We start from the raw sequence: 41128 nt of genomic DNA, 5'->3' as shown, positions 1-41128 counted from the left end.
GGGTGCGCCGGTGGCCCCGGCGCTCGGGGTGGCGCCCGGCGTCGCGGGGGCGCCGCTGGTGCCGCCGCTCGGCGAGGCGGTGGAGGAGGCGGCACCGGAGGGGGCGGCGCCGGGCGGGGTGGCCTTGCAGCCCTCCTGCTTGGCCATCGCCGCGCCCAGGTCACCGCTGCGCAGCTTGCTCTGCGCCTGGGTGGACAGTTTGGCCAGCCCCTGCACCTGGTCGCCCACGCTCTTCAGCCCGTCCGCGAACTTGGACTGGTCGTTGGTGGGCAGCCCGTCCAGCTTCTTCTGGACGTCCAGGTAGCCGTCGCCCGCCTTCTTCAGCTCGTCGACGGTGTCCTTCTGCAGCTTGTCGCCGTCGCTCACCTTGGGTGCCCCGGCGGCCTCGATGGCGGCCGCGAGGTCCTGGTTGGTCTTGGCGAGCCGCCCGATGTCCGTCGAGAGCCGCTTCTTCAGGTCGGCGGGGGCCTCGCCGGTCTTCACCTGGGCCGTGTCCGCGAGCGCGGCCTGCGCCTGGGCGATCGGGTCCTTGGCCGCACCGCAGACGTTCGCCGCCCAGGACTCCAGCTGCTTGCTGTTGTCGTCGCCGCAGGCGACGGCGCCGAACGCGAGCAGCACGCCGAGCGCGGGTACGGTCAGCAGTCGCTTGTTCACCGGGAGAAGCCTTTCGGTTCGGTCGTGTCGGTCGTCGAACCTACACGGCCGCCCTCACCGCCCCGGTTCCCGGCGACTACGGCTGCTTCCCGACATTCCCGTACTTCCCGGCCGGTCGGCCAGTCGGCCCTCAGACCGCGACGGAGGCGACCGAGACCGGCCAGCTCATCCGGATCAGCCCGCCGACCGCGCCGTTGGTGACCTCCAGGTCCTCCACCAGACCCGTGATCACGGCGAGCCCCAGGGCGTCCTCGTCCGGGTCACCGCCCTGGGCGTCGTCGGGGGCCGGAACGGCGACGGGGCCCGCCTCGTCCTCGACCTCGATGAGGAAACGCTTCTCCTGATCGGTCAGAGCGACCCGTACCGCGCCGGTGATGCCACCGCGCTGGTGCAGGCCGACCGCCCGCGAGCACGCCTCGCCGACCGCGAGGCGCACCTCGTCGAGCACCGACTCGTCGACCCCGGCCCGTCTGGCGACGGCCGCGGCGACCAACCGAGCCGTCCGCACGTGCTCGGGAAGCGCGCTGAATCGAAGTTCGACGGTTGCCATCTCTCCCCCTCGGGGTGCTCCGGCCTGGGGCCGGGCGGGTGCGGCCCCGGAGGGCCGGCCGAACCGGCCCCGGGGCGACCGGGAAGGCCGGAGCCGTACGGGCCCCGGCTCCCCGGACGCATGGAACGGGAAGGGCCGGCCACGAGGGCCGGCCCGACCGCGTCAGTCGGTCGCGTTGACCGCGTCGTCCACCGAGGTGTGGATCGGGAAGACCTTGGTCAGGCCGGTAATACGGAAGATCTTCAGGATGCGCTCCTGGTTGCACACCAGGCGCAGCGAGCCCTCATGGGCACGCACTCGCTTCAGACCGCCCACCAGCACGCCGAGGCCGGTCGAGTCGAGGAAGTCCACACCCTCCATGTCGACGACGAGGTGGTACTTGCCGTCGTTGACGAGCTCGACCAGCTGCTCGCGCAGCTTCGGGGCGGTGTACACATCGATCTCGCCGCCAACCTCGACGACCGTACGATCGCCGACTGCGCGGGTCGACAGGGACAGGTCCACGGAACCTCCAGCACCTTGCCTTGCTACGTCATGTGCGATCCTCGGCCGGACGGCCGCAACCGCATGGTCGCGAGCCCGGGCGCGCCCAGCCATCGCGTGACAAGCCTCAGCGCTGCGACCCACGGCCATACGGCCGTCACGGCCACATTCAACCACCTGCGACCATGCCCGCACGATGGCTTACGACGATTCTCTGTCACGCCGGTGACACACTGGGTCCCCATGCCGCCCCGACACAGCCTGCCCGAGGCACTGCTCACGACCCTGTCCACCAGCCGGGGGCGGTCCGACCGGCTCACCCATACGGAGCACCTTCCCGCCCGCCCTGCGCGTTATGCGCCATGGCCCGACTCGATCCGACCGGAGATCGTCGAAGCCGCGCACGCCGTGGGCGTGGAACAGCCCTGGGCACACCAGGCGGAGGCGATGAACCTGGCCAAAACCGGCCAGACTGTGGTGATCGCCACAGGCACCGCCTCGGGCAAGTCGCTGGGCTACCTGGCACCGGTGCTCAGCGATCTGCTGGACGGCACCGAGGCCCGCAACGGCCGCGGCGCCACCGCGCTCTACCTGGCCCCGACCAAGGCGCTCGCCGCCGACCAGCGCCGCCGCGCCGCCGAACTCGCCCCACCCAGGGTCCGCGCCGCCCTGTACGACGGCGACACCCCGTTCGAGGAGCGCGAGTGGGTCCGCCAGTACGCGTCCTACGTGCTCACCAATCCGGACATGCTGCACCGGGGCATCCTCCCGGCGCACGCCCGTTGGGCCTCCTTCCTGAAGGTCCTGCGCTACGTGGTCGTCGACGAGTGCCACAGCTACCGGGGCGTGTTCGGCTCACACGTCGCCCAGGTGCTGCGGCGGCTGCGCCGCATCTGCGCCCGCTACGGTTCGTCACCCACCTTCCTGCTCGCCTCCGCCACCACCGCCGACCCGGCCGTCACCGCCCGGCGCCTGACGGGCCTGCCGGCGCAGGCGGTCACCGAGGACGCCTCGCCGCGGGGGCCGATGGTGTTCGGCCTCTGGGAGCCGCCGCTGACCGAGAACGTCGGCGAGCACGGCGCCCCGGTGCGCCGCACGGCCACCGCCGAGGCCGCGCACCTGCTGACCGACCTGGTCGAACGGCAGACCCGCACCGTCGTGTTCGTCCGCTCCCGCCGCGCCGCCGAACTCGTCGCCCTGCAGGCCCAGGACCAGCTCGGCCGACCGCTCGCCGAACGGGTCGCCGCCTACCGCGGCGGCTACCTCGCCGACGAACGCCGGGCCCTGGAGCGCGATCTGCACTCCGGCCGACTGCTCGGCCTCGCCTCCACCTCCGCTCTCGAACTGGGCGTCGACGTCTCCGGCCTCGACGCCGTCCTGATGGCCGGCTACCCCGGCACCCGGGCCTCGCTGTGGCAGCAGGCGGGCCGGGCCGGGCGCGAGGCCCAGGGCGCCCTGGCCGTCCTGATCGCCCGCGACGACCCGCTGGACACCTACCTGGTGCACCACCCGGAGGCGCTGTTCGCGACGCCCGTCGAGGCCACCGTGCTCGACCCCGACAACCCGCACGTGCTCGCCCCGCACCTGTGCGCGGCCGCCGCCGAACTCCCGCTCACCGACGCCGACCTGGACCTGTTCGGGCCCTCGACCGCGCCACTGCTGCCCGTCCTGGAACGGCGGGGCCTGCTGCGCCGGCGAGGCGACGGCTCCTGGTACTGGACGCGCCGGGAGCGCGCGGCCGACGCCGTGGACCTGCGTGGCAGCGGCGGCAGCCCGGTCCAGATCGTCGAGGCCGACACCGGCCGACTGCTCGGCACGGTGGACGCGGCGGCCTCCCACACGACCGTCCACACCGGGGCCGTCCACCTCCACCAGGGCCGGACCTACCTCGTCCGGGAGCTCGACCTGGAGAACTCCGTCGCCCTCGTCGAACCGGCCGACCCGCCGTACACCACGGCCGCCCGGGACATCACCTCCATCTCCGTCCTCGACACCGACACCACCGTCCCCTGGGGCGAAGCCCTGCTGAGCTTCGGCTCCGTGGAGGTGGTCAACCAGGTGGTCGGCTACCTCCGGAAGCGGATCTCCACCGGGGAGATCATGGGCGAGAGCAAGCTCGACCTGCCTCCCCGCACCCTGCGCACCCGGGCGGTCTGGTGGTCCGTCACCGAGGACCAGCTGCTCGACGCGAACCTCCCGCTCGACCAGCTGCCCGGCGCCGCCCACGCCGCCGAGCACGCCTCGATCGGCCTGCTGCCGCTGTTCGCCACCTGCGACCGGTGGGACATCGGCGGTGTCTCCGTGCCCCTGCACCCCGATACCGGGCTGCCGACCGTGTTCGTCTACGACGGCCACCCGGGCGGGGCCGGCTTCGCCGAACGCGGCTTCCGCCGGGCCGTCCAGTGGCTGACCGCCACCCGCCAGGCGATCGCCTCCTGCGAGTGCGAGCGCGGCTGCCCGTCCTGCGTCCAGTCGCCCAAGTGCGGCAACGGGAACGACCCGCTGGACAAGGCGGCCGCCGTCCTCCTGCTGGACGTCCTGCTCGCGGGAGCCCCCAAGGCGTCCGACGAACGCGACGAGCGCAACGATCCAGATGAACCGGAGGCACCTGGGGCATCTGGGGCACCCGGGACACCGGGCGGTTCATGAGCCCACCGCCGCCCCGCCGAGGCCGTCCTCGGCGGCGGTGACCGGAGCCCGCAGCGGACCGGCCCGGGCCCTCGCCCTGGCCGGGCCGACCGGCAGGCGCAGCGGCAGCCCCCGGACCCGCACCTCGGCCACCACCTCGACCGCGTCCGCCGGCCGGTCCACCGCGCAGGAGACCAGCGCGGCGCCCTGGGCCCCGGCGATGACCGCGGCCCGCGCGCAGCCGCCGTCCGCGTCCAGCAGCAGCCGGTCCGCCGCGGCGAGGGCCGCCAGATCGGCGGCCGACTCGGCCCGGTGCCGTGCCGCGACCACCGCGCCGACCGCGAGGGTCCCCGCGAACACCGCCGTGCCCAGCATCGCCAGTGCGAGCAGCCAGACCGTCGCGGACCCGGCGTCCGCCCCGTACCCGCCCGCCGCAGCGGCCCGGACCGTACGGGCTCGCGCCCACCGCCGGATCACCGCCGCCCACCTCCTCCCGCTCCCGTCACCTCACCCGGTCAACACGTCCTCCCTCGCGGCTACGGCGGACGCACCCACCCGGACGGCGAGCAGACCACCGAGCCGCCCCGGCGCACCGCAGGACGCCTCCACCTCGACCCGTACGGTGTCGGCCGCCGTCGCCACCTGAACCCGCGCCCCCGGAGGCCCGGCCGCGGCGGCGAGTTCGGCGGCGTTCGCATCGCCCCGCGCCGCCGCCCTGGCACCGACCCGGGCCGCGTCCACGCAGCGGATCTGCGCGGCCGCCGCGAGCACGCCCCAGATCAACATCGCGGCGAGCAGGACGAGCGCGGGCAGGGCCACCGCCGTCTCCGCGGTGACGAAGCCCGCATCGCCCCGCCGCGCCCGCATCACCCGGCTAGGTCGCATGGAGCGCCCGTTCCAGGGTCTCGGTCAGCGCGCCCATCACCGCCGTGCTGGTCACCACCTTGTAGAGCCCGGCGGCCAGGGCGCACGCCCCATCTGTTATCTAGTGCTGTCAACTAAGCCTGCAGATCAGCGGGCTGAGGCCATGTAATCCAAGTAAGGCAAGTTGCGGGGCGTGATCCGCCGCACGGCCGCTCGATCATCGGCCTTCGGCCGATCCGGCAGTGCCGCGCCCGCTTCGCTACACCAGGCCGGACGGCGGGGTGATTGCCCTTCCGCCGGGCGTGTTGGGCTTCCAGCCGCGCGGAAGCCCCGGCACGGGCTCCTCCGGACCCCGCCCGCGCCGGATTCGACCTGGGGCGGGCGTTGGTCAGCTGGCGAGGGCTTCGCCGAGCCTGGCGTGGGCCGTCCCGGAGAGCGTCAGGTGGAGTGCTTCGGCCCGGGAGCGTACGAGGCCGTCGCGGTAGGCGTCGGGGAGCCGCTGCCAGACGCCGGCCGCCATGTCGGCCGCCGCGGTGGGGTCGCCGTCCGTGCTCAGGCACATCGCGGTGTCCATGGCCAGCAGGGCGCGGGTCATCACGGAGGCGGACTGGGTGAGGGCGAGTGCGGCTTCCTGTTCCGCGTACGCCTCGCGGGTGTTGCCCATGAGGGTGAATGCCTGGGAGAGGTGGACGTGGTGCTTCTGGAGCGGGTAGCCGAACCAGGTGTCGGCGGCCTGGGCGGTGTCCAGGTGCCCGGCGATGGTCCGGGCGTCGGCGACCGCACGGAGTGCGCCTTGGTGATCGCCGAGGGAGGCGAGTGCCCGTGCGGCGACCGCTGCGGCCAGTGCGGCGGCGGCGGTGGGGGCGGTGCCGGCTTCGGTGCGGGCGCGGGTGGCCAGTGCGGCGGCGGCGCCGGGGGCGCCGTAGTTGAGCGGGACCATGGCGTGCCGGGCCAGGACCCAGGCCAGCATGTGCCGGTCGCCGGACTCCTGGGCGGCCCGCTCGGCGGTGGCGAACCAGCCGTGTGAGTCGCGCTGGTCGCCCCGGTCGTGCTGGATGATCGCGACGAGGCCGGTGATCCCGGCGGCGGTGCGGGCCAGGTCCGCGCGGGCGTCGGCGGGGTGGGGCCGGCTCAGGACGTCGCGCAGGAGGTCGAGGTCGGCGCGCATCTGTGTGAGGACGACACCCGGCGGGCGCCCGTGGTAGCCGCCCCGGTGGCGCTCGAACGCCCCGTCGAGGTAGGCGAGATCGCCTGCGTCGGACCCGGAGAGGCCGGCGTTGATGCCTTGCCGGGCCTCCGCGATGCCGGGCAGGGCAGCAGCTCCTGTCGCTGCGGCTGCCACACCGAGAAACTGCCGTCGCTTCACCGTCGTTCCCTCTTCCCCGCTGCTGCCGGCCGCCCGCTGTCGCCTGCGCCAGCGCCTGGACACCTTGACGGCCAGGGCGATCTCCTCCACCGACCGCCCGTATCCGTCAGCCAGCAGCTGGTACCACTTCGGGATGGGCAGCCGGCGCTCGGTCTCCCAGCGCTTCAGGTTCTCCGGGTCGAACCACGCGCCTCCGTGGGCCTTCTGTAAGAGCAGGGCCTGTTCCTCGCGGGTGAGTTCGGCGGACTCCCGGATCTCCCTCAGCATGGCGCCGATGCCGTCTGGTGCCATCATGCCCGTCCCCCAAGCGTCTGACCTTCTGGTGCCCGATCCTGGCCCCCCTAAGCGGCCCCCCGCGCACAAAACGCACCCCCTGCTGGCACCACCGCCGGCAGTGCTGGCGGGAGTTGACTGTGTACCAGCCAGCCGGAGGGCCGGGCGAGAACAGTTCCTTCCCTCCGCGCGGCCTCCCCAAGCCCCCAGCTCCCGGCCCAACGCCCCGAAGGGTTCCTTCGACATGCGCGTGTGCAGCAGCAGCTTCTTCCTGGTCCGCGACCCCGCCGCCACCCCCGCCGCCCGCCGCAAGGTGAGGGCCCTGATCGCCGGCTGGGGCGTCCGGCTCGACGACGACACCCGGCTCGCGCTGGACACGGTCACCTCCGAGCTGGTGACCAACGCCGTCCGGCACACCCAGGCGCCGATGCTGACCGTCGCCGTCCACGTGGACGTGCGGCTGCGGCGGGCCCTGGTCGAGGTCTACGACGGCTCGACCGCGCTGCCCAGGCGCCGCCGGGCCGGTGCGACCGGGGAGAGCGGCCGGGGGCTGGAGCTGGTCGAGCACTTCGCCCTGGCCCACGGGAGCGAGCGGACCGAACGGGGCAAGCGGGTCTGGGCGGAGTGCGCCCTGCCCGAACAGCCGGTGACCCGGCGCCAGCTCATGGCCGCCTCGCGCCGGGCGGTGCGAGGCGCCCTGCGCGCGCTCCCGCGCCCCGGCCGCTCCCCGATACGGCCGTTCGCGCCCGGCACCACCCGCTACCGCGCCGCCGCGTGAGCCGGCCCCGCATACCCGCCTTGAAGGGATCGGACCCGATGACCAGTGTGACCAGCGCGGACGGAATCCTCGGCCGCCGAGGACTGCGGACCGGCGTCAAGTGGTCCACGCCCGCCGCCGCCCGCGCCCGTGCCGCCCAGCTCGTCGCCGAGCACCGCGCCCGCCACCAGGAGATCGTGCGCAACCCGCACCTGGGCGCCGAGTGGGCTCGCGAGGCGGTCCGCGCCCCGAAGCTGCTGGCCGCCGTCCAGGACGTCATCGGACCGGACGTCGCGGTGGAGAACACCTTCCTCGTGGTGAAGTGGCCCCACCGCGCCTTCGAGGTCCCCTGGCACCAGGACGGCATCGACACCCGGGTCGAACTCGACCCCGACCGTTCCGTCTCCGCCTGGCTGGCCGTCAGCGACGCCACCGTCGACAACGGCTGCCTGCACGCCGTCTTCGGCTCCCAGCACTTCGGCTACCTGCCGTTCTCCTCGGAGGACGAGCACGGTGCCGAACGCGGCCGGGCCGACCAGGCCACCGGCTTCACCTACGACGCCTCGACCGCGCTGCCGCTTCGCGCGGGCACCGCCCTGCTGATGGACAGCCGCCTGCTGCACCGCTCCGGCACCAACACGAGCGACGGCGCCCGCGTCGGCCTGAACATCCGCTACGTCGCCCCCGGCGGCGTCCTGCGGCGCGACCCCCAGAGCCCCAGCCCCGACCCGGTCGCCGGGACGGGCTGGTAGCACCACCCAAGGGATCAACACCCCAGCGAGAGGAGCACAACACCGTGACCATCCTCGAAGAGATCGCCACCCGCGAGGACCTGGTGACCCGGGTCCGCGTCCTGACCGGGGAGGACGCCGACGCGGCCCGCCGCGCGGACAAGACCCCGATCGCCAAGTCCGACTGCACCTACTACTGCCCCGACGCGGCCACCGCCGAGCGGTGCATCCAGTCCCTGCGCGAGTCCGACGAGCGCCTGCGCAACCGCCCCGAGGAGCTCATGCTCTGGGACTGGCAGTGCACCTACTGGGAGGCCGAGCCCGGCAACCCCAACGGCGGCGGCACCGTCCTGCTCGGCGTCGCCTGGTACGACCAGGCGTTCTTCGACGACCGGCGCGACGCCTGGTTCGGCGCCATGCACCAGCGGATCTACAAGGACCTCGGCATCCCGCTGGAGGACATCACCGTCACCCACTGGCAGCTGCTCGCGAGCTGACCTGAGCACCACCAGCACACCGGCCGGGCCCCGCGATGCGGGGCCCGGCCCGTGCCTGGGCTCAGTCGCGGGCCGCCAGTTCCGGCACCGGCAGGGCCTCCGGCAGCGGACGGCGCCCCCGCACCAGGGCCAGCACCAGCACAGCCCCCGCCCCGCCGGCCACGACGACGGCCAGGCCGCCGCCCAGGAACGCGGCCCTCGGCCCGGTGGCGGCCAGCGCGGGGACGAACAGCATCGAGACCGTCCCGCAGGTGCGGATCACGGTCAGGTCCACCGTCAGCAGCCGCCTGCGGGCGGCCGGAGGGAACAGCGCGAAGTGCGTGGACAGCGCGATCTGCAGGAACGGCGACACCGCCCCCGACAGCACGGACAGCGCCAGCAGCACCGGCAGCGACCCGGCCAGCCCTGTGCCGGCCAGCACCAGCCCGGACACGGCCCAGGCCCCGCAGTACACCGCCGTCAGCGGCGCCGGCAGTCGCACGTTCCCGGCCACCAGGTTCCCGGCCAGGGCCCCGGCGCCGGTGCAGGCCAGCACCGCCGCGTAGGCGGAGGCCCCGGCGCCGAGGCGGGCGGCCAGCAGGGCGGGCATCGCCAGCGACACCGCCCCGGCGAAGATCCCGATCCCGTGCACGGCCAGCACCACCCCGGTGTCCGGGTGGGTCCGCACCAGCGACCAGGCGCTCTGCCGCACCCCCGCCGCGTGCGACCCGGCCTGCGGGGCGGCAGCGGCGGGCCGGGTGCGGGCGGCCAGCAGCACCAGGGCGAGGGCCGAGACGGCGAAGGTCGCCGCGTCCACCCAGAACAGCCCGGCCAGTGGCATCACCGCCAGCAGCAGTCCGGCGGCCCCCGGTCCGGCGATCCGGGCGATCCGGCCGGTCAGGTCCATCAGCCCGCTGACGGCCTGGATCTCGCCCGGCCGGACCAGGTCCGGCACCATTGCGCCGAGGTTCGGGTCGAACAGGGCCCCGCCGATCCCTAGCAGGGCGGCCGAGGTGATCAGTCCGACCGTGCCGAACTCGGCCCACGCCCACGGCAGCGCGGCCACCAGGACCAGCCGCACCGCGTCCACCGCCGCCAGGGCCCGAAGCGAGACGAACCGGTCCATCACCCGGCGCCCGACCGTGCCGAGCACGATGTAGGGCAGGGACTCGGCGACGGCCACCAGGCCCATCGCCCCGGCACCCGCGTGCTCCCAGGCCATCCACATCACGGCCATGGCGTACAGGCGGTCGCCGAACACCGACGCCGTCTGCGCTCCCCACAGCAGAAGCACAGGCCCGCGCCGCAGCAACCGCACGTATCGCATGATCCACTCCGCCCCGGGAAGCACGAAGTCCCGGCAGCGGGCCGCCACCGGGAACTCCCCACACCCTAGGGCAACTTGAAGCCCCACCGCCGCAGGCGCCCCGGGCGCGGACGCCCGCCTGCGGCGGCCACACCCGCCACTCGCCCCCGGCCCCGGACTCCGGCAGGCTGGCCACCAGGACACCCGCCGGAGAACAGCCCTCCCGGAAGGACCCCAGTGCACCCCCTGATCACCGAACTCGGCCTGGACGGCGAAGCGAAGCTCCTGCACGAGCGACGCGGCACCACCTTCTTCAAGGTCGGCGACACCGCCTTGAAGATCACCAGCGGCCTGATGGCCGGCCGCGAAGGCGAGGTGCTGGCCGCCCTCGGAGCCGACCACTACCGGGCCCACGGCCGCTACGGGGAGGGCACCTGGCTGACCATGCGGTGGATCGACGGCACCAGCCTGTGGGACGCCCTGGAACCCGCCCACCGCGGCGGCGACACCCCCGCCGCCCGCCGCTCGATCCTCACCGCCGCCGCCGGGGCCGCCGAAGCGCTCGCCGAGCTGCACGCCGCCGGCTGGACGCACGGCGACCTCCAGCCCGACCACGTCGTCTTCGAGGACGGCGCCGTGCGGATCATCGACCTGGCCTGTGCCCAGGGGCCCGTCCCGGTGCCGTTCTACGTCCACCGCGGCGGCCTGGCCCACACCACCGCCCCTGAGATCGCCGCCCTGATCATCGGCACCGACGACCACATCACCACCACGCCCGAGGCGGACGTGTGGTCGCTGGCCGCCTCCCTGTTCTGGTCCTGGACCCGCACCCCGCCCACCGACTACCGCGACCCCCAGGCCCGCCGCCCCGACCTCCTGGCCGACACGGCGGCGGGCCGCTCGCACGACGTCGCCGCCGTCCGACCCTGGGCCTTTCCCGCCTTCGAGGACGCCCTGCAGGCCGGCCTCGCCCACGACCCCGGCAGGCGGCCCTCCGCCCGCGAGCTTGCCCGGTCGCTCCGCGCCACCCTCACCGAGAGCGCCCGGGCCGGCGAATAGCGGTCCGGCCTGGCCCTTAGCCCGACAACGCATTCACTCGAAAGGATGAACCTCTCGCGAGCGTTCCAGCTTGACACCGCTGGTGGCGGCTAACGGTCAGTCAACTAATCATTCCAATCGAGCGGTTGGCCGGATCTTGGTCATGCGTTCATATGATTACGATGCGTGCCCGTCCGAGTTGATCTCTGATGGGACCATGGCATGACCTACACCGATGAGGACGTCCGCGAAGGCCGCCGGCTGATGGACCAAGGACGCGATAACCGGCTGGCGATCGGCGACAAGCTGCTGGCCGTCGCCGGGCTGAACAGCGACAGCGTCTTCGAGGAGTTCTGCGGCCGGATCGGGCTCGCGCCCTTCACCGGGCGCGAGTACCGCCACACCGCCCGCATGGCCACCCCGGCGATCCGGCAGCTGATCGCCGAAGGCAGCGTGCACGTCAGCTACAGCACACTGCGTGAGGGCGCCCGGCCCAGGCCCGGCGGCATACCGGCGGACGAGGGCTGGACCAAGCTCCGCGCCCTGCTGAAGGAGGCCCGCGAGACCGGCCGCGACCGCGTCACCCACGCGGCCTACCAGCAGGTCCTGGGCACCGCGCCCGCCCTCAAGGACCTGGTGGACCCGGGCACCGGGGACTCGACCAAGCTCATGGCCTACCTGGGCGGCCTGAGCGGCGGCGAGCGGGAGAACATCGTGTGCTCGCTGCTGGCCGACGACGCGACCTTGCGAAAGTCGGTCCGCCGGACGATCGATGCCCAGAACCGCCGGGACCGCGACCGCGACCACCTGGACGGCGCCGAGCCGCCCGCGCAGTGGATGCCGCTCGCCCGGGACCTGGTGCAGCTCGGCGACCAGGCCAGCGGTTTCGTGAACCGCCACCCCTCCGCCCAGCTGGTCGAACAGCAGCTGCCCGCCGCCCGGGAGGCGCTGGTCAAGCTGGAACTGGCCACCGCCTGGATCACGATGCGGCTCGGCAGCACGGCGAAGCCCGCGCGCGGGCGCCGTCCGGCGAAGGTCGCGGTGGCGGTGTGACGCCGCCTGCTGTCGAGGAGAACGACGACGGCCTGGACGCCGACCTCGCCGAGTTCGCCCGGCACAACCGCGGCGGGGGCTGGGCCCTGGCCCTGCTGGTCGTGCGCCGAGTCGAGTTGGACGCCGGCCACGGCGTCACGATCGAGCAGCGTACGAAACGATTCGACGGAAGCGTTTACCGTCAGCTCAGCGCGCGGGAGTTCGCGCGTCGCACGGGCACCGGCGCGAAGCGGGTCAAGGCCCTGCTGGATGCGTGGGGCCGGGCGGCAGCGGACGGGCTCGTGCCACCGGTGGCCGCCGTCGCCTCGGGCGAGTACGTGGAGCTTCCCGACGAGGCGGAGGTGCCGTTCTACGGCGAGAACGGCTTCTACAGGAGCTACGAGGCCCGAATGGGCAAGGGCGAGCGCCGTGACGCCCTTGAGGCGGAGGCCGAGCGGGTCGGGGTGAGCCCGGCCAGCACGGTCGACGTCGCCCGGCACCCGAAGGCCGTCAAGGCCGCGGTCATCGCAGACACAGCGACCCGCAACGCGGCCATAGAGGGCGTCGCCGAGCACAGGCGCCGCGAGGCCGAGGCCCAGGACGCAGTGGACCGGCAGGCCGCTCAGGCGGTCGCCGACCGGCACGCCCGGGAACTCGACGGCCGGGCCGGCACCTGGTCGCCGGAGGGTGACGGCGAGGTGATGGACGCCGCCGCCGCTGCCGCCGCTGTGCGGGTCGCCGCCGAGCCGGGCGAGGCGGACGCCGCTCTGCAGGTCTTCAACGAGTTGGCCCAGGTCCGGTTGGGGACGCTGCGGGTGCTGTCGCTGCTGCAGCGGCACCCCGTCCAGTTCACCGGCGACCGGGGCAGGACGATCACCGAGCTGTGCGAGGCGACGAAGGCCGCCGTCGACTTCATCCGGGACCTGGCGGCCAGCCCGTACGCGGTCCTGGACGACGCCGCGCTGAGGGCGTTCATCGAGGAAAGCGAGAAGCTGGGGTGAGCCGGGCCGAGGACAGGCCGCCGACCAGGGCCGAGCAGGACGCCGTGGACGTGCTGATGTGGCTGTACGCGCGGGCCGGCAAGGAGGTGTCCTACGCGGACATCTCGGCCGGCGTCGGCCTGCCGGTCGCCAGCCGGCTGCGGGCGGCGGTCCGCCGGGCCCGCGTGGCCGCCGCGGTGGACGGCCACCGGCTGGAGCAGTTCATGCGCTCCAAGGACCCGCTGCGGCGCGGGGCGACGGTGACACGCTTCCACCGTGCCGGACAGGGCGACGAGTTCGGCGCCCGGGACGCGCTGCTGGCCTGCCGAAAGAGCGTGGCGTCCATGGCCGAGATGCACCGCGCGTGCGCGTTCGAGGCGACCAACCCCAACAGCGTGGACGCCGACGCGTTCTCGAAGATGGCCGAGGTCGCGGACGGGGCGATGCGCATGGTCAGCGGTGTCGAGAAGCTCGGCAACAAGGCGATGAAGACCCAGCGGACCGTGAACAAGATGGCAGAGCGGATCGCCGACCTGGAGGCCGAGGTCATCGAGCTGAGGAACCGCCCGCCAGCAGCGAGTGCCTGACGGTGTCCGGGGCGCCGGTCGGCGCCCCGGACACCCGGGTCAGGAACTCCCGCCCGTGTTGACGGACTTGAAGATCCTCCGGTTGGCCTCCCGGACGGAGGTGAGCTGGTCCTGCGTCTCGGCGAGCTCGGCCCTCAGGTTGTCGCGCTCCACGCGGGCCTGGTCGCGTTCGTTCGCCATCCGCTCCAGGGCCGCGTGCAGCTCACGGACCCGCTCGGCGAGTTCCTTCGTCCCGCCGCTCTCCACCTGAGCGCCCAGCCCCCGCCGCACGGCCTCCTTGAGGCGGTCCCGCTCCTCGCGCAGGGCCTTGTTCTCCGCCCGCAGGAGCTCCAGGTCGGTGGCCACGCTCGCCGCCGAGGCCCCTGCCCCGGCCTGCTTGCGGCGGCGCTCGGTCCTCGCCTGGCCCTGCATCGCCGACTCGACGTACTCGCGCAGGCCCTCGGAGTAGACCAGCGTGTGGGACACCCCGGCCGCGCGGGCGACCGCACGGAAGGTGATCCGCTCGCCCCGGCCCTTCATCGCGTCGACCGCCGCCAGGACCTTGGCCCGCTTGACCTGGCTGTCCTTGTGGCGGAGCTCGCGCAGGACGTCGCCGGGCTGGCGGGCCGCCTTCCCGCTCACGCCCCGACCCCGTCCCGCGCACCGGGGAAGGTGGGCATCGGCAGCGCGACGCTCCCGCGCCCGGCCGTGCTCGCCCGCACCTTCCTGAGCACCGTGGATGCCTCCTCGACCTGGGCCCGCTCGTCCTCGTCCATGCCATCGAGTTGATCACGCATCCGGGCGGTCACCTTCTTGTAGGCGGCGATCTCGTTGTCGAACCCGGCGACGACCCACTCCGCCGCGTCCATCGCCAGCGCGACCTCGCGGTCGGTCATCAGGGCGCGGATCTGGTCCTCGACGGCGTGCAGGTAGGACGGGTCGGGCCGGTAGTGCCCGCAGCCGGCGCACTGGAACCTGATCGGGCACGCCTGGCCGCCAGCCTTCACGTTGGACGCCTCGGTGCAGTTGCCGAACGGCACCGACACCGACCGGGCCTCGTAGGCGGTCGCCGACGACAGCGGCGCGGGATTGCCGAGCCAGTCGGTGGCATGCACCCGCATGATGTTGACGGCTTCGCGCTTGCGCTTGGCACTGATCCGATAGTAACCCTGAGTAGTCGCCAGCGAGCGGTGATCCATCAATTCCCGCAGCAGATCGGGGTGGATGCCCTGGTCGGCGTGACGCTGAGCATACGAGTGGCGGAAAGCGTACGGGAAGATCAGGGACCGGTCGAAGGGCAGGAGGGTGCCGTCCCTGCCGATCTCCTCGCCCTCGATGACCTCGATGCTGTCGGCCCACTTGCGGATGAAGTTGGCGACGTGTTCGGGCAGCAGGTGCCGCAGGAGCCCGTTCTCGCCGGTCGGCGGGAACAGGTACCGGTCGGCGCCGGTGGGCAGGTCGATGGTCTCGCGGACCTCCAGCCATGCCTGGATGGCCCGCGCGGTCTCACTCGCGATCGGCAGGTTGCGGCGGAGCCGCTTGGCCTTGCGGTTGTCCCAGATCAGGCCCCAGTCGCCCTTCTCCTGCTTGAGGCAGGTGACCCGCAGCTCGGCGATCTCGTACGGGCGGCGCCCGGTGTCGCGCAGGAGCTGGTAGACGGCGGTGCACATCGCCTTGACCTGCTCGGGGGTCATCCGGCCGTGGGTGACGTCCTGGCCGAGCAGGTGGATGTTGGCGTTGAGCTGGCGCATCACCGTGTCCGGCAGGGCCTTGCCGGCCTCGTCCTCGTCCGTCTCCTCGACGGCGATCACGTGGGTGCTGTGGCGGGCGAAGTACGCGGACATGCCGTCGAGGTAGCCGGCCGCGCGGCTGTGGTCGAGGACCCTGAAGAAGAACGACAGCAGGGCGCTACGGGCCTTGTTGCCCATCGGCTGGCCGTCCAGCTTCGGCAGCACGCGGAACGCGTCGACCACCGCGTTCATGTCGGCGAAGCCCAGCTGGGCCATGTCCGTTCCGCCGCCCGGCCGCAGGTCCAGCGCGCGGGCGGCGGTGCAGCACGCCCGGTGGGCCCGCCGGACCTCGCCGGTGGTCGGCTTCGTGTCATCGACCCAGGAGACCAGGACCTGCCGCAACCACGGCTGCTTGAGCTCGGTCAGGTCGAGGTTCCCGCTGCGGCTGGTCCGGCCGCCCCGCTTGCCCCGAACCCCGAGCTCGGCCATGTCCAGCACCGGCAGCTCGGCCGGGACGACCCCCTGGAAGCGCGCGAACGCGGCCGTCACCACCCGGTGGGTCTCGCGGATCAGCGAGTCCACGTTGACGTGCGAGCGCCCCGGCAGCTGGTCGGCGGCGACAACGGTCAGGCTGTCGAAGGACTCCGCCAGGTAGGCGATCATCCGCCGCACCGCTAGCGGGTCGACCTTCTGCCCCCGCGCGTCGCGCTGCTGGAGCGCGTACAGCACCTCCAGCCGGGCCGCCGGGTGCAGCGGCGCCAGCGAGAACTGGTGAACCCGCAGGTAGGGGGCCTGGTGCTCCAGCCAGGAGGGCGGCACCGGGGCGCCGGTGTTCGAGGCGGGGTGCTGCCGGTAGCGCCGGCCGTGCTGGAAGCACAGGCCGTGCTGGCCCCGGCCGTCGTAGCGGCACCCGCGCACCCGGCAGGCCGGAACCGGATCGTACGGCCGCTGCCGTGCGACCCAGGCGTCCAACGGGGAGGACGGGTTGCGGTCGAGGTCCTTCTGCCGCAGCGAGGCGTGCGAGCTGCACAGCCCCCACAGGTGCGAATCGCGCGGGCAGTCCTGCACCCGGCACCGCAGCTGGACCCCGGTGACACTGCGGTCGCGCACCGGGACGAAGGTCGCCTTGAACTCCTTCAACAGCATCCCGCTGGCCTTGTGGGCCTTCCCGCACGCGGTGCACAGGCTCCTCGCGCTGGCCAACTGGTCGCAGGCCGCAACCCCGCAGCGGAACACCACCGTGCGCGGATTGTCGATGTCGCCGGTGAACACCAGCGTGGACGGATTCCACTCCAGCAGCCGCCAGTCGGCGGTGGTGTTCTCGCGCAACCACCCCGTCCAGCCGTCGACCAGGTCAGGATGCACACCGGTGGGCCTCGGCTCCTGCGGCGCGGCCTTGGACCGCTGGAGGGGAACGACGTTGCCGGTCGCGCTCACGCTGTGGTCTCCCTGAACTTGGCGGCCACCTTCTCGACCGCGTCACGTTTGTCCTGGTCAGTGGCGTGGGTGTAGCGGGCCATCGAGGCCGGGGACTGATGCCCCGCCATGTTCTGGGCCACGTCGGGTTTCACCCCGTTGCGCACCCAGCGGGTGATCGCCGAGTGCCTGAGCATGTGCGGCCGGGCCCGGAAGCCCGCCCGGGCGGCCAGCCGCTTGAACAGCTCGTAGGTGTTCGAGTACTTCATCGCGCTGCCCAGCGGCGCCCGGAACAGGTTGACGAACACCATGTCGCTGTCCATCGCCTCCGCCACCTCGTCCCGCTCGTAGCGGTAGTCGGTGTAGAGCGCGATCGACTCGTCGTCGACCGGAATCCACCGCGGCTGGACGGACTTCGCGTAGGCGCCGTTGCTGTTCACCCGGCGGCGCACGTGGACGTGCGCGTCCTTGACCTTGCAGCCCAGAGAGGACGAGTTCGGCAGGAAGTGCATGTCCTCGCGCCGCAGTCCCAGCGCCTCGCCGATCCGCATCCCGGTGACCGCCAGCAGCACGACCAGGAACCGGTCCCGGGCGTGGGTCGTGACCGCCACGATCTGGCTGATCTCGTCGTCCGTGAGCCACTCGTAACCGGGCACCGCCACGCGGAACTTGATCCGCCGGCCGTCGATGTGCCGCCGCTGGCCGTCCTCGCCCGGGTCGAAGCCCGCCGGGGCGAACCGCAGGAACCTGGGCTGCACCAGCTGGCTGGCCACCGCCTGCGGCACCCAGCCCTGCAGCGACGACCAGATCAGGAACTCCCCGATCGTGCCGATGATCGCGTTGGCCGTGCCCTCGTCCCGGTACCTCGGCTCGACCTCGGGCCGATGCCCGCGCGGCGGGAGCGGAACATCGACCAACCACCGCAACAAGGCGTGCAGTTGGGCCAGCGAGGGCCGCGTCCAGTCGACGCCGAACTCATGGCAGTACGACAGGTACAGGGCGATCCGCCCCGAGTAGGTCTTCCCCGTGTTCCACGACCGGCCCCCGTTGCGCAGGCCGGCCAGGTACGCGCACGCCTCGACATGGAGCTCGAACGACTCGTTGACGACCACCCAGAACGAGCTGCCGTCTGCGGAGATCGCGCGCTCGGCACGGAAGTGACGAGCCAGCATCGCTGACGTAGCCAACTTGCTTTAACACCCCCCGGATAGTTGTAAGCCAAGTAGAGATCACCCTACTTGGCTTACTTGCCTTACGACTGATTTCTACCCAAGATAACCAAAGTCCCCACTGCGTATTCCGCGGTGGTCATTCCGGCATCCGACCTCGACCGCCGACGGGCCGCCTGCCGCAACCACCCGGCACCGAACCTCGCCACCATCACCTCGGTCATGAATTCCTCCTTCTCTCCGATTGACGAACACCACGTCACATCGCTTCCGCGAAGCGGCTGGTGAGACCGACGACCACCGGCACGACCCCGATCAGAACGAAGGCCGGCAGGAAGCAGAGCCCCAGCGGGGCGGTGGCGAGCACCCCCGCCCGACGGACCCGGGTGTGGGCCGCACGGGCCGCCGCCGCCCGCTGCCCCTGGGCCAGGCCGATCAGCGGCCCGGCCGCCGGAGCCCCGCTGAGGCTCGTACGGATCAGGCAGCGGGCCAGCGGCTCCAGCGCGGGGTGCTGCTTCCCCAGCCGGTCCCAGCACAGCTCCGGCGGTGCCCCCAGGGCCAGTTCGGCCCCGATCGCCACCAGCCGGGGCCCCAGCGGGGCGTCCACGCTGCTCCCGACCGCCGAGACGGCCGCCGAGGGCGAGTCCGCCGAACCCAGGCAAGCCGCCAACAGCTCGGCCCCCAGGGGGAGTTGCAGGATCAGCAGCTCCTCCTCCCGAGCCGTCCTCCGATCGGTCGGCGAGCGTGCCCGGGCCGACCAGCGGTGCACACCCACCGCCACCAGCAGCCCGACTCCCGCTCCGGCTCCGCCACCGAGCAGCAGCGCCGCACCGAGCCCCGCCACGATCGCGAGCGCCACGCGCCGGCCACGCTCACCGCCCGCCCCGCCCGGCCGGGCCCGTTCCCGCACCTCCTTCCGTTCCGGCTGCCCTCCGAGCACCCGCCGCCGCCTCGCCCGCCCCCGCGACGAGGCCGACACCCACACCGCGACCACCGTCAAGCAGCCGATGGCCGCCCAACCCACCCCCCGCATCACCCCGGCCTCACCACCGCTCCGGGCGCCCGCACCCGCGAAAGCCCGCAGCCCTCACCTCCCGCAGCGCCCGGGCGAGCAGGGACCTCCGACCCGCCCCTGGCGGCGGCCCGAACGATCCGGCCCGTCCACAGCACGCCCAGGCCCTCCAGCACCGCCCCCGCCGCGAGGCAGCCCAGCCCGACGGGCGTGTGCAGCAGGACCTCCAGCGGACGGGCCCCGAGTGCCGCACCCAGGAGCAGCCCCGCGCCGGGCAGGGCCGCCAGCACGGCGATGGTGGCCCGGGGGCCGGCCAACTCCCCGGCGATCTCCTCCGCCAGCGCCCGCTCGCCGCGCAGCGCCTCCGCGACCCGGTCCAGCGCGGCGGCCAGCCCCGACCCGCCGTCCGAGGCCACCCGCCAGCAGGCCGCGATCGCCGACGCCCCGCTCCCGCCCGGGAGTTCGGCGAGCAGTTGGAACGCCGCGGGCACGTCCCCGCCGTACCGGCCGGCCGCCAGCCGCGCCACCGGCTCCTCGCCGAGCCTGCGCAGCCCCCGCGGATCGGCCGCGAGGCGCGCGGTGACCAGGTGCAGCGCCTGCTCGGGCGTCGCCCCGCCCCGCAGCTCCCCGGCCAACGCGACGCACAGCTCCACCACGGCCGCCGCGCGCCGCCCGGCCTCCACCGCCAGGCGCCGCCGCTGCCGCCACCTGCGCAGCGGCAGCACGGCCAGCGCCGCAGCCACCGCGGGCACCGGGGAGGCGGTGGCCCACCACCCGGCCAAACCGGCCGGCAGGAGCAGCAGTTCAGGCGCCAGGGCTGTCAGGGAAGCCAAGGAGGTCGGGGAGGTCGGGGAGGCCAGAGAGCCGCGCGGCGGCCGCAACCTGCCCCGCCGAACCGCCCAGGCGCCGGAGTCCGGCGGCCCACCACCGCCGACCACCAACCGAAAACGCCTGCCTCCCGGCAGCTGCCTCTGAACCGCGCACCATCCGGCCACGGCAATCACACACAGCACCGCAGACCACCAGACAGCCATCTGACTCTGCGTCACCCGACCCACCTCCGCTTCCACCGAAGACACCGGACCCTTCGCACCGCACACGACACCGCCGGCCCCCCGAGAGCGACCTGACGATCAGTCATACCTTTCGCCTCCACACTCACCGCCTTCTCCTGCCCCAGGCCCCGAGCAGGGCCATCGCACCCACGGCGCACCCGATCAGCAGCAGGACGAAGGCGAGCTCCGCCGCCCGCGTCCGCGCGCCCGCCAGCCCGGCCACAGCGGCCGTCACCGTGACCGTCACGGCGGCCCCTTGCCCAGCTGCACCCCGCGCGCCGCCAGCAGCCCCACCAGCCGCTGCCAGCCCGGCCCGGGCACCATGCCGCCCGCCGCCGGGAAGGCGACCGCCTCGGTGGTGACGGCCAGCCCGGCGCCGTCGCCCGACAGCGTGTGGATCTCCGCCACCCGGCGCCGCCCCGAGCCCGGTTCGCGGGCCACGTGCACCACCACGTCGAGCGCGGCGCGCAGTTGGCTGTGCAGGGCGGGGCGGTCGAGCCCCGCCAGCGAGCCGAGGGCCTCCAGCCGCACCGGAACGTCCGCCGCCGTGTTGGCGTGGACCGTGCCCGTGCCTCCTTCGTGTCCTGTGTTCAGGGCCGCCAGCAGGTCCGAGACCTCGGCCCCGCGCACCTCGCCGATCACCAGCCGGTCCGGGCGCATCCGCAGCGCCTGCCGGACGAGGTCCCGCAGGGTGAGCTCGCCCAGCCCCTCCTGGTTCGGGGGCCTGCTCTGCAGCCGGACCACGTGCGGGTGGGCCGGTCGCAGTTCGGCCGAGTCCTCGACCACGACGATCCGTTCCTCCGGCCCGACCAGGCCGAGCAACGCTGCCAGGAGGGTCGTCTTCCCCGAGCCGGTGCCCCCGCTGACCAGCAGCGACAGCCGTGACCGCACGATGCCGGCCAGCAGGCCGGCGCCCTCCGGCGGCAGGGCGCCGCCCGCCACCAGTTCGTCGAGCGTGAAGGGCCTCGGTCGGCACACCCGCAGCGAGATGTGCGTGCAGTCCGCCGCGATGGGCGGCAGCACGGCGTGCAGCCTGGTGCCGTCCGGCAGCCGGGCGTCCACCCAGGGCCGGGCGTCGTCCAGCCGCCGCCCGGCGGCGGTGGCCAGCCGGTGGGCCAGCCGGCGCACCGCCTCGGCGTCGGTGAAGCGGACTCCGGTGGCCCGGTGCAGACCGCCGCCACGGTCGACCCACACCTCGTCCGGACCGTTCACCAGCACGTCGGTGACGTCGGGCGCCGCCAGCAGCCGCTCCAGCGGGCCCGCACCCACCAGTTCGGCGCGCAGCGAGCGCACGGTGTCCAGCAGTTCGTCCCCGCCGAGCGGGGGCCTGTTGGCCCTCAGCACGGCCGCGACCGAGCCCGCCGTCGGCGCGGCCCCGGACTCGGCCAGCCGCAGCCGCACCGCGTCCACCAGCTCCGCCGTCCGCTCCTCGCTCGCCGTCCGGCCGTACGGGCAGGGCCCGTGCGCGGCCTCGGACGCCACACCGAGCGGCGACCCGGGCAACGGCACACCGGGCAGCGGCACGCTCCTGAGCGGACGGTGCTCCCGCGCACCGTCGCCCGCGGCGGGCGCCCCGCCCCGTACGGGTGTCCTCCTCAGACGGACCATCAGTACACACCTCCTCCCACCGCCGGCACCGGCGGCAGCACTTCGTTCAGGAAGGTCGCGCAGAAGCGCGCCAGCGGCCCCGTGTCCCGGCTGCCGGGCGGGACGCCCTTGTCGACGTCCCCGGCCAGTCCGGGCTCCGGTTCCAGCTCCCCCGCGAGCTCCAGCCGCAGCCCCCGGGCGATCCGGCGCGCGGGGAGCCCCGAGGCGCGCACGGGACGGATCACGGCCCGGACGTCCCCGAGCCGCATCCGGGCCGCCGCCGCGACCCGGTCGGCGGCCGCGACCGCCCGCAGTTCGGCCGGCACCACCAGCAGCGCCAGGTCGGCCTGCTCCAGCGCCTGCCCGGCGGCCTCGTCGAGATGGCGGGGCACGTCGACCACGACCAGCCCGCCGCGCCGCCTGGAGGCGGCCAGCACGCTGCGCATGGCCTGCGGCGGCACCGTGAGGGTGTCCCCTCGGTCCCAGGACAGGCAGGAGAGCGTGGAGAGCCGTTTGAGCGCGGGCAGCGCCCGGGCCAGCTCGGCCCCGCTGACCCGGCCGCGTGAGCTCGCGAGGTCGGGCCAGCGCAGTCCTCGGACCGTCTCGCCGCCGAGCAGGATGTCCAGGCCGCCGCCCAGCGGGTCGCCGTCGATGAGCATCGCCCGGCGGCCCGTACGCGCGGCCGTGACCGCGAGGGCGCAGGCCAGCGTGGAGGCCCCGGCGCCGCCCCGGCCGCCGAGGACGGCCACGGTGACCGCCGGCGAGCCGACGCCCTCGGCCGCGTCGGCGATCCGGTCGAGCAGCCAGGATTCGGCGTCGGGCAGGAACAGCACGTGCTCGGCGCCGAGTTGGACGGCTCTGACCCACACCCCGGGGTCGTCGAGGTCCAGCCCGAGCAACAGCACTCCGGCCCGCCGCTCCAGTCCGGCGCAGTGCTGGGCCTGGTCGTCCCCGACCAGGACCAGCGGGGCGCCGGCCCAGTGCTCGCGCGTCGGCGGTGCGCCGCGGATCAGCCTGGGCTCCGTCCCGGCGGCCGCGCAGAGCCGCAGCAGGTGCTCGGCCAGGCCCTCGTCCTCGGTGACGACGAGCGGCCCTACGGGCCCGGGGCCCCCGGCGGTGACGTGGTCGGCGATCGGCGTCGACATGGTGACTCCCCTCCGCGCCGCCGCCCCGCGAGGGGCCGACGGCGCACGTCGGACGGTTCCGGCGGACGGTCGCCAGGCAGGGCCCGGGGGAGGATGAAGGGGTTGGGGCCGTGCCCGGCGACCGCCGCCGACGACCACGGTGGGGGGAGATGCGGAATCCGTCAGCGGCGTTCCGATTCCCTGTGGATAACCCATGTGCCGAATGGCCAAGCGTTCACCCGGGCGGGGGGCTAATCGGTGAAGAAATTGACGATCGAGGATCACGGAGATGAACCGCGGGCCCCCGCGGCCCGTTAACGGGACACCGGACATCCACTCCGAACGCCGCAGGAAGACCGTCGGGATGCTCCGGGCACGTCCCTTCGGGGACGGGAAAGCATCGATCGGAACCGGCCGCGCGACGTGCGTCACATCACATCGATCGACGACGCAGAGTGACGAAACGAGGGACGCCGACCAGGGTGTCGACACCCCCCGTACACCGCCGGCGGCGACAGACCCAGCCACCCGCGCGAAGCCGTTCAGGCCCTGAAAATGGCCCCGGACGTGCGACGACCCCCGCCGGGGGGGAGAGCGGGGGTCGTCTATCCACAGCCCGACTCGGGGGGGAGGAGCCGGACCGGGTTAGCACGGTCGCGAACGATCCGTGACTTCCATGGTGTACCCGAGCGGCCAGAAACACAAACCCGCACGCCCGGGAGTACGCCGAATGGAGGGCTGTTTTGTGGCTCCCTCTATCCTCGGTTCCCGTGGACACCACCGAGAACGCCGACGACCGCGCCGACGACTCCCCGGGCGAGACCACCGGGCCCGAGCAGTTCCGCCCGCCCGTCCGCCCGAGGCCGGCGGGCCCGCGCACGGCGGCCTTCTTCGACCTCGACAAGACCATCATCGCCAAGTCCAGCGCCCTGGCGTTCAGCCGCCCCTTCTACCAGGGGGGCCTGATCAACCGTCGGGGCGTGCTGCGCAGCGCCTACGCCCAGTTCGTCTTCCTGGTCGGCGGCGCGGACCACGACCAGATGGAGAAGATGCGGGAGTACCTCTCCTCGCTCACCCGGGGCTGGAACGTCCAGCAGGTCCGCGAGATCGTCGCCGAGACCCTGCACAACCTGATCGACCCGATCATCTACGACGAGGCCGCCTCACTGATCGAGCAGCACCACGCGGCGGGACGGGACGTGGTGATCGTCAGCAGTTCCGGCTCCGAGGTGGTCGAGCCGATCGGCGCGCTGCTCGGCGCGGACCACGTGATCGCCACCCGGCTCAAGGTCGAGAACGGCTGCTACACCGGCGAGATCGAGTACTACGCCTACGCCGAGAACAAGGCCGCCGCCATCCGGGAGTTGGCCGCCTCGGAGGGCTACGACCTGGCCTCCTCCTACGCCTACAGCGACTCCTCCACCGACCTGCCGCTACTGGAGGCGGTGGGCCACCCGTCCGCCGTGAACCCCGACCGCGCGCTGCGGAAGGAGGCGCAGGCCCGGGAGTGGCCGGTGCTGGTCTTCGACCGGCCGGTGCAACTGCGGCGCCGGCTCCCGGAGTTCTCGGCCCCGAGCGGTTCGGTGCTGACGGCGGTGGCGGTCGGGGCGGCCGCGGTGACGGCCGGGGTGATCTGGTACCTGGCCCGGCGGCGCCGCCCGGCGGCCTGAGACCCGGGCCCGGGGCGGGACACGCCCGTCCACATCCTCAAAAGGTCACAAAACGGGCAATCGCCGCTTAGTTCACCTTTCGGGTTCCCCTTTCGCCCGAAACGCGATACAAATGAAGCACGGCCCGCGAGACCCGGTCAGGACCGAAGAGGTCGAACCGACAACGCAGTTAAGGCCCCACGGACCGCGTGCAGATAGCCGAGCACCCACATGCAGCCGACCCGCTGTCGGGCCGCCGGACCAGACGAACGGGCAGGATCCCCGTCTGATCGGCACTTCCGGTGCATGCTTGGTCACCCGACATCTGCACCAGCGGCGGCACCCGGCAGGATCAGGTGCCGCCGCATTCACGTGCGCGACCCGGCGACCCGCAGGCGCGACCGACGTGCGCCGGGGGCCGGGGGCCGGATCAGACCATGCCGCGCTGCATCGCCTCGCAGACCGCGGTGGACTCCCGGACGCCGAGCCGCAGCGCGGCGCCGCAGTGGGCGATCCAGGCCGCCATCCCCTGCGGCGTGCCGGACAGGTAGCCCGCGAGGGCCTGCCGATAGGCCCCGGTGCCGAGTTCGGCGAGGCCGACCTCGGCCGGGCAGATCGACTTCGGGTCGAGGCCCTCGGCGATCAGCACGATCCGCTGGGCGGCCCGCGCGATCACCCCGTTGTACGAGCCGAACGGGCGCAGCGCGAGCAGTTCGCCGTGCACCACCGAGGCCACCACCAGGGCGGGTGTGCCGACGCCCTGGCCCTCGGCGCGGGCCACCAGCAGCCGGGAGAGCTGGTCGAGCCGGGCCGCGACCTCCTCCGCGCCGGGCGCGGGCGGCAGTACGGGCAGCGGGCCGGCCACGGGCTCCACGGAGACGCTCTCGACGGGCTGGAGCTCGAGGGGGAACAGGTCCTCGACCCCCTCCCCCGCCTTGCGCGGGCGGCCCGCGCCCGCGCCCGGGTCGCCGTCGCCGACGGCGAGCAGGTGCAGCCGGGCCAGCACCTGGAGCGGCGAGTGGCGCCAGATGCTGAGCAGCTGGCCCGCCTCGGCGGCGATGCGCAGGGCGGCGCCGACGGTCCGGGCCTCGGGGTCGGCGCTGAAGTCGCTGCGGCGCCGGACCTCCTCCAGCGGCCAGTCGGCACCGGCCAGGGCCGCCGAGGCGCGGGCTCCGCGCAGTGCGGACTCGGAGGTGACCTCGGCCGCTCGGCGGCGCATCACCCGGTGGCCGTAGAGCCGGTCGACGGCCTTGCGCACCTCGGCCACGGCGTCGGGCACCCCGGGGAGCTGGGCCAGCGGGGCGAGGGGATCAGTTCCAGTGCTCACCTACCCGAGAGTAATGAACGGGTCGCCCCTCCCGGAACAGCAACCCCGCATCACCCGTTAGAGGCAATCCTCACTTCCCTCCCCCGGTGACACCCAAACCCCGGATAGCATGACGCCTAACGGAGACGATAACGATTTCCAATTAGGGGCGCAGCCTCCGCTTGCGGCCCCTGAGCAGGCGGCCCCGAGCGAGGGCCCAGAGCGAGAGCCGGAGTCCCAGATGAAGATCGCCTTCGTCGGCAAGGGCGGCAGCGGTAAGACCACCCTGTCCGCACTGTTCATCCGCCACCTGGCCGCCTCCGGCCGCCCGGTGATCGCCGTCGACGCCGACATCAACCAGCACCTGGGCCCCGCACTCGGACTGACGGACGCTCAGGCCGCCGCGCTGCCCGCCCTGGGCGCGCGCCTGCCGGAGATCAAGGAGTACCTGCGCGGCGACAACCCGCTGATCCGCTCGGCCGACGAGATGATCAAGACCACGCCACCCGGCCGCGGATCGCGCCTGCTGCGGATCGTCGAGGAGAACCCGGTCTACGCCGCCTGCGCCCGCCCCATCGCGCTGGACGAGGGCTCCGTCCGGCTGCTGGCCACCGGCGCGTTCGCCGAGGAGGACCTCGGGGTGGCCTGCTACCACTCCAAGGTCGGCGCGGTGGAACTGCTTCTCAACCACCTGCTGGACGGCCCCGACGAGTACCTGGTCACCGACATGACCGCCGGCTCCGACTCCTTCGCCTCCGGCCTGTTCACCCGCTTCGACCTGACCTTCCTGGTGGCCGAGCCGACCCGCAAGGGCGTCTCCGTCTACCGCCAGTACAGGGACTACGCCCGGGACTTCGGGGTGCAGCTGCGGGTGATCGGCAACAAGGTGCAGGGCCCGGACGACCTGGCGTTCCTGCGCCGCGAGGTCGGCGACGACCTGCTCACCACCTTCGGCCAGTCCGACTGGGTGCGCCGCCTGGAGCAGGGCGCCGAGCCGCCGCTCAAGTCCCTGGAGCCGGCCAACCGGGCGGTGCTCGAGGAGCTGCGCGCCGAGGTCGAGGCGGCGTACGGGCTGCGCGACGCGCGGCGCTACACCGAGCAGGCCGTGCTCTTCCACCGCCGCAACGCCGAGAGCTGGGCCAACGCCAAGGTCGGCATCGACCTCGCGACCCAGGTCGACGAGGGCTTCGTCCTGGGCGAGTTCACGCCCGGATCCACGCACCCCGCCCCGGCGGGCGCCCCGGCCTGACCCGCCTCGCCCCGGCCGACCCGAACGGGCCGCGGCCGCCCCTCCCCCGGGGGCCGGCCGCGGCCCGTTCGCCGTTGTGCGGCCCGCCCGTCCACCATCGCGAGCAGATTCGCAACGGTTCGACCACCACCCAATGGGGTGAATCGCGGCTTTTCCGCTTCCCTCTCCGGATGACGCTGTGCAAAGCTTTCATTACCCTCGGTTTACCGAGTCTTGATGGTCCGTCCAGCGGCCCTTCCGGCGAGACTTCCCGCAACTCGCCCGGGCCCCTGCGGGCCCTGATGGTCGACGCCGGCCGGTGACACCCGCACTCCCCGCCGAGCCCACGCCATCCCGCCACACCGTCGCGACCCACGACAGCCGATCCGCCCCGAGCCGCACCCCGGACTCACCACCGGACCTGACTGCGTTCGTTCACCGGACAGACGGGAAGACCATGACCCTCGACATCTCCATCGCCCCCAACGCCTCCGACACCACCGACCACGCGCCGCCGGGCGGCGGGCGGGCCCGCTGGGCGCGGGACGCCTCCGCCTCCCTGGTGGTCGCCCTGATCGCCGTGCCGTTCTCGCTCGGCATCGCCCTCGCCACCGGCGCCCCGCTCACCGCCGGCCTCGCCGCGGCGGCCGTCGGCGGGATCGTGGTCGGGCTGTTCGGCGGCACCCCGCTCCTGGTCAGCGGCCCCTCCGCCGCGCTGACCGTGATCACCGCCGGGCTCATCGCCCGGTACGGCTGGCAGGCCACCTGCGCCATCACGGCGGCCGCCGGGCTGCTCCAACTCCTGCTCGGAGCACGCCGGGTGGCCCGTACGGCACTCGCCGTCTCGCCCGCCATCGTGCACAGCATGCTGGCCGGGGTCGGCTTCGCCATCGCCATCGCACAGCTGCACGTCGTCCTCGGGGGCTCCCCGCAGAGCTCCGCGGTCGCCAACCTCCTCGCGCTGCCCGGGCAGTTGGCCGGCCCGCATCCGGCCGCGCTGCTGATCGGCGCGGTGACGGTGGCCGTCCTGCTGGCCTGGCCCCGGCTGGACCGACTACCGGGCCGTGCGGGCCGGTTGGGCGCCGTACCGGCCCGGGTGCCCGGCCCGCTGGCCGCCGTCGCGGCCGCCACCACACTCGCCCTGACCCTCGATCTGCACGTGGCCCACATCGACCTGCCCGCCTGGGCGCCGCACATGCCGGCGCTCGCCCTGCCGCACGGCCAACTCGCCGGGGTGCTCGCCGCCGTCCTCACCGTCACCGCCGTGGCCAGCGTGGAGTCGCTGCTGTCCGCCGTCGCCGTCGACCGGATGTCCCACCGCACCGGCGACCTCGACCGCGAACTGCGCGGGCAGGGCCTGGCCAACCTCGTCAGCGGGCTGGTCGGCGGGCTGCCGATCGCCGGCGGCGCCGTCCGCAGCACCGCCAACGTCCGGGCGGGCGGGCAGAGCCGGTGGTCCTCGGTGCTGCACGGCGTCTGGGTGCTCGTCGCCGCGCTGGCGCTGACCGGCGGGCTGCGCCTCATCCCGCTGGCCGCCCTGGCCGCGCTGGTGCTGGTCGTCGGTCTGCAGATGGTGAACTTCGCGCACATCCGCAACGTGCACCGGCACCGGGAGTTCCCGGTGTACCTGGTCACCGTGCTCGGCGTGGTGGGCCTCGGCGTGCTGGGCGGCGTCGCGCTCGGCGCCGGCACCGCCGTGCTGCTCGCGCTCTACCGGCTGACCCGCGCCCACGTGGACGTCGAGACGGGCTCCGACGGCTCCGTCACCGTCCACACCCACGGCCCGCTCACCTTCGCCGCCGTCCCCCGGCTGAGCCGGGCGCTGACCGGCATCCCCGCCGGCGGTGCGGTCACGGTGGTCCACGACGGCTCCTTCCTGGACCACGCCGCGTACGAGACGCTGCACGGCTGGCGGACGGCGCACCAGGGCACGGGCGGCCGGGTCTCGATGGTGACGCGGCGCCAGGACGACGAGGTGCTCGACCCCGACGGCACGGTGCACGCGGGCAGTTCACCGGGCCCGCACCGCTGCCGGGCCTGGACGCCCTGGGTCGGCCACCACTGCATCGAGCAGCAGGAGGACCCGCACAACCGCCTGCTGGACGGCGTCCGGGTGTTCCAGCAGCACACCGCCCCGCTGATCCGCCCCGAGCTCGCCCGGCTGGCACGGGAGGGGCAGACGCCCTCCCAGCTCTTCCTGACCTGCGCGGACTCGCGGATGGTCACCAGCATGATCACCAACAGCGGCCCGGGCGATCTCTTCACCGTCCGCAACGTCGGCAACCTGGTGCCCGCCCCCTTCGAACCCGGGGCCGCCGACGACTCCGTGGCGGCCGCGGTGCAGTACGCCGTCGAGTCACTGGAGATCCGTTCGATCACGGTCTGCGGCCACTCCGGCTGCGGCGCGATGAAAGCCCTGCTGGACGGGGTGCACGAGCGCCCCGGTCCGCCCACCCCGCTGACCCGCTGGCTGCGCAACGGCCGCGGCTCGCTGCAACGGCTGCGCCAGGCGCCCGCCGACTTCGCCGACCGGCCGGTGGTGGACCTCGCGGAGCAGCTCTGCATCACCAACGTCGTGCAGCAGCTGGACCACCTGATGGCGAATCCGGCGGTGGAGCGCCGGGTGGAGGAGGGCACCCTGCGGCTTGTCGGGATGTACTTCGACTTCGCGACCGCCCAGGCGTTCGTCCTCGACCGCTCCGCCGGGACGTTCAGTCCGGTCGAGGCCCGCCCCACAGGGGTGTCGGCCGAACGGGTGAGGGCCGCCGAGCCCGCTCCCGTCCGCGAGGAGTGCCGCGACGAAACGGAGGGCCCCGAGCTGGCCGCATGATAACCGCCCCGGGTGGCGTCCCCGCCTCATGCGGGGCGCGACCCGGGCGGCCGTTCGATCCTCGGTCAAAGGTCTACACCAATTACCAGCAGCCTCTTGTCAACTGCCCCGTTCGCCTGGTGAGCTGTGCGCTGGGACACACGGGACAATCCCCACGCACGGGATCGCCCCAGATCATGACTCGATGAGGAGTGCGCGTTGAGCAACGAGAGCCTGGCCAACCTGCTCAAGGAGGAGCGGCGCTTCGCCCCGCCGGCAGAGCTCGCCGCAGCCGCCAACGTCACCGCGGCTGCCTACACGCAAGCCTCCGAGGACCGCCTGGGCTTCTGGGCCGAGCAGGCCCGCCGCCTCAGCTGGGCCGTCGAGCCGACCGAGACCCTCGACTGGTCCAACCCGCCCTTCGCCAAGTGGTTCGCCGACGGCAAGCTCAACGTGGCGTACAACTGCGTCGACCGCCACGTCGAGAACGGCCTCGGCGACCGCGTCGCCATCCACTTCGAGGGCGAGCCCGGCGACGGCCGCTCGATCACCTACGCCCAGCTCAAGGACGAGGTCTCCCAGGCCGCCAACGCGCTGCTGGAGCTCGGCGTCCGCAAGGGCGACCGCGTCGCCGTCTACCTGCCGATGATCGCCGAGGCGGTCGTCGCGATGCTCGCCTGTGCCCGTATCGGCGCCACCCACTCGGTGGTCTTCGGCGGCTTCTCCGCCGACGCCGTCGCCTCCCGCATCCAGGACGCCCAGGCCAAGCTGGTCATCACCGCGGACGGCGGCTACCGCCGCGGCAAGCCCTCCGCCCTCAAGCCCGCCATCGACGAGGCCCTCACCAAGGTCGACGGTGTCGAGCACGTCCTGGTGATCCGCCGCACCGAGCAGGACATCCCCTGGACCGAGGGCCGGGACGTGTGGTGGCACGAGATCACCGCCCGCCAGTCCACCGAGCACGCCCCCGAGGCGCACGACGCCGAGCACCCGCTGTTCATCCTCTACACCTCGGGCACCACCGGGAAGCCCAAGGGCATCCTGCACACCTCGGGCGGCTACCTCACCCAGGCCAGCTACACCCACCACGCCGTCTTCGACCTCAAGCCCGAGTCGGACGTCTACTGGTGCACCGCCGACATCGGCTGGGTCACCGGGCACTCGTACATCGTCTACGGCCCGCTCTCCAACGGCGCCACCCAGGTCATCTACGAGGGCACCCCGGACACCCCGCACCAGGGCCGGTTCTGGGAGATCGTGCAGAAGTACGGCGTGACGATCCTCTACACCGCGCCGACCGCGATCCGCACCTTCATGAAGTGGGGCGACGACATCCCCGCGAAGTTCGACCTGTCCTCGCTGCGGGTGCTGGGCAGCGTCGGCGAGCCGATCAACCCCGAGGCGTGGGTCTGGTACCGGGAGCACATCGGCGGCGGCAAGACCCCGATCGTGGACACCTGGTGGCAGACCGAGACCGGCGCCATCATGATCAGCCCGCTGCCGGGCGTCACCGAGACCAAGCCGGGCTCCGCCCAGCGCGCCCTGCCGGGCATCGCGGCCACCGTGGTGGACGACGAGGCCAACGAGGTCCCCAACGGCTCCGGCGGCTACCTGGTGCTCACCGAGCCGTGGCCGTCCATGCTGCGCACCATCTGGGGCGACGACCAGCGCTACATCGAGACCTACTGGTCGCGCTTCAAGGGCCGCTACTTCGCCGGTGACGGTGCCAAGAAGGACGAGGACGGCGACATCTGGCTGCTCGGCCGGGTCGACGACGTCATGCTCGTGTCGGGCCACAACATCTCGACCACCGAGGTCGAGTCGGCGCTGGTCGGTCACCCGTCCGTGGCCGAGTCCGCCGTCGTCGGCGCCACCGACGCCACCACCGGTCAGGCCATCGTCGCCTTCGTGATCCTGCGCGGCGGCGCCACCGAGACCCCCGAGCTGGTCGAGGAACTGCGCGCCCACGTCGGCCGCACGCTGGGCCCGATCGCCAAGCCGAAGCAGATCAAGGTCGTCGGCGAGCTGCCGAAGACCCGATCCGGCAAGATCATGCGCCGCCTGCTGCGCGACATCGCCGAGGGCCGCGAGGTCGGTGACACCACCACCCTGGCCGACAGCACGGTGATGAGCCAGATCCAGGCCCAGCTGCCGCCGGTCGGCACCGAGGGCTGAGCACAGCGCGGGACCTGACGGTGCCCCGGGCGGAGGTCTCCGCCCGGGGCACCGCCGCGTCCGGGTCCGCCTTCCACGGCGGACACGTCGACGGACACGTCGACGGACACGTCGACGGACACGTCGACGGACACGTCGACGGACACGTCGACGGACGCCTCGACGGACGCCTCGACGGACGCCTCGGTAGACACGTCAACCCGTCAATCCGCGGCCCCCGTCAGTTCGCGACTCCCGCCGGGCGGCGGTCGGCGGCGAGGGTGCGCAGCGTCTCGAAGGCGCTCTGCGCCACCCATCGGCCGCGCAGCGACCGGGCGCCCGCCAGCACCGCCAGCCCCACCTGGGCCCGGGGGCTGAACCCGATGAAGGCGGTGAATCCCCGGGTCGAGCCGGTGTGGAACACCAGCCCGTCCGACTCCGTCTCACACTCCGTGCCGTCAGGCCCCTCCCCGTCGGGCCCCTCCCCGTCGGGCCCTGCGGCGAGCGGGCGCTGCTTCCACCCCAGGCAGATCCGGGTGCCGCCGCCCCGGAGCCGCCCGGCCCTGGGGCGGCGGACCTCGCCGAGCGCCGTCCGCAGCGCCGCCGCATCGGCCCGCTCCGGCAGCGGGACGGCGTCCAGCGACAGGTGGGCCTGGAGGTAGCGGAGCATGTCGTCGGCCGTCGAGCGCAGCGCCGCCGCGCCCGGCAGCGCGGGCAGCCGGAAGGAGGGCACCCACCGGCCGCGCCGGTACCCGGCGGTGCCCTCCCGGCCGGGCCCGCAGGAAGTGTCGATCAGGCCGAGGGGTCCGCAGACCCGGGCGGCCAGCAGGTCGTCGTACCGCTGGCCGGCCGCGTTGGAGAGCAGCAGTCCGAGCAGTCCGCAGCCGAGGTTGGAGTAGCGCACCTGGGTGCCGGGGGTGCCGCGGACCGGGGTCCGGGACAGCGCTCTGAGCAGGTGCGTCGGGCCGAAGGTGGCGTAGGGGTGGGTGAACCAATGCGGGGCGGCGGCCGGCAGCAGGCCGACCGGGAGCCGGGGCAGCCCCGAGGTGTGGGTGGCCAGGTGGAGCAGGGTGATGGGCCGCTCGTACGGGTAGCCGGGGACGGCGCCGGCGGGCAGGTAGCGGTCGATCGGATCGTCGTACCGGACCTCGCCGCGGGCGGCCATCTCGGCGAGGAGCAGTCCGGTGAAGGTCCTGGTGACGGAGCCGAGCTCGAACCGGGTGTCGGCCCGGACGGGGTGCTCGCCGGAGCGGTCGGCGTGCCCGCGGCAGGCGACCGTCCGTTCGTCGCCCCGGATCACCGCGACGGCGACGCCGCCGCCGGGGGCGGAGGCGCGGAACAGCGGGCGGAGCAGCCGTCCGAGGTCGGCGGGGACGTCGGCGGGCAGATCACCGGCATCGGATAACAGCGGCGGTTCGGGCGTGGTGGTGCCACCACCGGGCATGGTCGTGCCTCCAGCGACGAGAGCGGGACGAGAGGGACTTGGAGCGAAGGAAAGCGGGAGAAGCGGGGAGAAGCGGGGAAAACGCCCACCCGGACCGGGCGGCGCCTGCGACCGACGATAGGAACGCGTTCACCCGGGTGCACGCGGCGAGGGCCGTTCGGGTGCCGCGGTTCTGCTCCCCCCGGGTGCAGAACCGGCCTCCAGGGCTTAAGTCCTTGAATAGGACAATCCGGATGTCACCCGCACGTCCCGTAGACTGCTAAGGACGCATCAAGATCCCCACGCACGGGACACGGGCGTCACAGGGCGCGCCGGGAAGTCTGGTCGGCAACCGCATCACGCATGCGTTCGTTGCCGCTCCCAGCCCCCAGGAGGTCCCGCGTGACCGACCAGCCGCCCGTCCACGAGCCGACGACCCGACGCCGGCAGCTGCTCGGCCGGTTGTCCCTCCCCGAGCGCACCTTCATCACCGACGCCCTGCGCACCGAGACCGTCGGCGGCATGCTCCTGCTGGGCGCCGCCGTGATCGCGCTGATCTGGGCCAACATATGGCCGAACGCCTACGAGAGCGTGATCGACTTCCGGATCGGCCCCTCCGGCCCGCTCCACCTCGACCTCACCCTCGCCGGCTGGGCCAAGGACGGCCTGCTGACGATCTTCTTCTTCGTCGCCGGCGTCGAGCTCAAGCGCGAGTTCGTCGCGGGCGAGCTGCGCACTCCCAGCGCCGCGCTGCTGCCCGTGATCGCCGCCGTCTGCGGGGTGGCGCTGCCCGCGATCCTCTTCGCCCTCGTCAACTCCGGCAGCGGAGGCCACCCGGGAGGGTGGGCCATCCCGACCGCCACCGACATCGCCTTCGCGCTCGGGGTGCTGGCCGTCGTCGGCAGCCACCTGCCGTCCGCGCTGCGCGCCTTCCTGCTGACCCTCGCCGTGGTCGACGACCTGATCGCGATTCTGATCATCGCGGTCTTCTACAGCTCCGGCATCAAGTTCTGGGCGCTCGGCCTGGCCTTCGCGGGCCTGGTGCTGTTCTGGTTCCTGCACCGGCGCGGGGTGCACGGCTGGTACCTGTTCGTGCCGCTGGCCGTCGTGGTCTGGGCGCTGATGCACGAGAGCGGCATCCACGCCACGGTCGCGGGCGTCGCGATGGGCCTGATGCTGCGCTGCCACCGGGAGGGCGACGAGGAGCACTCCCCCGGCGAGCACATCGAGCACCTGGTGCGCCCGCTCTCGGCCGGCCTCGCCGTCCCGGTGTTCGCGCTGTTCGCGGCCGGGGTGACGATCTCCGGCCCGGCGCTGCGCGAGGTGTTCACCCAGGCCGCCCCGCTCGGGATCGTGATCGGCCTGCTCGTCGGCAAGACGGTCGGCATCTTCGGCGGCACCTGGCTGGCCGCCCGCTTCACCAGGGCCGAGCTGAACCCGCAGCTCAAGTGGGCCGACCTGTTCTCCGTCGCGGTGCTCGCGGGCATCGGCTTCACCGTCTCGCTGCTGATCAGCGAGCTGGCCTTCCCGGACGACCTGGCGCTCGCCGACCGCTCCAAGACGGCCGTCCTGGTCGGCTCGCTGCTCTGCGCCGTCGTCGCCACCGTTCTGCTGAAGCTGCGCAACCGGCACTACCGGGAGCTGTGCGCGGAGGAGGACCGGGACACGGACGGCGACGGCGTCCCGGACGTCTACCAGTCGGACGACCCTGCCTGGCGGGCCCGCAGCGCCCAGGGGGCCCCGGACGCCCAGGGCTCCTCGGACGGCCCCGCAGCGGCCCGCTGACACCCCGCAGAGCCCGTCCCAGGGCCCTGCCGCCGCCCCGACGCACCACTCCGGCGGGGCCCCGGAGTGGTGTCCGACTGACCGCTAAGGGCATGATTCTGAGCTGTCGACAGTCCACTGACGCCTCCGGAGCCCCCACCGGCCCCCCGGACCCGCACCACCCGGCGGCGTCACGCCGCACAGCCGCAGAGGAGAACCGCTGATGCCCGCAGGAGCCGCAGACCCGTCCAGCAACGGCCGGGCGCCCCACGAGGGCGAGCGTTCGGTGGGGCAGCTGTTCGCCGCGGCCACCGCCGACCTGTCCGCGCTGGTCCACGACGAGATCGCGCTCGCCAAGGCCGAGATCCGCGCGGACGTGAAGCGCGGTGTCTCCGGCGGGGTCTTCATCGCCGTCGCCGGTGTGCTCGCCCTCGCCGCCATCCCGATGATCAGCATCGCGATCGCCTTCGCCTTCCACTGGATGGGCGTGCCGCTCGGCTGGTCGTTCCTGCTCTCGGCCGTCCTGCACCTGATCCTCGCCGGGGTGGTCGGGTTCGTGGCCGTGCGCTTTTTCAAGCGCATCCAGAAGCCGGAGCGCACCATCGAGGGCGTCCAGAAGACCGCCGAGGTGCTGAAGAGCGCCCGGCCGCGTCCGGCCACCCAGGAGGAGATCGACCGGGGCCTGGGCCGCATCCCGTAACCACCGGACGGTGCCCGCAGCGCGCCCGGACCCGCCGATGGCGAGTGCCGGGCGCGTCCGCGACGCGCGGATGTGACACGCTCTCGGTATGCCGCTCGACCAGAAGCCCCCAGCCGCGCGCCCGTCCGCCGACTCCGGCCGCGCCACGGGCCACGCCACGGACCGCGTCTCGGGCCCTGCCACGGACTCGGGCCATGCCACGGACCTCGCCTCGGGCCTCGACTCCGCCCCGGGGACGGGAGCCGGGGCCGGTTCCGGAGCCGCCTCCGCGGACGGTGCGGCAGACGGCCCGACGGACGGCGTCGCCGAGGCGTGGAGCATCCGGCAGGCCGGCCCGTGGACGCACCGCGACCTCGCGGCCAACGGCGCCCGCTTCCACATCGCCGAGCTGGGCTCCGGCCCGCTGGTGCTGCTGGTGCACGGCTGGCCCGAGTACTGGTGGGCCTGGCGCCACCAGCTGACCGCGCTGGCCGAGGCTGGCTACCGGGCCGTCGCGCTCGACCTGCGGGGCATCGGCGGCAGCGACCGCACCCCGCGCGGGTACGACCCGGGCAACCTCGCCCTGGACATCACCGGCGTGATCCGCTCGCTCGGCGAGCGCCGGGCGCACCTCGTCGGCCACGCCTCCGGCGGCACCCTGGCCTGGGTGGCCGCGGTGATGCGGCCCTCCGTCATCCAGAGCCTCACCGTGGTGTCCGCCGCGCACCCCCGGGACCTGCGCCGGGCGCTGCTGACCGACCGTCGCCAGTTCGCCGCCTTCGAGCACGTCCTGGGCTTCCAGCGGCCGTGGATACCGGAACGCCGTCTGGTGGCGGACGACGCCGCGCTGGTCGGCCGATACCTCGAGGAGTGGTCCCGTCCGAACGGCCTGGATGCGACGGCCGTGCACGCCTACCGGCAGGCGATCCAGATCCCGAGCACCGCGCACTGCTCGATCGAGCCGTACCGCTGGCTGCTGCGGTCGCTGGCGCGGCCGGACGGCATCCAGTTCGCCCGGCGGATGAAGAAGCCGATCACCGCGCCGACCCTGCACGTCCAGGGCGCCTCGGACCCGGTGCTGCTGTCGCACACCGCGCTCGGCGGCGGCGAGTACGTGGCGGCGCCGTACCGCTGGCGGCTGCTGCCGGGGGTGGGGCACTTCCCGCACGAGGAGGCGCCGGAGGAGTTCACCGCGGAGCTGCTGGACTGGGTGGGCCGGCACAAGGAGTGAGGGCGGGCCGGACGGGAGGCCGTCGGCCCAACTCCCCTGATATTGCAGGGACATGACGCTCATATGACAAGCGCATAGGCCACATTCGACCCGCCCCGGGCGGTTACCCCGACCGGCCCAGGGGCATCCATTCCGGTATGACCTGGATGCCCGATCGCGGCGGCGCCTCGAGCGGCCGACGCCACAACAGCCCCCAGCGCTCCACCCACCGCCCCGACTGGGCCGACGATCTCGGCTTCGACGGAGCCGAACACCCCCAGCGCGGCGCGCAGCGCCAGCTCGGCATCTCGAGCATCCTCGGCCGGCGCGCCCGCTGGGTGGGCGCGCGGCTGCGGCGCGAGACCTGAGGCCCCGCGCCGCCCGTCCTCCCGACGCGCCGCCCGGCTCACGACTGCCGGGTTCACGCCTGCCGGGTTCATGCCTGTTCAGTTCACGACTGCTCAGTTCACGACTGCCTGGTTCACGGCTGTTCAGTTCACGATCGTCGGCGACAGCGCCGTGAACCAGAGCAGGACGAAGGTCGCCACCGACATGATCGGCACCAGCACCTTGGTCTCGACGCTGTTGCCGCTGCGCTTGATCAGCACGATCTCGTAGCGCTCCTTGTGCGGCCACAGCAGCGGCGCGCCCTTCTTCGTCAGGCAGTCGCCCAGCAGGTGCGCCAGCGTGCCCAGCGCCACCGCGTACGGCAGCCAGCCGGGTGCGCTGGGCATCCAGGTGTTCATCCCGAAGGTGCCCAGCGCGGCCAGCCCGATGACGGTGATCCACGCCTCCGGCCCGTTGCTCGGCGGGCAGAGCCGCAGCGCCCTGATCGCCAGGGCCAGCAGGAAGAAGGTCACCGAGAGGGTGAAGTAGCGGCCCAGGAAGGTGACGCCCGCCCAGGTGCCGGCGCCCATGAGCGCGACGAACAGCAGCGAGTGGGTGGCGTGCCGGTGCCCGCCGGAGATCCAGGCGACCAAGCGGCAGAGCGCCTTGGAGACCGGCCCGAGGAAGTTGGCGATCGAGCCGTCGTGGTGGTCGAGGTCCGGCAGCAGGGCCGCGCCCGCGCACAGCACCGTGCCCATCAGTATGTCCGCGGGCTGCAGCGTGGTGTGCAGCAGCAGCGGGGGCAGGAACGGAGCCGAGGCCGCGTACAGCATCGCCCCGCTCACCGCGTGCGAGTGACCCATCATCGGACTGCCACGACCTCCCGTTCGCTCACTCCGGGACGGCGCCCGGTTGAGCCGAACGGGTGAGGCGCGGCTGAGGCTATCAGGGCGGACTGACGGTTCGACGGAAAGCGCGGCCGTGGCCGCCCGCCGAACCTCCGGTCCTCAGAGCGCGCAGCCCTGGGTGTCGACCTTCGTGGTCGCCTCGCCGCCCTGCACGGCGTCCTCGCGCACCTCGGCGGAGGTCAGCACGTATCCGGTGTCCGCGCTGTCCAGCGACTTGGCGAACACCACGCCGTACACCTGGCCGTCCGGGGTGAGCAGCGGTCCGCCGCTGTTGCCCTGACGGACCACCGAGCGCACCGAGTAGACGTCGCGCACCACCTGGCCGCGGTGGTAGATGTCCGGGCCGTTGGCCTGGATGCGGCCGCGGATGCGGGCGGGCTGGACGTTGAAGGCGCCGTTCTCCGGGAAGCCCGCGACGATCGCGCTGTCGTTGGTCTTCGCCTCGCCCGCGAAGGCGAGCGGCGGGGCGTTCAGCTTGGGCACGTCCAGGATGGCGATGTCGCGCTGCCAGTCGTAGCGGACCACCGTGGCGTCGTAGAGCTGGCCGACGCCGCCGATCTGCACGGTCGGCTCGTCGACCCCGCCGACCACGTGGGCGTTGGTCATCACCCGGTGCGGGGCGAAGACGAAGCCGCTGCCCTCCAGGGTCTTGCCGCAGGAGGTCGCGGTGCCGACCACCTTGACCAGGCTCTGCTTGGCCTTCGCCACCGCCGGGCTGGCGGCCAGGGACGGGTCGGGGATGTCGACCTGGGTGATCGGCTCGTGCTCGAAGGGGTTGAACACCTGCGGGAAGCCGTTGCGGGCGAGCACCTTGGAGAAGTCGGAGAACCAGTTCGGGGCGTCGCCCGGCAGCGCGTCCTGGACACCGGCCAGGATCCTCGAGGAGCGGACCTGCTTGGAGACCGTCGGCAGGGACGTTCCGGCCAGCGCCGAACCAATCAGCCAGGCGACCAGCAGCATCGACAGCACGTTCACGGCGGCGCCGCCGGTCGCGTCGATCACCCGGGCCGGGCGGCGCTCGATGTGGCCGCGCAGCTTCCAGCCGAAGTGCGCGGTGACGGCCTGGCCGATCGCCGCGAAGACGATCACCACCACCACGGCCACCACCGAGGCCGTGGTGCCCGGGCTGAGGTGGTCCAGCAGCAGCGGCAGCAGTTGGACGGCCAGCAGGCCGCCGCCGAGGAAGCCGACCAGCGACAGGATCCCCACCACGAAACCCTGCCGGTAGCCGGACACGGCGAATCCCACGGCAGCGGCGATCAGCAGCACATCCAGGACGTTCACTCCGACACCCTCCCACGGACGGGGCCCGTACGGTGGCGCCGACCTCGGTGGTCCCCGCCGCCACGGCGGGAACGGGCGCCCGCGGGGGACGCCCGCCGGCCACCGGTCACGAGGCGCCGGCGTCGCCCAGCAGCGCCCGGGAATGGTCGAGGTCGCCCTGCACCAGGGCGAGCGCCTCGTCGGAGAGGGAGACGATCCTGGACGGGTCCCAGGGCAGCTCCAGGCCGCTGTGGTGCAGCACCCGGTCGATCACCCCGGCCGTGAACCCCCACACCAGCCGCCCGGCCACCGCGAAGGCCGGGCCGACGTGCCCGGACGGGTGCCGCAGCCGCACCCGGTTCGCCGGGTCCGCCAGCTCGGCGATCGTCACCCGGAACACCGCGCCGGTCTCGCCCCGGTCCACCGGCCGCACCGGCGACTCCTCGCGCCACCAGCCCAGCACCGGGGTCACCACGAACCGGCTCACCGGGATGAACAGCCGGGGCAGTTCGGCGAACACCTGCACCCCGGCCGGGTCCAGGCCCGTCTCCTCCCAGGCTTCGCGCAGCGCCGCCGCGATCGGACCCGGGCCGGCCGGGTCACCGTCCTCAGGATCCAGCGCGCCACCGGGGAAGGACGGCTGGCCGGCGTGCGAGCGCAGCGAGCGAGCCCGCTCGATCAGCAGCAGGTCCGGCCCGTCCGGACCCTCGCCGAAGAGCATCAGCACGGCCGCCGCACGGCCGCCCTCGGTGGGCGGCAGGAAGCGGCTCAGCTGCTCGGGCAGGACCCGCTCGGCGGCCTCCCGTACGGGCTCCAGCCACGTCGGCAGGCCGTCCAGCTCGATGCCCCGGGTCATGCGCGGCCCCCGCTTCGTTCGGTTCGTTCGGTGCGTTCGGATCGTTCGGATTGTTCACTTCGTGCGGTGCGCAGGTCCGCGGCCTGCCCCTGGTGGGCGGCGGCGTCCGCGCGGGCCGCGGCCTCGCCGGGGAAGTCCGCCGGCGGGCGCAGCCGCTGGCCGGGCTGCCCGCCCATCTCGTACTTGAGCAGCTTCGCCGCCTTCTCCGGGTCCGTCTCGCCCTCCCCGTAGGACGGGCACAGCGGCGCGATCGGGCAGGCGCCGCAGGCGGGCTTCTGGGAGTGGCAGATCCGGCGGCCGTGGAAGACCACGCGGTGGGAGAGCATCGTCCACTCGGACTTCGGGAAGATCTCGGCCACGGCCGCCTCGACCTTCACCGGGTCCTCCTCCGCCGTCCACCCGAAACGGCGGGCCAGCCGCCCGAAATGGGTGTCGACGGTGATGCCGGGTACACCGAAGGGTTCTCCCGTTTTAGGATCACGAGCGTTTCCAAGGACCACGTTGGCCGTCTTCCGGCCCACGCCAGGCAGCGTAACCATCTCCTCCAGGGTCTTCGGCACCTCACCACCGAAGTTGTCCCGCAGGGCGATCGAGAGCCCGATCAGCGACTTCGCCTTGTTCCGGAAGAACCCGGTCGGCCGGATGATCTCCTGCAACTCCTCCGGGTTCGCCGCAGCCATGTCCTCCGGCTCCGGATACTTCGCGAACAACGCCGGCGTCGTCTGGTTCACCCGCAAGTCCGTCGTCTGCGCCGA

General features: G+C 73.4%; 39 protein-coding genes. 16 read left to right on the top strand and 23 right to left on the bottom strand.

Going from position 1 to position 41128, the window contains the following annotated elements:
* From IH61_RS0132060 to bldG, 3 genes are all read right to left on the bottom strand, one after another.
* A partial coding sequence (locus tag IH61_RS0132060) for a hypothetical protein (protein ID WP_031076329.1) occupies positions 1–654 on the bottom strand: 654 nt, incomplete at its 3' end.
* Between the two features lie 130 nt (positions 655–784).
* Positions 785–1204 carry an ATP-binding protein gene (locus IH61_RS0132055; protein WP_031076326.1) on the bottom strand — a complete coding sequence of 140 codons (420 nt, stop codon included), beginning with the start codon at positions 1202–1204 and terminating at the stop codon, positions 785–787.
* A 162-nt stretch (positions 1205–1366) separates the two neighbouring features.
* On the bottom strand, positions 1367–1708 hold the full coding sequence (gene bldG / locus IH61_RS0132050) for an anti-sigma factor antagonist BldG (RefSeq protein WP_031076324.1): 342 nt from the start codon (positions 1706–1708) through the stop codon (positions 1367–1369).
* A gap of 222 nt (positions 1709–1930) precedes the next feature.
* Here bldG and IH61_RS0132045 point away from each other — a divergent pair, with 222 nt between their 5' ends.
* On the top strand, positions 1931–4336 hold the full coding sequence (locus IH61_RS0132045) for a DEAD/DEAH box helicase (RefSeq protein WP_107057288.1): 2406 nt from the start codon (positions 1931–1933) through the stop codon (positions 4334–4336).
* Here the strand turns inward: IH61_RS0132045 and IH61_RS43435 are convergent.
* The 4 genes from IH61_RS43435 to IH61_RS0132030 all read right to left on the bottom strand — a co-directional run bounded on the left by IH61_RS43435 (position 4331) and on the right by IH61_RS0132030 (position 6839).
* A complete protein-coding gene (locus IH61_RS43435; protein ID WP_078911552.1) occupies positions 4331–4792 on the bottom strand; it encodes an Rv3654c family TadE-like protein in 462 nt (153 codons plus the stop codon). The two genes, IH61_RS0132045 and IH61_RS43435, sit on opposite strands and share 6 nt — an antisense overlap.
* Before the next feature lie 30 nt (positions 4793–4822).
* Positions 4823–5200: a TadE family type IV pilus minor pilin gene (locus IH61_RS0132035; RefSeq protein WP_031076318.1), complete on the bottom strand. Its 378-nt coding sequence runs from the start codon at positions 5198–5200 to the stop codon at positions 4823–4825.
* Positions 5190–5255 (bottom strand): hypothetical protein, encoded by a 66-nt coding sequence (locus tag IH61_RS49130; protein ID WP_234327420.1) that lies wholly within the window; start codon positions 5253–5255, stop codon positions 5190–5192. The genes IH61_RS0132035 and IH61_RS49130 overlap by 11 nt, the downstream gene beginning before the upstream one ends.
* Positions 5256–5567: 312 nt before the next feature.
* Positions 5568–6839: a helix-turn-helix domain-containing protein gene (locus IH61_RS0132030; RefSeq protein WP_234327419.1), complete on the bottom strand. Its 1272-nt coding sequence runs from the start codon at positions 6837–6839 to the stop codon at positions 5568–5570.
* A gap of 223 nt (positions 6840–7062) precedes the next feature.
* Between IH61_RS0132030 and IH61_RS0132025 the strand changes: the two genes are divergently transcribed.
* Genes IH61_RS0132025 through IH61_RS41840 form a run of 3 tightly spaced genes read left to right on the top strand, consistent with a single transcriptional unit; the run spans position 7063 to position 8803 of the window.
* Positions 7063–7596: an ATP-binding protein gene (locus IH61_RS0132025; protein WP_051838439.1), complete on the top strand. Its 534-nt coding sequence runs from the start codon at positions 7063–7065 to the stop codon at positions 7594–7596.
* A 38-nt stretch (positions 7597–7634) separates the two neighbouring features.
* Complete coding sequence (locus IH61_RS0132020; RefSeq protein WP_031076311.1) at positions 7635–8327, top strand: phytanoyl-CoA dioxygenase family protein; 693 nt, start codon at positions 7635–7637, stop codon at positions 8325–8327.
* 44 nt (positions 8328–8371) lie between these two features.
* Complete coding sequence (locus IH61_RS41840; protein ID WP_031076309.1) at positions 8372–8803, top strand: hypothetical protein; 432 nt, start codon at positions 8372–8374, stop codon at positions 8801–8803.
* A gap of 61 nt (positions 8804–8864) precedes the next feature.
* On the opposite strand, the gene IH61_RS0132010 is transcribed toward IH61_RS41840, so the two are convergent.
* Entirely contained in the window at positions 8865–10109 is a 1245-nt protein-coding gene (locus tag IH61_RS0132010) for an MFS transporter (protein ID WP_158845516.1), read from the bottom strand.
* Between the two features lie 216 nt (positions 10110–10325).
* Here IH61_RS0132010 and IH61_RS0132005 point away from each other — a divergent pair, with 216 nt between their 5' ends.
* From IH61_RS0132005 to IH61_RS0131990, 4 genes are all read left to right on the top strand, one after another.
* Positions 10326–11147 carry a protein kinase domain-containing protein gene (locus IH61_RS0132005; protein ID WP_051838437.1) on the top strand — a complete coding sequence of 274 codons (822 nt, stop codon included), beginning with the start codon at positions 10326–10328 and terminating at the stop codon, positions 11145–11147.
* Positions 11148–11348: 201 nt separating this feature from the next.
* Positions 11349–12179, top strand: a complete 831-nt coding sequence (locus IH61_RS0132000; RefSeq protein WP_031076302.1) for a hypothetical protein — start codon at positions 11349–11351, stop codon at positions 12177–12179.
* Positions 12176–13159 carry a hypothetical protein gene (locus IH61_RS0131995; protein ID WP_031076300.1) on the top strand — a complete coding sequence of 328 codons (984 nt, stop codon included), beginning with the start codon at positions 12176–12178 and terminating at the stop codon, positions 13157–13159. The genes IH61_RS0132000 and IH61_RS0131995 overlap by 4 nt, the downstream gene beginning before the upstream one ends.
* Positions 13156–13725 (top strand): hypothetical protein, encoded by a 570-nt coding sequence (locus IH61_RS0131990; RefSeq protein WP_031076298.1) that lies wholly within the window; start codon positions 13156–13158, stop codon positions 13723–13725. Before IH61_RS0131995 ends, IH61_RS0131990 begins: the two co-directional genes overlap by 4 nt.
* Positions 13726–13764: 39 nt before the next feature.
* Here the strand turns inward: IH61_RS0131990 and IH61_RS0131985 are convergent, their stop codons facing one another.
* From IH61_RS0131985 to ssd, 9 genes are all read right to left on the bottom strand, one after another.
* On the bottom strand, positions 13765–14346 hold the full coding sequence (locus IH61_RS0131985) for a DUF6262 family protein (protein ID WP_031076296.1): 582 nt from the start codon (positions 14344–14346) through the stop codon (positions 13765–13767).
* Positions 14343–16871: a tyrosine-type recombinase/integrase gene (locus IH61_RS0131980; RefSeq protein ID WP_031076294.1), complete on the bottom strand. Its 2529-nt coding sequence runs from the start codon at positions 16869–16871 to the stop codon at positions 14343–14345. Before IH61_RS0131980 ends, IH61_RS0131985 begins: the two co-directional genes overlap by 4 nt.
* Entirely contained in the window at positions 16868–18022 is a 1155-nt protein-coding gene (locus tag IH61_RS0131975) for a tyrosine-type recombinase/integrase (protein ID WP_051838436.1), read from the bottom strand. The genes IH61_RS0131980 and IH61_RS0131975 overlap by 4 nt, the downstream gene beginning before the upstream one ends.
* A gap of 80 nt (positions 18023–18102) precedes the next feature.
* Positions 18103–18231, bottom strand: a complete 129-nt coding sequence (locus IH61_RS50430; protein WP_420714013.1) for a DUF4244 domain-containing protein — start codon at positions 18229–18231, stop codon at positions 18103–18105.
* A gap of 47 nt (positions 18232–18278) precedes the next feature.
* Positions 18279–18878 carry a type II secretion system F family protein gene (locus tag IH61_RS0131965; protein ID WP_158845513.1) on the bottom strand — a complete coding sequence of 200 codons (600 nt, stop codon included), beginning with the start codon at positions 18876–18878 and terminating at the stop codon, positions 18279–18281.
* A 173-nt stretch (positions 18879–19051) separates the two neighbouring features.
* Positions 19052–19864: a type II secretion system F family protein gene (locus IH61_RS0131960; RefSeq protein WP_234327418.1), complete on the bottom strand. Its 813-nt coding sequence runs from the start codon at positions 19862–19864 to the stop codon at positions 19052–19054.
* Between the two features lie 325 nt (positions 19865–20189).
* A complete protein-coding gene (locus tag IH61_RS47370; protein WP_158845510.1) occupies positions 20190–20333 on the bottom strand; it encodes a hypothetical protein in 144 nt (47 codons plus the stop codon).
* Positions 20330–21694 carry a TadA family conjugal transfer-associated ATPase gene (locus IH61_RS0131950; protein ID WP_107057286.1) on the bottom strand — a complete coding sequence of 455 codons (1365 nt, stop codon included), beginning with the start codon at positions 21692–21694 and terminating at the stop codon, positions 20330–20332. The genes IH61_RS47370 and IH61_RS0131950 overlap by 4 nt, the downstream gene beginning before the upstream one ends.
* Complete coding sequence (gene ssd / locus IH61_RS0131945; protein WP_031076284.1) at positions 21694–22818, bottom strand: septum site-determining protein Ssd; 1125 nt, start codon at positions 22816–22818, stop codon at positions 21694–21696. The genes IH61_RS0131950 and ssd overlap by 1 nt, the downstream gene beginning before the upstream one ends.
* Before the next feature lie 749 nt (positions 22819–23567).
* Here ssd and IH61_RS0131940 point away from each other — a divergent pair.
* Positions 23568–24467, top strand: a complete 900-nt coding sequence (locus IH61_RS0131940) for an HAD family hydrolase (RefSeq protein WP_078911551.1) — start codon at positions 23568–23570, stop codon at positions 24465–24467.
* 409 nt (positions 24468–24876) lie between these two features.
* Here IH61_RS0131940 and IH61_RS0131935 read toward each other — a convergent pair whose 3' ends face one another.
* Positions 24877–25773, bottom strand: coding sequence for a hypothetical protein (locus IH61_RS0131935; RefSeq protein ID WP_031076279.1), 897 nt, complete (start codon positions 25771–25773; stop codon positions 24877–24879).
* A 220-nt stretch (positions 25774–25993) separates the two neighbouring features.
* Between IH61_RS0131935 and IH61_RS0131930 the strand changes: the two genes are divergently transcribed.
* From IH61_RS0131930 to acs, 3 genes are all read left to right on the top strand, one after another.
* The gene (locus IH61_RS0131930) at positions 25994–27001 is read left to right on the top strand and encodes an ATP-binding protein (RefSeq protein WP_031076277.1); all 1008 of its coding nucleotides are present in this window, start codon (positions 25994–25996) and stop codon (positions 26999–27001) included.
* Between the two features lie 436 nt (positions 27002–27437).
* Entirely contained in the window at positions 27438–29810 is a 2373-nt protein-coding gene (locus IH61_RS0131925) for a SulP family inorganic anion transporter (RefSeq protein WP_078911550.1), read from the top strand.
* A gap of 198 nt (positions 29811–30008) precedes the next feature.
* Positions 30009–31964 carry an acetate--CoA ligase gene (gene acs, locus IH61_RS0131920; protein ID WP_031076272.1) on the top strand — a complete coding sequence of 652 codons (1956 nt, stop codon included), beginning with the start codon at positions 30009–30011 and terminating at the stop codon, positions 31962–31964.
* 220 nt (positions 31965–32184) lie between these two features.
* Here the strand turns inward: acs and IH61_RS0131915 are convergent, their stop codons facing one another.
* Positions 32185–33387, bottom strand: a complete 1203-nt coding sequence (locus tag IH61_RS0131915) for a serine hydrolase domain-containing protein (RefSeq protein ID WP_051838434.1) — start codon at positions 33385–33387, stop codon at positions 32185–32187.
* 342 nt (positions 33388–33729) lie between these two features.
* On the opposite strand from IH61_RS0131915, the gene nhaA reads away from it, so the two are divergent.
* The 4 genes from nhaA to IH61_RS0131895 all read left to right on the top strand — a co-directional run bounded on the left by nhaA (position 33730) and on the right by IH61_RS0131895 (position 37387).
* Positions 33730–35151: a Na+/H+ antiporter NhaA gene (gene nhaA / locus IH61_RS0131910; RefSeq protein ID WP_078911549.1), complete on the top strand. Its 1422-nt coding sequence runs from the start codon at positions 33730–33732 to the stop codon at positions 35149–35151.
* 202 nt (positions 35152–35353) lie between these two features.
* Complete coding sequence (locus IH61_RS0131905; protein WP_031076265.1) at positions 35354–35830, top strand: phage holin family protein; 477 nt, start codon at positions 35354–35356, stop codon at positions 35828–35830.
* 88 nt (positions 35831–35918) lie between these two features.
* Entirely contained in the window at positions 35919–37040 is a 1122-nt protein-coding gene (locus tag IH61_RS0131900) for an alpha/beta fold hydrolase (protein WP_234327417.1), read from the top strand.
* Positions 37041–37177: 137 nt separating this feature from the next.
* On the top strand, positions 37178–37387 hold the full coding sequence (locus IH61_RS0131895; RefSeq protein WP_031076260.1) for a hypothetical protein: 210 nt from the start codon (positions 37178–37180) through the stop codon (positions 37385–37387).
* Positions 37388–37510: 123 nt separating this feature from the next.
* On the opposite strand, the gene IH61_RS0131890 is transcribed toward IH61_RS0131895, so the two are convergent.
* From IH61_RS0131890 to IH61_RS0131875, 4 genes are all read right to left on the bottom strand, one after another.
* Positions 37511–38212, bottom strand: a complete 702-nt coding sequence (locus IH61_RS0131890; protein ID WP_031076258.1) for a metal-dependent hydrolase — start codon at positions 38210–38212, stop codon at positions 37511–37513.
* Positions 38213–38353: 141 nt separating this feature from the next.
* Positions 38354–39538 (bottom strand): MarP family serine protease, encoded by a 1185-nt coding sequence (locus IH61_RS0131885; protein ID WP_031076256.1) that lies wholly within the window; start codon positions 39536–39538, stop codon positions 38354–38356.
* A 106-nt stretch (positions 39539–39644) separates the two neighbouring features.
* Positions 39645–40373, bottom strand: coding sequence for an NUDIX hydrolase (locus IH61_RS0131880; RefSeq protein ID WP_051838433.1), 729 nt, complete (start codon positions 40371–40373; stop codon positions 39645–39647).
* On the bottom strand, positions 40370–41128 hold a 759-nt coding region (locus IH61_RS0131875), incomplete at its 5' end, for an endonuclease III domain-containing protein (RefSeq protein WP_107057285.1). The genes IH61_RS0131880 and IH61_RS0131875, both read right to left, overlap by 4 nt.

Source organism: Streptomyces sp. NRRL WC-3742, from assembly GCF_000720635.1.
Lineage (GTDB): Bacteria > Actinomycetota > Actinomycetes > Streptomycetales > Streptomycetaceae > Kitasatospora.
Note: the sequence above shows the minus strand (reverse complement) of the source record. Positions and strands in the feature narration are given on the sequence as shown.

Bases quoted from the DNA above. Each gene is read 5' to 3' on its own strand.
- IH61_RS0132010 (WP_158845516.1), bottom strand. From the start codon at position 10,109: ATGCGATACGTGCGGTTGCTGCGGCGCGGGCCTGTGCTTCTGCTGTGG.
- IH61_RS0131950 (WP_107057286.1), bottom strand. From the start codon at position 21,694: ATGGTCCGTCTGAGGAGGACACCCGTACGGGGCGGGGCGCCCGCCGCG.
- IH61_RS0132035 (WP_031076318.1), bottom strand. From the start codon at position 5,200: ATGCGACCTAGCCGGGTGATGCGGGCGCGGCGGGGCGATGCGGGCTTC.
- nhaA (WP_078911549.1), top strand. From the start codon at position 33,730: ATGCGTTCGTTGCCGCTCCCAGCCCCCAGGAGGTCCCGCGTGACCGAC.
- IH61_RS0132020 (WP_031076311.1), top strand. From the start codon at position 7,635: ATGACCAGTGTGACCAGCGCGGACGGAATCCTCGGCCGCCGAGGACTG.
- IH61_RS50430 (WP_420714013.1), bottom strand. From the start codon at position 18,231: ATGGTGGCGAGGTTCGGTGCCGGGTGGTTGCGGCAGGCGGCCCGTCGG.
- IH61_RS0131890 (WP_031076258.1), bottom strand. From the start codon at position 38,212: ATGATGGGTCACTCGCACGCGGTGAGCGGGGCGATGCTGTACGCGGCC.
- IH61_RS0131930 (WP_031076277.1), top strand. From the start codon at position 25,994: ATGAAGATCGCCTTCGTCGGCAAGGGCGGCAGCGGTAAGACCACCCTG.
- IH61_RS0131915 (WP_051838434.1), bottom strand. From the start codon at position 33,387: ATGCCCGGTGGTGGCACCACCACGCCCGAACCGCCGCTGTTATCCGAT.
- IH61_RS0131900 (WP_234327417.1), top strand. From the start codon at position 35,919: ATGCCGCTCGACCAGAAGCCCCCAGCCGCGCGCCCGTCCGCCGACTCC.
- IH61_RS0132030 (WP_234327419.1), bottom strand. From the start codon at position 6,839: ATGATGGCACCAGACGGCATCGGCGCCATGCTGAGGGAGATCCGGGAG.
- IH61_RS0131975 (WP_051838436.1), bottom strand. From the start codon at position 18,022: ATGCTGGCTCGTCACTTCCGTGCCGAGCGCGCGATCTCCGCAGACGGC.
- IH61_RS0131880 (WP_051838433.1), bottom strand. From the start codon at position 40,373: ATGACCCGGGGCATCGAGCTGGACGGCCTGCCGACGTGGCTGGAGCCC.
- IH61_RS0132055 (WP_031076326.1), bottom strand. From the start codon at position 1,204: ATGGCAACCGTCGAACTTCGATTCAGCGCGCTTCCCGAGCACGTGCGG.
- IH61_RS0132000 (WP_031076302.1), top strand. From the start codon at position 11,349: ATGACCTACACCGATGAGGACGTCCGCGAAGGCCGCCGGCTGATGGAC.
- IH61_RS0132025 (WP_051838439.1), top strand. From the start codon at position 7,063: ATGCGCGTGTGCAGCAGCAGCTTCTTCCTGGTCCGCGACCCCGCCGCC.
- IH61_RS0131905 (WP_031076265.1), top strand. From the start codon at position 35,354: ATGCCCGCAGGAGCCGCAGACCCGTCCAGCAACGGCCGGGCGCCCCAC.
- IH61_RS0131895 (WP_031076260.1), top strand. From the start codon at position 37,178: ATGACCTGGATGCCCGATCGCGGCGGCGCCTCGAGCGGCCGACGCCAC.
- IH61_RS0131925 (WP_078911550.1), top strand. From the start codon at position 27,438: ATGACCCTCGACATCTCCATCGCCCCCAACGCCTCCGACACCACCGAC.
- IH61_RS0132045 (WP_107057288.1), top strand. From the start codon at position 1,931: ATGCCGCCCCGACACAGCCTGCCCGAGGCACTGCTCACGACCCTGTCC.
- ssd (WP_031076284.1), bottom strand. From the start codon at position 22,818: ATGTCGACGCCGATCGCCGACCACGTCACCGCCGGGGGCCCCGGGCCC.